Source organism: Streptomyces rishiriensis (assembly GCF_003112535.1).
GTDB lineage: Bacteria > Actinomycetota > Actinomycetes > Streptomycetales > Streptomycetaceae > Streptomyces > Streptomyces rishiriensis.
Genome location: NZ_BEWA01000009.1, coordinates 172,390 through 228,060, shown reverse-complemented (window position 1 = coordinate 228,060; position 55,671 = coordinate 172,390). Strand labels below are relative to the sequence as shown.

Here is a 55,671-nt window from a genome sequence, read left to right as displayed (position 1 = left end):
GGATCATTCCGCCGCCCGGTGAGCCGAGGTGGTCCCGCGAGTCGCGGGAACGGCCACGATGGTCGCCGAGGACGAACAGCGTGCCGTCGGGCACGACCACGTCGAAGTCGGCCGTGGACGGGCTGTCGCCGGGATACAGGAACGTCGACTCGTCGACCGACCGGCCGTTCACCTGGATCCTCCCCTCCTTGTCGCAGCAGACCACTCGGTCTCCCCCTACCCCCACGACGCGCTTGATGTAGTCGGAGTTCCCGAAGTAGCCGGTGCCGTCGAACACGACGACGTCGCCGCGCCGCGGCTCGGCACCGAAACGGTACGCCAACTTATTTACGAGAACGCGGTCGCCGATCCTCAATCCGTTTTCCATGGATCCGCTGGGAATCTGGAACGGTTGGGCCACGAAAGCGTTGAGTACCAGCAAAAACACCAGGCAGACCAGCAGGGTGAGACTGACCCGGCCGCCGGGCAGCCACGGGACGATCCGCCCCGCGAACGCGAAACGCGACCGCCCCTCCGGTCCCTCCGGGCCCGGGGTCTCCTGGGAGACGTCCTCGGGTGCGGAAGGGCGGGAGGAGCGGTCGCGCTCCGTCGGCTGAGCTTCGGTGTCCATCGGGGCCAGATGCTATCCGGCCCCTCTGTGAACCCCGGAAGGCGCTCAGTTGTCGCGCTTCTCCTTGATCTTCGCGGCCTTGCCGCGCAGCTCACGGAGGTAGTAGAGCTTGGCGCGACGCACGTCGCCGCGGGTCACGAGCTCGATCTTCTCGACGATCGGGGTGTGGACCGGGAAGGTGCGCTCCACGCCGACGGAGAAGGAGACCTTGCGGACCGTGAAGGTCTCGCGGACACCGGCGCCCTGACGGCGGATGACGACGCCCTTGAACTGCTGCACACGGGAGCGGTTGCCCTCGATGACGCGGACGTGGACGTTGACGGTGTCACCCGGGCGGAAGGCCGGGACGTCGCTGCGCAGCGACGCGGAGTCGACGGAGTCGAGCAGGTGAGACATTTCGTCTGCTTTCTTCGCTGATGCCACAGGTCATCAACGGAACTAGAAGTTCGGGGATTGAGTGCCGTGTGCCCGTCGAGGCGGGCGTCGTGTCCCCCTGCGGCAGGGGCGCACACCGGACGGCGCACAACAGCGACCTATTCTTCCACGCCGTCGGTCCTGCGCCAAAATCGGCCGTGGGGCTCACCCGCGGGGTCGGGGGCCCAGCCCAGGATGGAGAGCATCTCGCGGTCCTTCTTGTCGAAGGCCTTCGGCGGGCAGCGCTCTATCAGGTCGGGCCGGTTGGCGGTCGTGCGGCGCAGCGCCTCGTCCCGTCGCCAGCGGGCGATCTTGCCGTGGTGTCCGCTGAGCAGCACCTCCGGGATCTCCCGGCCGCGCCAGGCCGGCGGCTTCGTGTACACGGGGCCTTCCAGGAGGTTGGCCATGGCGCCGGGGGCGAAGGAGTCGTCGCGGTGGGACTCGGCGTTGCCGAGCACGCCGGGCAGCAGACGGGCCACCGCCTCGGTGACGACCAGCACGGCGGCCTCCCCGCCGGCCAGCACGTAGTCCCCGATGGAGACCTCGTAGACGGGGACCCTGGTGGCGTACTCGTCGACGACCCGCCGGTCGATGCCCTCGTAGCGGGCCGGCGTGAAGATCAGCCAGGGGCGCTCGGAGAGCTCGACGGCCAGTTCCTGGGTGAAGGGGCGTCCGCTCGGCGTCGGCACGACGATCGCCGGGGCGTGGGCGCCCGTCTCGTAGCCGTCGGCGAGGACCGAGTCGAGGGCGTCGCCCCAGGGGTCGGTCTTCATGACCATGCCCGGTCCGCCGCCGTAGGGGGTGTCGTCGACCGTGTTGTGCCGGTCGTAGGTCCACTCCCGCAGATCGTGCACGCGCACGTCCAGCCGGCCACGCGCGCGTGCCTTGCCGACGAGGGAGACGTTCAGCGGGTCGAGGTACTCGGGGAAGATCGTGACGACGTCGAGGCGCATCAGGACTCGTCCCCGGCCGAGTCGCGGGAGGAGGCGATCTCGGCGCGGTCGTCGATCAGACCGGGCGGCGGGTCGATGACCGCCCGCTGCTCCTCCAGGTCGATCTCGGTGACGATCGACTCGACGAACGGGATCATCACCTCGCTGCCGTCGGGCCGCTCGACGATGAAGAGGTCCTGGGAGGGGAGGTGGGAGATCTCGGTGATCCGGCCGATCTCCTCGCCGTCCTTGGTGACCACGTCCAGGTCCATCAGCTGGTGGTCGTAGTACTCGTCCTCCTCCTCGGGCAGCTCCTCGGGATCGACCTCGGCGATCAGGAGCGTGTTGCGCAGGGCTTCGGCGGCGTTGCGGTCGCGCACGCCCTCGAAGCGCAGGAGGAGACGGCCGCTGTGCACCCGGCCGGTCTCGATGGTCAGCGGGCCGGTCGAGGCCGGGTCCGTGGACAGGACGGCGCCGGGCGCGAGCCGCAGCTCCGGCTCGTCGGTGCGTACCTCGACGGTGACCTCGCCCTTGATGCCGTGGGCGCGGCCGATCCGTCCGACTACGAGCTGCACTTCTCAAGATCTCCTGTCGTGCCTGTCGTGCCTGTCATGCCTGCCGTGCCCGTCATGCCCTGTCGTGGCCCTTCATGCCTGGGGTCACGCGTCCGTCATGCCTGGGGTCACGAGTGCCGGAACGACTACGGGCCGGGGACGGCCCAGTGGCCCTCCCCGGCCCGAGCCGGTGCTGCGAAACGCGTCAGCGGACGTGATCCACGTCGACGAGGTCGACACGGACGCCCCGGCCGCCGATGGCGCCCACGACGGTGCGCAGAGCGCGTGCGGTGCGGCCGTTGCGGCCGATCACCTTGCCGAGGTCGTCCGGGTGGACCCGGACCTCGAGCACGCGCCCGCGGCGCAGGTCGCGCGAGGCGACCTGCACATCGTCGGGGTTGTCGACGATGCCCTTCACGAGGTGCTCAAGCGCCTCTTCGAGCATGCTGCTCAGGCCTCGGTCGACTCGGAGGACTCGGCGGCAGCCTCGTCCTTCTTCTCGGCCTTCTTCTTCTGGGTGATCGCCTCACCCTTGGCCGAGTCGTCGCCGCCGAGGGCTTCGAACGACGGGCGAGCCTTCTTCGGCTCGGCGACGAGCAGCGGCGCCGGGGCGGGCTCGCCCTTGAACTTCTGCCAGTCGCCGGTCTTCTTCAGGATGGCGAGCACGGGCTCGGTCGGCTGCGCGCCGACACCCAGCCAGTACGCCACACGGTCGGCGTCCACCTCGATGACCGAGGGGTGGTACGTCGGCTGGTACTTGCCGATCTCCTCGATCGCACGACCGTCGCGACGGGTACGGGAGTCGGCGATGACGATGCGGTAGTGAGGCGAACGGATCTTGCCCAGACGCTTCAGCTTGATCTTGACTGCCACGGGAGTGGGTTCTCCTGGTTTTGACGTGATTGGGCACGGCGAAGTTGCCGCGTGGGGTTGCGGTACCCGAGTGCCCGATGGACGCGTCAGCCGGAGGAGAGAGGGGTCCTGTGCGACTGTCGAGTACAGCTAGCCATTGTGCCACACCCGGCGGGTCGCCTCGGGCCGCGGGGCCTTCGGCGCCCGGGCACACCCCATCGACGCCCGGCGTCGGAGGCGTGCCGGGTGTGCGGCCCGGACCGCGGGGCCCCGGCCGCACGCGCCCTCGCCTTCTCGCCGTCGACCGGCAGCCACGAGATGCCGGTGCAGGGCTGCCCGGCTTACGCCGCGCCGGCGATCTCCGGGATCCGGAACGGCTTGCCGCAGCCCCCGCACACGATCGGCGCCTGGGCCAGGACCGAGGGCACGACGCGCACGTTGCGCCCGCAGTCGCAGACGGCCTTGACCCGGACGCCTCCGCCCGAGGAGCCGTGCCGGGCGGCCGGACCGCGGAAGGTGCGGGCGGTGTCGGCGGAGGTGGCCGCCGTGTGGGCCTTGAGGGCCCGCTGGAGGCGCTCGATGGTGGGCCGGTAGCGACGCTTGGCCTCGGGGTTGAGCGTCACCAGGGAGAACCCGCTGCTGGGGTGGGGCTCCTCGGGGTGGTCCAGACCCAGTTCCTCGGCGATCGCGAGGAATCTGCGGTTGTGGTAGCGGCCGGCACGGGAGGTGTCGCGGACGCCGCGGGCGGCGGCGATGCCATGGACTGCCTCATGGAGCAGTCGCTCGAAGGAGAGCTCGTGACCGCAGGCGGACGACGACTCCCCGATCAGGGACTCTGGCGCGGCGAGATCCGGCAGCTCGGGGTGGTACCGCTGAATGTCGGCCCACGCCTCTGCCAGCTCTGCGGCGAGAACTGGTGGTGTCTGTGTCGTGCTCACGTAATGACAACGAGCGGGGGTGCCCCTGTGTTCCTATTCCGGGCCATCCCAAATAATTTGCACGTACCCGTCAGTTGGCACTGATGCGTCCGGACGAGGGCGGGTGCGCTGATCTGCGGATAAGCCTCACAGCTCATACCAAGCTGGTGCGTAGTCCGCGCTACGACCCGGCGCGTGGACCAGGTCCGCGCGCCGGGGTGCGGACGTCCCGAGGGGGCGCAAGGGGCGTTTCGGCCGCTCTCGCCGACGGAAGGCGCTGCCTCAGTAAGCGCGTGCGACGACCGCGACGTTACCGCGACCGTCCTCGCCGTCCGGCACCGGGCCGCCCCGGGCGGCCGGCGGGGGCGGGTGCCCTGATCATGGCGCGATGGTACGGCCCCGAGTTGCCGGTATGTGAATTCTCGCCACAGGCACATGCCGTCCCCAACCAGGACACCGCAACCCCTGGACGCGGCCGCAGACGGGGAGTTACCTGGCATACGGGAGCGGTGCGAGGGCACTGCACGGGGGCCCACCTGAGCGAGTCGAGCGGCAGACTCCCGGCGGATTGGGGCGCTTTTCCATGACACCTGTTCTCGTGCGACAGCATCTGCCTCACGCGGGGCCGGCGTCCCGCGCGGATCTGGGTGCCCGCGCGCGTGACTGGTCCGAGATCCAGGAACGGATGCTGGTTCCGCTCTACGAGGCCGTCCACGAGCGACTGGACGTGGGGCCGGGCACCCGGCTCCTGTCCCTCGGCTGCGGATCCGGGCTCGCCCTGGTGATGGCGGCCTCCAGGGGCGCGGCGCTCACCGGCGTCGAGTCCGCCTCCCCCGCGCGGCTGGCCCTCGCCCGCGAGCGGCTGCTCGGAGAGAGCCGGGAGGCACGCGCGCGTGCGGACGTCCGGCTCACCGACCGGCTGCCCGCCGACCGGCCGGCCGCGTACACGGTCGTGACGGCCTTCGAGCCGATCGGACAGGTGGCGGGCGACACGGAGGAACTGACCGGACTGCTGGCGGCCGCGACGCCGCTCGCCCGGCGCGGCACGCCCGTGGTGCTGGTGGGCTGGGGCCCGCCCGAGCGCTGCGCCACCACCGCGGTGCTCCGGGTCGCGGCCAAGCTCGCGGACCAGGACCGCGGCACGGTCCGGTTACGTCCGGCGCTCCGCGACGACCTGGAGGAGGTCGCCCGGCGGGCCGGACTGCGGCCGGACGGATCGGGGCGGGTCGCCTGTCCGTTCGGGTACGCCGACCTGGACAGCGCCCTCAAGGGGCTGCTCTCCACGGGTCTGTTCGACGCGGCGGTGGCGGCGACGGACCAGGCGCAGGTCGACAAGGAGGTCGCGGAGGCGCTGCACCCGTACCGGCGCTCGGACGGCACGGTGTGGATGCCGAACGTCTTCCGGTACCTGATCGCCCGCACTCCCTGACGCGCCCGTGCACGCGGCGTCCCGCCGACGCACCCCTGCACCCGGCGTCCCGCCTACGCACCCCTGCACGCGGCGTCCCGCCGACGCACCCCTGCACCCGGCGTCCCGCCTACGCACCCCTGCACGCGGCGTCCCGCCGACGCACCCCTGCACCCGGCGTCCCGCCTACGCACCCCTGCACGCGGCGTCCCGCCTACGCACCCCTGCACGGGGCGTCCCGCTGACGCAGCTGTGCACACGGCTCGCCGACGCACGCCGTGCAGCCGTCCGTGTCCGCCGCGGGCCGCGTCCGTCAGGTCCCGGTCCCCTCGTCGGTCTTGGTCAGCCGGGCGACGCCGGCGATCCGGTACGCGTCCGCCTCCTCCAGCGTCTCGTGTTCCAGCAGCGCCAGGGCCAGGGCGTCCAACTGCCCCCGGTGGTCGCGGAGTTTGCGGCAGGCCTCCTCGTAGCAGTCGTCGACGATGCGTCGCATCTCGTGGTCGATGACGTCGAGGGTCGCCGGGGCGGCGGCGAGGCCGTAGGCCTGCTGGGCGTCGTTGGGGAGGGCGGAGAGGCGGCCCACCCGTTCGCTCATGCCCCAGCGCGCGACCATCCCGCGCGCGATGTTGGTGACCTGCTCCAGGTCGTTCTCGGCGCCGGTGGTGAAGACGCCGTAGACGACGTGTTCGGCCGCCATCCCGCCGAGGGCGCCGATGATGCGGCCGCGCAGATACTCCTCGGAGAGCGCGTACCGCTCCACCTCGGGGGTCGACATGGTCACCCCGAGGGCTCGGCCGCGCGGCACGATGGTGACCTTGCGGACCGGGTCGGCGCCGGGCTGCAGCATGCCCAGGAGGGCGTGGCCGCTCTCGTGGAAGGCCGTGCGCCGGCGGTCCTCCTCGGGCATGACCAGCGTGCGCTCGGCCCCGAGCTGGACCTTCTCCAGCGCCTCGGACAGGTCGGACTGCGTGACCTGCTCCTGCTTGCGCTTCACGGCGAGCAGCGCGGCCTCGTTGGCGAGATTGGCCAGATCCGCTCCCGTCATGCCGGGGGTCGTCCGGGCCACCCGGGACAGGTCCACGTCGGGCGCGAGCGGGATCTCGCGGGTGTGGATGCCGAGGATCGCCTCACGTCCGGCGCGGTCCGGCGGGGAGACGCTGACCACCCGGTCGAAGCGGCCGGGCCGGGTCAGCGCCGGGTCGAGGATGTCGGCGCGGTTGGTCGCCGCGATGACGATGACGCCCTCGGAGCCCGTGAAGCCGTCCATCTCGGTGAGGATCTGGTTCAGGGTCTGCTCGCGCTCGTCGTGACCGCTCACCGAGGCGCCGCCGCCCCGGATCCGGCCGATGGTGTCGATCTCGTCGATGAAGATGATCGACGGCGCCACCTTGCGGGCCTCGGCGAACAGCTCGCGGACCCGGGACGCGCCGACGCCGACGATCATCTCGATGAACTCGGAGGCCGAGGCGGAGAAGAACGGCACGCCGGCCTCGCCCGCCACCGCGCGTGCCAGCAGGGTCTTGCCGGTGCCTGGCGAGCCGGCGAGCAGGACGCCACGGGGCATCTTCGCGCCCATCCGGCGGTACAGCTCGGGGTGCTCCAGGAAGTCGACGACGTCGTCCAGCTCGCCCTTGACCTCGTCGATGCCGGCCACGTCGGCGAAGGTGGTACGCCGGACGCCGGGCCGCAGCCCCACCGGTCTGGGCGGCGCCTTGCGTCCGAGCATGCCGCCCGGGCCGCCCTGACCTCCGCCGAAGCGTCGGGCGAAGAAGATCCACAGGGCCGCCAGCAGCACGATCGGCGCCAGCGAGAGCAGCACGTTGGACAGCAGGCTGCGCTGCTGCACGACCGGCCGCGCGGTCACCGTGACGTGCTGGCGGTCCAGGCTCTGCCAGAGATCGTCGTTCGCGAAGGCGGGGCGCTGCGTCTTGAACGTCTTGTACTGGCCGCCGCCGTCGGGGTCGTCACGGGCGTTCTTCAGCCGGCCCTGGATGGCGTCGCCCTTGGAGTAGATCTTGTCGACGTTGCCCGCGTCGACCTGTCTGCTGAACTCCGTGTAGGAGATCGTCGGTTCGTCTCCCCCGCCGAGGTAGTTCAGCCCGATGTACACCAGCAGGAAGACGACCACCGCGGTGACGGCCAGCCCCCACCAGCGGCCGCGCGTCCTCCTGCCGTCGGGGGGGCGCGATCCGTCGTCGGGGGTGCCCTCGGTGCGCCACGGCTGTTCCGGAGTCTTGCGCGCCGGAGCGGCATTGCTCATATCTGGACGTTACGACAGAGCCCCGGCCACGGCATGCGCTGAGGGCGCCCTCCGGCTCGGGAGAGCGCCCTCGGCGGTGTCGGGACTCAGCCCATGAACTTCTTGAACTCGTCCGGCAGCTCGAAGTCCTGAGCGCCCTGCTGCGGCAGTCCGAGCGCGTTGCCGCCCTGAGCCTGGGCCTCGCGGCGCCGGGCCGCCTCCAGCTCCTGCTGCTTGCGCTTCATCGGGTTGCCGGAGCGCTGCTTGCCCTTGGCCTGCTTCGGCTGCTTCTTCGTCCGGCCGGCACCGCCGCCCATACCCGGCATCCCCGGCATTCCGGGCATGCCGCCGCCCTGGGCCATGCGGGACATCATCTTGCGGGCCTCGAAGAACCGCTCGACCAGGCCCTTCACCGCGCTGACCTCGACGCCGGAGCCCTTGGCGATACGGGCGCGGCGCGAGCCGTTGATGATCGTCGGTTCCTGGCGCTCGGCCGGCGTCATCGACTTGATGATCGCGGCCGTGCGGTCGACGTCCCGCTCGTCGAGGTTGGCGATCTGGTCCTTGATCTGGCCCATGCCGGGCAGCATGCCGAGCAGCTTGGAGATGCTGCCCATCTTCCTGACCTGCTCCATCTGGGCCAGGAAGTCGTCCAGGGTGAAGTCCTGGCCCTTCTTGGACGCCAGCTTGGAGGCCATCTTCTCGGCCTCTTCCTGGCTGAACGTCTTCTCCGCCTGCTCGATCAGGGTGAGGAGGTCACCCATGTCGAGGATGCGGGAGGCCATCCGGTCAGGGTGGAAGGCGTCGAACTCGTCGAGCTTCTCGCCGTTCGACGCGAACATGATCGGCTTGCCGGTCACCGAGGCGATCGACAGGGCCGCGCCGCCGCGGGCGTCGCCGTCGAGCTTGGACAGCACCACGCCGTCGAAGCCGACGCCGTCACGGAAGGCCTCGGCGGTGTTGACCGCGTCCTGGCCGATCATCGCGTCGACGACGAAGAGGATCTCGTCGGGCGAGACGGCGTCGCGGATGTCCGCGGCCTGCCGCATCAGCTCGGCGTCGATGCCGAGCCGGCCGGCGGTGTCCACGATCACGATGTCGTGGACCTTGGCCTTGGCGAACTCGATGGAGTCCTTGGCGACCTGCACCGGGTCGCCCACGCCGTTGCCCGGCTGCGGGGCGTAGACGGCCACGCCGGCGCGCTCGGCGACGACGCTGAGCTGGTTGACGGCGTTGGGGCGCTGGAGGTCGCAGGCGACGAGCAGCGGCGAGTGGCCCTGCTCCTTCAGCCAGCGGCCGAGCTTGCCCGCGAGGGTGGTCTTGCCCGCGCCCTGCAGGCCCGCGAGCATGATCACGGTGGGCGGCTGCTTGGCGAAGCGCAGGCGGCGGGTCTCGCCGCCCAGGATCGTGACGAGTTCGTCGTTGACGATCTTCAGGACCTGCTGGGCGGGGTTCAGCGCCTTGGACACCTCGGAGCCGAGGGCCCGCTCCTTGACGTTCTTGATGAACGTGCGGACGACGGGAAGAGCGACGTCGGCCTCGAGGAGCGCGATGCGGATCTCGCGCGCCGTGGCGTCGATGTCCGCTTCGCTCAGGCGCCCCTTGCCGCGCAAGTTCTTGAAGGTCGCTGAAAGGCGATCGGAGAGAGTATCGAACACGGCGGCGTCGGTCCTCGGAGTCGGGGGCAGTCTGAGCGTCTTCCAGGGTATCCGGCCGCGCAAGACATTCGTCCCCGCCTGCTGTATTCAGCGGACGGGGACGGCCGGCGCGGCCCGTGCTCAGGCCCGCAGGGTCTCCTCCAGCTTGCGGGTGACGGAGGCGGCCTCGTCGGCGGGAAGGGGCGCGCCGTCGGCTCCGGTGACGTAGAACGCGTCCACGGCGTTCGCGCCGAGGGTGGAGACGTGCATGCTGCGCACGTGCAGTCCCTCGTCCTCCAGGGCCTGTCCGATCCGGAACAGCAGGCCCGGCGCGTCCTGGGCGCGCACCTCGATGACCGTGGCGTGCCGGGAGGCCGCGGAGGCCACCGTCACCCGTGAGGGGGGCGCCACCACGCCCCGGCGGCGGGGGTAGGCGGCGTCCCGTTCCGCGAGCCGTCCGCCGATGTCCAGCGAGCCGTCGAGGGCGCGTACGAGATCGGCGCGGAGCCGGGCGGCCTGGGGCAGGGAGCCGTACTCGGCGGCGACCCGCCAGTTCAGCAGCAGGACGGAGCCCTCGACTCCGGTCGGCAGGTCCAGGGCGCGCAGCTCGGCGGTGCGCACGGTCAGCCGGTGCACGGCGAGCACGCCGGCCACCGCGGGCAGCACGCCGGCCTGGTCGGGCACCGCGATGAGCAGCTCGACACCGAGGGGCTCGGGGTCGTCGGCGGGCCGGTCCTCGGCAGGCGGCTCGGTCTGCGCGTGCAGGGAGAGCACCGGGCTGCCGGTGGCGATCGCCTCGATGGCGAGCCGCTCCTGCTCGGCGGTGGGCGCGGCCGCGTCGGGCTCCTCGGGCTCGTCCCCGGCGAGCGCCGCCGCGACCCGCTTGACCAGGTCCGCCACGAGCGAACCCCGCCAGGAGGACCAGGCGGCGGGCCCGGTGGCGAGCGCGTCCGCCTCGGTGAGCGCGTGCAGCAGCTCCAGGGTGCTCTGCGAGCCGACCGCTTCGGCGACCGAGCGGACCGTGGCCGGGTCCTCCAGGTCGCGCCGGGTGGCCGTCTCGATCAGCAGCAGGTGGTGCCGGACGAGGGAGGACAGCACCGCCACGTCCGCGCGGTCGAAGCCGATGCGGGCGGCGACGTCCTTGGCGATGATCTCGCCCGCCACGGAGTGGTCGCCGGGCCAGCCCTTGCCGATGTCGTGCAGCAGGGCGGCGACCAGGAGGAGGTCGGGGCGGCTGACGCGGCGGGTGAACTCGGAGGCGCGCACGGCCGTCTCGATGAGGTGCCGGTCGACGGTCCAGATGTGCACGGCGTTGCGCTGCGGCCGGCAGCGCACCCGCTCCCAGTCGGGCAGCAGCTGCGTGATCAGGCCCTCGGCCTCCAGCGCCTCCCAGACCTCGACGGTGGGCCGGCCGGAGCCGAGCAGGGTGACCAGCTGCTCACGGGCCTCGGCGGGCCAGGGAGTGGGCAGCGGGCGCACGGTCGCGGCGAGACGCCGTACGGCGTGCAGGGAGAGCGGGAGTCCGGCCTGTGCGGCGGCGGCCGCGGCGCGCAGCGGGAGCACGGGGTCGCGTTCGGGGCGGGCGGCACGGGCGAGCACCACCTCGCCGTCCTGCTCCACGACGCCCTCGGCCAGCGGCGACCGCTCGGGTGCGGGCTTGCCGCCGCCGAGCATGGCGCGCAGCCGGGGCCGCACGGCGCGCGACCGCAGCACGCGTCCCACCTCACGCCAGGTGACGTCGCTGGCGTACGAGATGACGCGTGCCGCCTCGTACACCTGCCGCAGCAGGGTGTCCGCGTCCAGCAGACCCAGCTCGGCGGCGACCTGGTCCTGCTCCTGGAGGGCGAGCCGGTCCGTCGCGCGGCCCGTGGCCAGGTGCAGGGCGTCCCGTACGTCGAGGAGCCGGCGGCGCGCGCCGTCGAGGCCCTCACGGGGCGCGTCCGCCAGCCAGGAGGCGGCGACGGCGCGCAGCGCGGTGGCGTCCCGCAGCCCGCCGCGCGCCTCCTTGAGGTCGGGTTCCAGCAGGTACTGCAGCTCGCCCTGGCGTTCGGCGCGCTCGGCGCACAGTTCCTGGAGCTCGGGCAGCCGCCTGGGCGCCTGGTTGCGCCAGTCGGCGAGGACCGACGTCCGCAGCCCGGCGGTCAGACCGAGGTCGCCGGCGAGGTGGCGGGCGTCCAGCAGGCCGAGCTGGACCTTGAGGTCCTCCCCGGCGGTCCTGCGGGCTTCCGCAGGGGTCCGGACGGAGTGGTCGAGGGCGAGGCCCAGATCCCAGACGGGGTACCAGAGGCGGTCGGCGAGGGCGGCGACCTCCTTGCCGTCGGCGCCGTCGTGCAGCAGGAGGAGGTCGAGGTCGCTGCGCGGGGACAGCTCTCCGCGGCCGTAGCCGCCGACGGCGACCAGGGACACGCCCTTGAGGTCCCCGGCGCCGGCGGCGAACAGCCCGGCCAGCCATTCGTCGGTCAGTTCGGCGAGGGCCGCACGGCGCGGCGGCCCGGACCGCGCCCCCTCGGTGAGGAGGCGCAGCCGGGCCGCCGCGTAGCCGCTGGGTCCCGAGTCCTCTGCATCCTTGCGCACGTCCGTACTCGTCACCCAGTGACTCCTGTTCTGTTCTGCCGTCAGAGCGCGTCCGGGCCGCGCTCGCCGGTGCGGACCCGTACGGCCGTCTCGACCGGGAGGGACCAGACCTTGCCGTCACCGATCTTGCCGGTGCGGGCCGCCTTGACGATGACGTCGATCAGCTGCTCGGCGTCGTCGTCCTCGGCCAGCACCTCGATGCGGATCTTGGGCACCAGGTCGACGGTGTACTCGGCACCACGGTAGACCTCGGTGTGGCCCCGCTGACGACCGTAGCCGCTGGCCTCGGTGACCGTCAGACCGTGCACGCCGAAGGCCTGCAGGGCTTCCTTGATCTCGTCGAGCCGGTGGGGCTTGACGACGGCGGTGATGAGCTTCATGCGTCCACCTTCTTGCTCGCGTCGGCGACCGCGGTCGGGAGGGCGGTCGTGCGGGCGGCGCCGCCGCCGGCCCCGCTGAAGTCGTATGCGGTCTCGGCGTGCTCCGCCTGGTCGATGCCCGCGATCTCGTCGTCCTCGGAGACCCGCATGCCGATGGTCTTGTCGAGGAGGAAGGCGAGGACCGCGGAGACCACCAGCGAGTAGGCGAGGATCGCGAAGACCCCGGCGCACTGCTTCCACAGCTGGTCGAAGGAGTGGTCGCCGTAGAAGACGCCGGTCGCTTCGGACTGGCCCTTGCCGGTGGCGAAGAAGCCGATCAGCAGGGAGCCCGCGACACCGCCGACGAGGTGGACGCCGACGACGTCGAGCGAGTCGTCGTAACCGAACTTGTACTTCAGGCCGACGGCCATGGCGCACAGCACACCGGCGATGGCGCCGACGGCGATCGCGCCGAGCGGGGAGACCGCACCGCCCGAGGGGGTGATGGCGACCAGACCGGCGACCGCGCCGGAGGCGGCGCCCAGCGTGGTGAACGCGCCGTGGCGGATCTTCTCGTAGGCGAGCCAGGCCAGCATGGCGGCGGCGGTGGCGACCTGCGTGTTGACGAACATCAGCGCGCCGACGCCGTCGTCGTTGCCGAGCCACGAGCCGGCGTTGAAGCCGAACCAGCCGAACCACAGCAGACCGGCGCCGAGCATGACCAGCGGCAGGCTGTGCGGGCGCATCGGGTCCTTCTTGAACCCGACGCGCTTGCCGATGACGAGGATCACGCCGAGGGCCGCGGCGCCGGCGTTGATGTGGACCGCCGTACCGCCCGCGAAGTCGATGACGCCCAGCTCGAAGGCCCAGCCGCCGGCGCCCCAGACCCAGTGCGCGACCGGGAAGTAGACGACCGTGGCCCACAGCGCGACGAACAGCGCCCAGGCGGAGAACTTCACGCGGTCGGCCAGCGCGCCGCTGATCAGGGCGGGCGTGATGATGGCGAACATCATCTGGAAGACCATGAAGACGAAGATCGGGATGGTGTAGCCGTCCCACAGCTGCGTCAGGCCGATGTTGCTGAGGCCGACCCAGTCGGAGTTCCAGCCGATGAGGCTGCCGGAGTCGGTCCCGAAGGCGAGCGAGAAGCCGTACAGCACCCACAGGATGGTGACGATCCCTATGCTGATGAAGCTCATCATCAGCATGTTCAGCGTGCTCTTGACGCGGACCATGCCGCCGTAGAAGAAGGCGAGGCCCGGAGTCATGATCAGCACCAGGGCGGAACAGATGAGCATGAAGCCTGTGTTCGCGGAGGACAGCTTGGGTGCCTCCGCGGCAAGCGTGATGGCTGCTGCCATCGGCGTCTCCTCGTCGTAGGTACGGCCCCGTGCGGGCGAAGCCAGAGCGGGTTCGTGAGGGGTGGGCCGGTTATGCGCCATGAGATTCGCGCAGTGCGGTTTCGGTGGAAGCCCCTCGTTGTTTCGCCGCCGTGACGAAGACGGCCCCTGCGTTACGCCTCGATGAACTGCCTGATGTCCGGCGAGTGGATCGTTATCGTGGCGCAACCTTCACCGGGGGAAGGAGAAACCGGCCGCGGTCGGCCTTCCGATGACCTGGCACGGGGGAGCCGAGTCGGGCTGTTCGGGAGGGCCGGCCGCGGCCGGGGTACCGGGGTTGTGCCGTGCGGGTCAGACCGCCTCGGCCGTCTCCGGGAGCTCGATGGTGAGCCGTTCGGTGAGGTCCACGACCTCGGAGAGCTCCCCGAAATCGCGTACAGCGCTGTCGACGGTCTTGCGGATGCGCGTGTTCACCCGCTCGGAGCGCACCTTCTTCGCCTCCTTCATGGCCTGGGTGGCGAGGGTGGCGCTCTGCTCGGGCTCACGCTGCAGCAGATGCACGGTGGCCATGCCGATCAGGTTCAGCACATAGGACCGCTGGTGGTCGCAGTCGCCCGCGAACAGCTCGACGGCCCTGCGCATCAGGGGCTCGGCCAGCGACGCGTACGCGGGGCTGCGGCCGGCGACATAGGCGAGGTCGCGGAAGGAGTGGCTGTTCTCGCCGTACAGCTCGGCCTCGGAGAAGAAACGGATCCAGTCCGGGTCGGGCTCGTCCCACTCGTCCGCCTCGGCGAAGGTGTCCTCGGCCATCCGCACCGCCCGCTTGCACCGGCCGGGCTGCCCCATGTTGGCGTAGGCGCGGGCCTCCATCGCATACAGCATGGACTGGGTGCGCGGGCCGGCGCAGTCCCGGCTGCCGTACTGCGCGAGGTGGATCAGCTCCAGGGCGTCCTCGGGCCGGCCGAGGTGGATCATCTGACGGCTCATGCTGGACAGCACGTAACTGCCGAGCGGCCGGTCGCCCGCCTCCTTGGCGGCGTGCAGGGCGAGGACGAAGTACTTCTGCGCGGTCGGTTGCAGACCCACGTCGTACGACATCCAGCCGGCCAGCTCCGCCAGTTCGGCGGCGACCTTGAACAACTTCTTCGAAGTGGCCTCGGGCTGCGGTTCCTGGAGCAGGTCGGTCACCTCGTGCAGCTGTCCGACGACCGCCTTGCGGCGCAGACCGCCTCCGCACTGCGCGTCCCACTGCCGGAACATCACGGTGGTGGACTCCAGCAGCTCCAGTTCGGGCCGGGAGAGCCGGCCGCGGGCCCGGCTGGTCGGCATCGAGTCCGGTTCCGCGAGCTGGGCGGGCGGCGAGGGGACGAGCCAGCGCTGCATGGGCTCGATGAGGGACGGTCCCGCGCACAGGGCGAGCGAGGTCCCGAGGAAGCCGCGCCGGGCCAGCATCAGGTCGCTGCGTGAGAACTCGCTGAGCTGGGCCACCGTCTGCGGAGCCGTCCACGGCAGGTCGACGCCGGTCGCGGAGGGCGACTGGCGCGCGGCGCGCAGCCCGAGGTCCTCGACGGAGACGACGCAGCCGAACCGCTCGGAGAACAGCTCGGACAGGATCCTGGGGATGGGCTCGCGGGGGTTCTCGCCGTCCAGCCAGCGGCGCACCCTGGAGGTGTCCGTGGAGATGTGGTTGGCGCCCAACTGCCGGGCTCGGCGGTTGACTTGGCGGGCCAGTTCGCCCTTCGACCAGCCGCTGCGCACGAACCACGAAGTGAGCAGCTCGTTCGGGCGCTTGTCCGCGCCCGCAGCGTTGGTTCCGCTTCCGCCGTTGCCGCTCACTGGAACGCCCCCAATTCCTGAGACCACTTGTCACCGAGTGCGCCAAGCCCTATCAGAATGCCGGTAAATACGGCCCGCCGTACGGTACTTGTCACCCTTCGAACGGAAAGGCGACTTGCCTCCGGCATACCCACAAGCGCATGTGCCTCCATGACCCGCATACTCAAAGTAGTCCTACGATCACGCTCCCAGCCATGGCGATCCCGGAAACGCCACCATTCGCCACCCCTTCGAATGAACTCTCGGGGCCTCGTCAGCGATTCACTTGACATAGGACAGCCGCGGGTGAGCGGAGCGAAGCACTCAGGGGCGCGCGCAGTCGAGCACACCACCGAGGACGCCTCCGGGCGCTGCCTGGACCGGGCGGCCAGCGGGAAGCGACAACACACAGAGTCACAGCACGGGACCGCTGCGTAACCATCGGCGCGTCGGACCCGTTGGAGGGGGCAGTCGGACCCGTTGGAGGGGGCATGGGCTTCACGATCGGCGGCATTCGCGAGATCCGATCCGGTGCGCGCAGGCGGGGCCGCTCGTCCGAGTGCACCGCCGTCGCCGAGTTCACGGGTCTGTGGGGCTGGGACGCGGTGCCGGGCGCGCGGGCCGCGGCGGGCGTCTGCTCGTGCGGACGTCCCGACTGCCGTGCACCGGGCGCGCACCCCCTGGAGTTCGCCCCGCGGGTCCCCGCCGGAGCCACTCTCGACGACGTGATCAGGGCCTGGTCGGAGTTCCCCGGCGCCGCGATCATGCTGCCCGTCGGGCGGGCGTTCGACGTGATCGACGTCGCCGAGCCCGCCGGGCGTCGCGCCCTGGTCCGCCTGGAGCGCATGGGGCTGCCCCTCGGCCCGGTCGTCGCCACCCCGCACGGGCGCACCCAGTTCTTCGTCGCCCCGGGCGCCGCCGCGGAGCTGCCCGGCCTGCTCTACCGCATGGGCTGGGACGACCCGACCGCCCTCGACCTGCGCGGTCTCGGCCCCGGCGCGCACATCACGGCCCCGCCCTCCGACCGCGGCGGCCTCGGCCCGGCGCGCTGGCTGCGCCCGCCCGCGCTGGACTCGGCGACCCGCCCCCCGGAGGCGCGGCTGCTCCTGGGCACCCTGGCCTACCTGGCCCACCGCTCACGCGCCTGAGACGGACCGGCCGCACGAGCCGCACGTCGAGACCGGCCGCACGAGCGATGCGTCGAGATCGGCCGCACGAACGGTACGTCGAGTGCGCGCACGACGGGTGCGACGCGTGCGCGCGCACGACCCGTACGACGCGTGCTGCGTCGTACACAGCGAAGCGCCCGCTCCCAGTGCACCTGGGGGCGGGCGCTTCTCGCAGCCGGGCGGGGGGGGGCGGTCGATGCTCCCTCGGACTCTCGGCTTCCCGGTCGCGTCGGCTTCTCGGGCTGCTGGGCCTTCTCAGTCTCCGATGAGGGCGTCGACGAACGCCTCCGGCTCGAACGGCGCCAGGTCGTCCGCGCCCTCGCCGAGTCCCACCAGTTTGACCGGGACGCCCAGCTCGCGCTGGACCGCGACCACGATGCCGCCCTTGGCCGTGCCGTCCAGCTTGGTCAGCACGATGCCGGTGATGTCCACGACCTCGGCGAAGACGCGGGCCTGGACGAGCCCGTTCTGCCCCGTGGTGGCGTCGAGGACGAGCAGGATCTCGTCCAGCGGGGCGTGCTTCTCGACGACCCGCTTGACCTTGCCGAGCTCGTCCATGAGGCCGGTCTTGGTGTGCAGGCGGCCGGCGGTGTCGATGAGGACGACGTCGACCCCCATCTCCTTGCCCTCCTTCACCGCGTCGAACGCGACGGAGGCGGGGTCGCCGGCCTCGGGGCCGCGCACGGTGTGGGCGCCGACACGCTCGCCCCAGGTCTGGAGCTGGTCGGCGGCGGCGGCGCGGAAGGTGTCGGCGGCGCCCAGCACGACGGTGCGCCCGTCGGCCACGAGCACCCGCGCGAGCTTGCCGGTGGTGGTGGTCTTGCCGGTGCCGTTGACCCCGACGACCATCACGATGCCGGGCTTGCGGTCCGCCGGCTCGGTCTTCACCGTGCGGTCGACGTCCGTGCCGACCAGCTTGAGGAGCTCGTCGCGCAGCAGGGCGCGCAGTTCCTCCGGGGTGCGCGTGCCGAGCACCTTGACGCGCTCGCGCAGCCGCTCCACCAGTTCCTGGGTGGGCTGCACGCCGACGTCGGCGGTGAGCAGGGTGTCCTCGATCTCCTCCCAGGTGTCCTCGTCGAGGTGCTCGCGCGAGAGCAGCGTGAGCAGCCCCTTGCCGAGGGCGTTCTGCGAACGGGAGAGCCGGGCGCGGAGACGGATCAGCCGCCCTTCCGTCGGCTCGGGGATCTCGAGCTCGGGAACCTCGACGGAGGGCCCGGCGGGCGGCTCCTCGACGGTGGTGCCGGTCGCGCCGCCCCCGGGGAGGTCCACCTCCTCGATCGTGCGGCGCGGTTCGTCGCGCGGCGTCTCGGCCTCGTCGCCGACGTGCGGCTCGGTCGGCGGGGCGGTGATGTCGGGCGCGGTGGGGGGCGGCGGGGGCAGCGACTTCTGCCGTCGACTGCCGACGACGAGCCCGCCGAGCACCGCGAGCACGACCACGGCGATGACTACAGCAAGGATGACGGTTTCCATAACGCACCCAGTATGCGCGACCCCTCTGCGCCGACACGGGCGGCGGCCCGGTCGCCCGTCCCCCGATCACTCCGCTCCACCAGCGGAGGCGTCCCGCCGGGGCGGTGCGACGGCTTCGAGCCGGTCCTCGAGGGGTTCCGGAGCATGGCTATCTGACGTTCCGTCAGCTACCGTCCCCCCACATCCGCCGAAGGGGGTCGCCATGCCCGTCACCGTCGTCCGCTTCAACCTCGTCGCGCCCGGTGCGACCCCCGCCGAGCTGGGCGTCCGCTACCGGGCCGCGCTGGAGATGGCCGCGTACGCGGACGAGCACGGGGTCACGACCCTGCAGACGGAGGAACACCACGGCGTCGAGAACAACTGGATGCCGTCCCCGTTCGTGTTCGCGGGCGCGGTGCTCGGGGCGACCCGGCGGCTGGCGGTGACCGTCTCCGCCGCCATCGGCCCGCTGCACGACCCGCTGCGGCTCGCCGAGGACATCGCGGTGCTCGATCTGCTGAGCGGCGGCCGGCTGGTGACGGTCGCCGGGATCGGGTACCGGCCCGAGGAGTACGCCCGGGCGGGCGTGGAGTGGAAGCGCCGGGGCCGGCTCCAGGACGAGTTGCTGGAGACCGTGCTGCGGGCCTGGACCGGGGAGGAGTTCGAGTACCGCGGCCGTACGGTGCGGGTCACCCCGCGCCCGGGGACCGCGCCGCACCCCTTGCTGCTGGTCGGCGGCTCCTCGCAGGCCGCCGCCCGCCGGGCCGCCCGGCTCGGTCTGCCCTTCTTCCCCAGCGCGCACCTGCCGGAGCTGGAGGCGTACTACAAGGAGCGGCTGGTGGAGTACGGGACGGAGGGCTGGACGATGATGCCCGGCGCCGAGACCCCGCTGCTGCACCTCGCCGAGGATCCGGACCGGGCCTGGGCCCGGTACGGCGGGCACTTCCTGCACGAGGCCCGGACGTACGCCTCCTGGCAGTCCGGGGACATCCGCTCGGCGGTGCGGTCGGGGGCGCTCACGGTCGACGAGCTCCGGGACGAGGGCGTGTACCGCGTCCTCACGCCGGACGAGTGCGTGGCGCAGGGGCTCGACAACCTCGTCCTGCACCCGCTGGCCGGCGGGATGCCGGTGGAGGAGGGCTGGCGCAGTCTGCGGCTGTTCTGCGAACGCGTGCTGCCCCGGCTCGGGGGGTGAGCCGGGGCAGCACGCGTCACGGGTGTCGAGGAGCGGGCAGCGGGGACTTGGCCCGGCTCCTCGAGTTCAGGGGCTGGAGGGCCTCGTCGCACGACTCGGCCCTGGCTCGTGGCTCAGCCCATCTCCTCCAGCGCCTTGCCCTTCGTCTCCTTGACGTACTTCAGGACGAACGGGATGGAGAGCGCGGCGAAGACCGTGTAGATCACGTAGGTCGCGGAGAGGTTCCAGTCGGCCAGCGACGGGAAGCTCGCGGTGATGGCCCAGTTGGCGATCCACTGCGCGGAGGCGGCCACGCCGAGGGCGGCGGCGCGGATCCGGTTGGGGAACATCTCGCCGAGGAAGACCCAGACGACGACGCCCCACGAGAGGGCGAAGAAGAGGACGAACACATGGGCGGCGATCAGGGCGATCCAGCCCTGGGCGGCCGGGAGCTTGCCGTCGACGAGGTCGTAGGAGAACGCCCAGGCCTCCAGCGCGAGTCCGACGACCATGCCGACGGAGCCGATGAGGGCGAGCGGCCTGCGGCCGACGCGGTCCACGAAGATCATGGCGATCACGGTGCCGATGATGTTGATGATCGACGTCGTGAAGGAGTAGAAGAACGAGTCCGTCGGGTCGACGCCGACCGACTGCCACAGCGTCGAGGAGTAGTAGAACGCGACGTTGATGCCGACGAACTGCTGGAAGACCGACAGGCCGATGCCGACCCAGACGATCGGCTTGAAGAAGAAGGAGCCGCCGAGCAGGTCCTTGAAGGTGGACTTGTGCTCGCTCTTCATCGCGTGCTCGATCTCGGCGACGCGGGCGTCCAGGTCGATCTTGTCGCCCTCGACCTCTTCCAGGATGTCGCGGGCCCGCTCGCGCTTGCCGACGGAGATCAGGAAGCGCGGGGACTCGGGGATGGCGAAGGAGAGCAGGCCGTACAGGACGGCCGGGACGACCATCACGCCGAGCATGACCTGCCAGGCCTCCAGGCCCATGAGCTTGCCGCGCTGGTCGCCGCCCGCGGAGTTGAGCAGACCCCAGTTGACCAGCTGCGAGATCGCGATGCCGATGACGATCGCGGCCTGCTGGAAGGATCCGAGCCGGCCGCGGTAGGCGGGCGGGGCGACCTCGGCGATGTAGGCGGGGCCGATCACGGAGGCCATGCCGATGGCGAAGCCGCCGACGACCCGCCACAGGGCGAAGTCCCACAGCGCGAAGGGCAGGGCCGAGCCGACGGCGCTGGCCGTGAACAGCACGGCGGCGATCTGCATCACCCGGATGCGGCCGATGCGGTCCGCCATGCGGCCGGCGGTCGCGGCGCCGATGGCGCAGCCGATCAGGGCGATGGCGATGACCTGGGCGAGGGCGGCGGAGCCCACGTCGTAGCGGTCCCGGATGGCCTCCACGGCGCCGTTGATCACGGAGCTGTCGTAGCCGAAGAGGAAGCCGCCCATCGCGGCCGCCGCGGCGATGAAGATGACATGCCCGAGATGATCGGGGTGAGCCGTCCCGGCTCCTGACTTGGGCGCCTGCTCTGTGCTGGTCACGTGAACTCCTCGGGCCACCGGCAACGCTGCCGGCGTGGTCAGCCTTCCAGGTAGGTGGTACCTGAAGGTAAATCCAACGTTCCTGACCTTATGCCTTCAAGTTTCAAAATCAAACGCGGGAAATTGTGAGAACTCAGACAAGATCACGTCACATACGTTCACTTCTTGAAGGCAGCACAGGTCACGACGTGGACGCGAAGGCCAAGCGGCCGCTCGTCAGCGCAACCGCTGGCTGATCACCTTCGACACGCCGTCACCCTGCATGGACACGCCGTACAGCGCGTCGGCGACCTCCATCGTGCGCTTCTGGTGGGTGATCACGATGAGCTGCGAGGCCTCCTGCAGCTCCTGCATGATCCGGATCAGCCGCTGCAGGTTGGTGTCGTCGAGGGCCGCCTCGACCTCATCCATCACGTAGAACGGGCTGGGCCGGGCCTTGAAGATCGACACCAGCATGGCGACGGCGGTCAGCGAGCGCTCGCCGCCGGACAGCAGGCTCAGCCGCTTGACCTTCTTTCCGGGAGGCCGTGCCTCGACGTCGACGCCCGTGGTGAGCATGTTGTCGGGGTCGGTCAGGATCAACCGTCCCTCCCCGCCAGGGAACAGCCGGCCGAACACCCCCTCGAACTCGCGCGCGGTGTCCCGGAAGGCCTCGGAGAAGACCTGCTCGACGCGCTCGTCGACCTCCCTGACCACCTGCAGCAGGTCGGTACGGGTCTTCTTGAGGTCCTCCAGCTGCTCGCTGAGGAACTGGTGACGCTCCTCCAGGGCGGAGAACTCCTCCAGGGCGAGCGGGTTGACCTTGCCGAGCTGCTGGTACGCGCGCTCGGCGGCCCTGAGCCGCTTCTCCTGATCCGCCCGGACGAACGACCTCGGCCGGTTGCGCGGGTGCTCCGGATCCTCCGGCAGCTCCTCGCCCTCGGCGGGGGGCGAGGGCGGCACCGGCTGATGCGGACCGTACTCCGACACGAGCGCCGCCGGTTCGACACCGAGCTCCTCCAGAGCCTTGGTCTCCAGCTGCTCGATCCGCAGCCGTTTCTCGGCTCCTAGTACCTCGCCCCGGTGAACTGAATCCGTCAACTTGTCGAGTTCCGCCTTCAGATCGCGCCCCGCGGTGCGGGCGGCGGCCAGCTCCTGCTCCCGGCGCGCCTTCGCCGCGTCGGCCGCGACGCGCTCCTGCTCGGCGCGCCCGAGGGACACCTCGACGTGGGCGAGCAGCTGCCGGGCGCCGGCGGCCACGGCTTCCGCGACGGCGGCCTCGTGCCGCAGCCGCGCCCGCCGCTGCTCGGCACGCGCGCGTGCCTCGCGTTCCGTGCGCGCGGCCCGGTCCAGGGAGTCGGCCCGCCCGGCCAGCCCCTTGACCCGCTCCTCGTGGGTGCGGACCTGCAGCCGCGCCTCCATCTCGGTCTGCCGGGCGTTCGCCCCGTCCGCCGCGAGCCGGTCCCGCACGGAGGTGTCGGGCTCCTCCTCGACCGGCATCTCCTCGGCGACGGCCAGCCGTTCGGCCAGTTCCTCCGCCTCCTCGACGGCCCGGTCCAGCGCCTCCTGCGCCCGCGCCGCGGCCGCCGTGGACCGTTCGGCCTCTCCGGCGGCGCCCCGCGCCTGTCCCGCCAGCCGCCCGAGCTGCTGGGCCACGGCCGACTTCTCCCGGTCGGCCGCCCGCCGCCGCTCCCCCAGCTCCTCGACGAGCGCGGCGCACTCCTTGCGCCGCTCCCCGGCCGCGCTCTGCGCCCGCGCCAGCCGCTCGCACCGCACCGCCAGCTCCTCCAGCTCGGCGGCGGCCTCGTCGACCGACGCCTGCACTTCCAGCAGACTGGGCGCCCCGGCCGACCCGCCGTGCGCGAAGTGCGCCCCCAGCAGATCGCCCTCGGCCGTGACGGCGACGAGATCGGGACGGCCGTAGACGAGCTCCTCGGCGTCCTCCAGCGTGCCGACGACGACGATCCCGCGCAGCAGCCTGCGCACGGCGGGCATCAGCTCGGCGGGACCCCGCACGAGGTCGGCGGCGCCGGGCGGCCCGTCGCCGCGCTGTTCCCCGGACGGCTCCTCCGGCGCGCCGCTCAGCAGCAGCGCGGCGCGGCCCGCGTCCTGCTTGCGCAGCAGGCGGATCGCGTCGGCCGCCGACGCGGGCGTCGTCACCGCGATCGCGTCCGCCGCCGCCCCGAAAGCCGCCGCGAGGGCGACCTCGTATCCGGAAGTCACCGTGAGGAGTTCGGCGGCCGGACCGAGCAGACCGTTCAGGCGGTCCTGTGCGCCGAGCAGCGCACCGGTGCCGTCCTTGCGCCGCAGCCCGAGCGCCAGGGCGTCGCGCCGGGCCTGGGTCGCGGCGCGGCTGCGTTCGGCCGCCGTGGTCGCCTCCCGGGCCGCGGTGTGGGCGGCCTCCGCCTCGGCGAGCTGCCGCCTGGCCGTCTCGTGCCGCTCGCCCAGTTCGTGATCGCCGGCGTCGAGGCCGTCGACCTCCGCCCTCAGCGTCTCGTACTCCTCCTGCGCGGCGACGGCGCGTTCCTGTGCCTCGTCGCGGGCGGCGGCCAGCCGGTCGATCTCGGCCTGGGCGGAGGCGGCACGCGAGCGGGCGGCGTTGACCTGCCCGTTCAGCCGGGCCAGCCCCTCGCGGCGGTCGGCGATGGACCGGGCCACGTCCTTCAGCCGGCGTTCCTCGACGGCGAGCTCCCGCTCCAGGTCGCAACGGTGGGAGACGGTGTCGTCCAGGGCGTGCCGGGCCGCTTCGAGGGCGGCCTCCAGCTCGGCCTCCTGCTCACGGACCCGGGCGGCCTCACGCTCCATGTCCTCGGGGTCGCGGCCGCGCCGCTCCTCGGGGGGCGCCGAGGTGGCGCTCTTCACGCGCGCGTCGGCGAGCGAGATCGTGCCGCGGACGCGTTCGGCGAGCTGGGACAGCTCGTACCAGGTCTGCTGGGCGCGCTGCACCCGTGGCGTCAGCCGGCGGACCTCGTCCTCCAGGAGGGCCTCGCGCTGCAGCGCCTTGCGCAACTCCTGCTCGGCGGCCTCCTTGCGCTCCTTCAGGGCGGCCTCGTCGGCGATCTCGCCGCGCAGGGCCTCCCGCAGCCGTACGAGGTCGTCGGCGAGGAGGCGCAGCCGGGCGTCGCGCAGGTCGGCCTGGATCACGGCGGCGCGGCGGGCGACGGCCGCCTGGCGGCCGAGGGGCTTGAGCTGACGCCGCAGTTCGTCGGTGAGGTCCTGCACGCGCGCGAGGTTGGCCTGCATCGCGTCCAGCTTGCGCAGCGCCTTCTCCTTGCGCTTGCGGTGCTTCAGGACGCCCGCGGCCTCCTCGATGAAGGCGCGGCGGCCCATGGGATCGGCGTGCAGGACGGAGTCGAGCTGGCCCTGGCCGACGATGACGTGCATCTCGCGGCCGATGCCGGAGTCGGACAGCAGGTCCTGGATGTCGAGCAGGCGGCAGGTGTCGCCGTTGATCTGGTACTCGCTGCCGCCGTTGCGGAACATGATCCGCGTGATGGTGACCTCGGCGTACTCGATGGGCAGCGCCCCGTCGGAGTTGTCGATGGTCAGGGACACCTCGGCGCGGCCCAGCGGGGGGCGCCCGGTGGTGCCGGCGAAGATGACGTCCTCCATCTTGCCGCCGCGCAGCGACTTGGCGCCCTGCTCCCCCATGACCCAGCTGAGCGCGTCGACCACGTTGGACTTGCCCGAGCCGTTCGGACCGACGACGCAGGTGATACCCGGTTCGAACCGGAGCGTGGTCGCCGAGGCGAACGACTTGAACCCCCTGAGGGTCAGGGCCTTGAGGTGCACGGCGCTGGACTCTACCTTCCGGGGGTGTCTCACTCCATGAACCCGCGGTTTCACCTGTGAACGCGCAGGGCACACCAAACGTTAAGAGACTGAAAGGGTGCGTGGGGGAACCAACAGCGGGGGCCACCGGGGCGGCAGGAAAGGAAGAAGGGACGCCTGAGCGGCGTCCCTTGCAAACTCTGACAACTTAGCGGTCCGACGCGGTTGATGTGTGCCGCCCGACCACTGCGATGCCGTTGTACAGCGGTGCAGCGATCAGGTGAGTGCAGGCTCCGCCTGGCGTGCGTCGATGCTCTCCATAAGCGATTCGTGAGAAGCGGCAGCCGTCAGTGCGTCGTTCTCGGCCTGGATCCGTCCGAGCTCGGATTCCAGATCCTGTACACGCTGCTGGAGCCGTCGCATCTCGGCGAGGAGTCGCGGGTCGGAGCCGCCGACGTAACCGAGAAGCGCCTTTGCCATGATGGATGGTCCTCCACAATGAGTGACCGACCGAAGCGGTGTGGGTCGTGAGGGATTCGCACCCGCGGTGCTTGGCGGGATCTTGTTCATCCTGCTGTTCATCCATGCCAAACAGCTGAGGTGCGCGGGGTGCTTTCAGCGTCTCACCAAAAAGTTTGACGGTCAACACGATCACGCCCCGTATTGGCGGGCATCCCGGTGGCGCGCGGCCGTCACGGCGGCGCTGCGGCTCCTGCGGGGCCCTGGAGGCGTGGCGATCATCCTTGCCTGCGGAGCCTGCCACTGCAAGCGATTCTTGGCAACCACCTGCCCCTTTCCCCTTCCGGCAGGTGCCGGCGGCACGTTCCGCCGCTTCCGCGGGGCCGCCTCACGCACCTTGCTCAGCGGATGGCGAAGCCGTCGTAGCCGCCGCGTGGTGTGTCCCATATCTCGGTGACGCCCTCGACGCGTCCGGGCGTGTCGTCACCGAGGAGCCAGCCGAGCAGTCCCTCACAGCCCTCTCGGCCGCCCTCGGCGACCACCTGGACCCGCCCGTCGGCCAAATTGAGAGCAAAACCACTCAGGCCGCCGATCTCCAAGGCCTTCGCCCGCGTGAACCAGCGGAATCCCACGCCTTGGACGTGTCCGCGCACCCAGGCGACCAGCCGTACATCCTCGCTCATGACTGCAACCTAGCCGGGCGAAGTCTCTCCGGGCACTTCCTCCCCCAGCGCCATGGGGTACCGTCCCCACCCAATGATTCTCAGCTGAAACTCACTCGATCGGGTGAGTCCGGTCGACCAGAGGGAGCAGGAGGCGCGCGACGCCCCGAGCCCCGGCCGACCGTGGGGAAACACCGCTTGAACGAGGAAGGCAAGGACATGGGACGCCACCGACGCTCCGCCGCCGGCCGCGCCGCCACGAGCCGCGCCACGGGGGTCACACAGACGCACGGCTCGCACGCGGACGGTCACACCCCGCAGGACCGCTACGCCGGCGACCGCCCCACGAGGGGCATCGCGCCGTATCTGAACCCCGAGGCCTACGCCGACTCCGTGGCCCGGAGCCAGGAGTACCTCTTCGCCATGGACGACGAGCACGCGCGCGCCGACACCGCCGTGTTCCCGGGCGGCGGCTTCGCTCCCGGCGGCAGGGCCCCGCGCCCGGGCGAGGGCCGGGACGGCTCGGGCCGCCGTCGCAGGAAGAGGGTCGTCACACCGGTGAGGACGGGCCTGCTCGGCGTGTCCGCGGCGGTCGCCCTGGGCACCGTCGCGGTGGCCACGGGCGTGGTGCCGGGTCTCGACAGCTACCGGCTCGGCGGCGGCAACGGCCCCGCCGACAAGGTGCAGGCCGCGGGCTCGCCGACCAACTCGGCCGCCGAGCAGGGCGGCACGTCCGGCTCCGCCGAGTCCGACCGCGGCGCCGCGTCGACCAGTCGTGACGCCGGCCGGGCCGCTTCGCCGTCCGCCTCCTCGGTCTCCCCGTCCCCCTCCACCTCCACCTCCGCACCGTCGGCCTCGGCCTCGGTCTCGGCCTCGCCGAGCAAGGTGGCCACCGAGAAGCCGCGGGCCACGCGCTCGAAGCCGGCGAAGGGGCCGCAGAGCACGCCGTCCAGGTCGAAGACGGCCACCAAGGCACCGCAGCGGGCCGAGACGCCGGTGACGGTCTCGGCCGAGACGCAGGCCGCGGCCGAGGTGCTGAGCCTCGTCAACGAGGAGCGGGCCAAGGTCGGCTGCAGCGCCCTCTCGGCGAACAGTGCGCTGTCGGACCTCGCCGAGAAGTTCAGCGACGACATGGCCGCACGCGGCTTCTTCGACCACACCGACCCGGACGGGGCGACCCCCTGGGACCGGGCGGCCAAGGCCGGCATATCCGACCTCGGCGGCGAGAACATAGCCCGCGGCCAGGCCGACGCGGCCGCGGTCATGGCCGCCTGGATGAACAGCCCCGGCCACAAGGCGAACATCCTGAACTGCGACTTCAAGACCCTCGGCGTCGGCGTCCACCTCGGCCCCGGCGGCCCTTGGTGGACGCAGGACTTCGGCTACTGAGACCCGCTCCCGCCGGCTCGCGCAGAAACGATCAAGCAGTCTGGGCGAGGCCGGCCAGGAAGACCCTCGCCGTCTCGGCGACCCTGCGGCCCAGGTGTTCCGCCGTCGCGACGTCGGCCTTGTGCACGGCGTCCGGGCCCTCGTCGACGTTGGTCTGCGCGGCCGCGCCGAGGAACACGCCGAGGCGGTTGAGGTCGTTCTCGGAGCCGGTGGAGCTGTTCCAGCCGGGCAGCAGACCGAGGTTGACCCAGTGCATGCCGAGCTGCGCGGCCAGGATCTGGAAGAACTGCAGCGTGTGCAGCTTGTCGCCGCTCTTCGAGCCGGAGTTGGTGAACCCGGCGGCCAGCTTGTCCTTCCAGGCCTGGGTGGCCCAGCGGGCGGAGGTCGCCTCGGCGAAGGCGTGGAACGCGCCCGACGCGGTGCCCATGTAGGTGGGCGAGCCGAAGACGATCGCGTCCGAGCCGTCGAGCCGGGTCCACTGCTCCTCGGTGATCTCGTCGACCTTGATCAGGTGCACCTCGGCGCCGGCCTCCACGGCTCCCGCGCGCACGGCCTCGGCGAGGACGGCGGTGTGGCCGTAGCCGGAGTGGTAGGCGACCGAGACGACAGGGACGACGAGGGCAGCGGGGACGACAGAGGGGGACATGCACACTCCTCATGGGCGGAGCTGCGGTGCAGCTCAACGACGATATCTGAAGGAAAGCACTAACCGATAGTTAGTGCAACCTGCCGGTTAGCGCTGCCTTGGAGTACGCTCTTGGTATGACCATCACCGAGGTGAGCGCGGAGGACCGCGACCTCCCGTTCAACGTGTTCGCCAAGGCCTGCCCCTCGCGCGGCACTCTGGAGCACATCACCGGCCGCTGGGGCGGGCTCACGCTCGGCGCACTGTACGAGGGCTCGCTCCGGTTCAACGAGCTGCGTCGCCGGGTGGACGGCGTGAGCGAGAAGATGCTGTCCCAGACGCTGCACGCGCTGGAGCGGGACGGGCTGGTGCACCGCGAGGCACAGCCCACCAACCCGCCCCGCGTGGACTACGAACTGACCCCGCTCGGGCGCGAGGTGGCCGAACGCCTGCTCAGCCTGATCCACCATCTCGAAGGGCGGATGGACGACGTCCTCGCCGCCCGCGAGCGTTACGACGGTATGCGCGGCGGCGTCTGACACTTCGGGCAGAAGTAGCTGGACCGGTTCATCCACGGGCGTCGGCGCATGGGCGTTCCGCACCGCTTGCACGGCAGCCCCTCGCGCCCGTAGGCGTCCAGGGACCGGTCGAAGTAGCCGGATTCGCCGTTGACGTTGACGTACAGGCTGTCGAAGCTGGTGCCGCCGACGGCCAGCGCCGCGTTCATCACGTCCCGGACATGGCCGAGGAGTTCGCGCGTACGCGGCCGGGTGAGATTCCCGGTCGGGCGGTCGTAGTGCAGACGGGCCCGCCACAGCGCCTCGTCAGCGTAGATGTTGCCGACGCCGCTGATCAGCGACTGGTCGAGCAGGGCCCGCTTGACGGTGGTGCGCTTGCGCCGCAGGGCCTGGTGGAACGCCTCGTCGTCGAACTGCGGGTCGAGGGGGTCACGGGCGATGTGCGCGATGACGTCCGGCAGCCCGTCGGGGCCGGTGTCGTGCAGGGACAGGCCGCCGAAGGTGCGCTGGTCCACGAAGCGCAGTTCGGTGTCCACCTCGTCGGCGAAGCGCACCCGGACGCGCAGATGCTTCTCGTCGGGCGCCTCGTGCGGCTGGACCAGGAGCTGACCGCTCATGCCGAGGTGGGCCAGGACCGCCAGGCGGGTGTCCTCCAGCGGCAGCCACAGATACTTGCCGCGCCGGCTGGGGGTTCCGACGCGATGACCCTTGAGGCGCTGCGCGAAGTCGTCGGCCCCGGCGATGTGCCGGCGCACGGCGCGCGGATGCAGCACTTCGGCGTCGGCGACCGTGCGGTGGGCGACCCACCGCTCCAGACCGCGCCGGACGACCTCGACCTCGGGCAACTCGGGCATGGGATCCCCCGTACGGAACGCCCGCCTCCCTGCGGGGGCGGGCGTTCGTCTCGTACTGCTGTACTACTGTGCCGCTGTTGCGGCGTTCCTCAGGCGGAGGCGGACTCGGGGTCCGGCGTGCTGCCGTCGGCGGCCCGGACGGCCTGGGCCGTCTGCTCCGCCGTGGCGCGCTCGTCCGCAGCGGCCCGGATGGACCGCCACGCGGACTCGGCGGCCTGCTGCTCCGCCTCCTTCTTGCTGCGGCCGGTGCCGGTGCCGTACGAGACGCCTCCGACGCGGGCGGCAGCAGTGAAGGTCTTCTCGTGATCGGGGCCGGTCTCCGTGACCAGGTACTCGGGGACGCCGAGCCCTTCGGTCGCGGTGAGTTCCTGGAGACTGGTCTTCCAGTCCAGGCCGGCGCCGAGGTTCGAGGACTTCTCGATCAGCGGGTCGAACAGGCGGTGCACCAGTTCGGAGGCCGCTTCGAGGCCCTGGTCGAGATAGACCGCGCCGATCACCGCTTCCAGGGTGTCGGCGAGGATGGACGCCTTGTCCCGGCCGCCCGTGCCCTCTTCGCCCCGGCCCAGCCGGATGAAGGAGCCCAGGTCGAGGCCACGGCCGACCTCCGCCAGCGCGCGCGAGTTGACCACCGCGGCCCGAAGCTTGGCCAGTTGGCCTTCGGGCAGGTCGGGGTGGGTGCGGTACAGCGTGTCCGTGACGACGAGGCCGAGCACGGAGTCCCCGAGGAACTCCAGCCGCTCGTTCGTCGGCAGACCGCCGTTCTCGTACGCGTAGGAACGGTGGGTCAGCGCACGCACCAGAAGGGCGGACTCGAGCTGATAGCCGAGCCGCCCTTCCAGAAGCGTGTGGGACGAGGCTGTGGTGTCCGCCTTTTTCTTGGCGGTCGTGTCCGCCTTGGCGTCAGACATGGAGCCTCTCACCAGCCGCTCAGACCTCGAGGACCTGGCGCTTGTTGTAGGTGCCGCAAGACGGGCACGCGATGTGCTGCAGCTTGGGCTCGTGGCAGCGCTCGCACGCAACCAGGGTGGGGACCGCAGCCTTCCACTGCGACCGGCGGTGGCGCGTGTTGCTGCGCGACATCTTCCGCTTCGGAACAGCCACGGCTACTTCTCCTGCTTCTCGTCGGCGGGCGCTGATCGAGGCACGCCGCCGCTCATCTCGTCCTTCTCGCCGTCTTCGAGTGAACCGGCGAGTCCCTGCAGTGCCGCCCAACGGATGTCGGTGGCGTCATGGTTGTGCCCCGGGTCGTCCGCCAGCCGGGCTCCGCACTGGGAGCACAGGCCGGGGCAGTCGTCCTGGCACACCGGCTGCATCGGCAGTGCGAGCACCACCGCATCACGCAGCACGGGTTCGAGGTCGAACAGGCCGTCCTCGAGAAAGAGCCTGTCCTCGTCTTCCTCGGCGTCGTCGGCCGGCTCCGCTTTCACACGGCCCCGGTCGTCGGCGTCAGGGTACGAGAACATCTCCTGGAACTCCGCTTCGAGATCAAGCTCGAGCGGCTCCAGACACCTTACGCACTCCCCCTCGGCCTGTGCACGGGCGGTGCCTGTGACGAGCACACCTTCCATGACCGACTCGAGTCGGAGTTCGAGCTCCACCGGAGCGCCTTCCGGCACGCCGATGACATCCAGGATCCCGAGATCCTTGGGAGCGTCGATCTCGCGGGTCAGGCGCTGCAGCGCGCCAGGACGCCGCCCCAGCTCGTGTGTGTCGAACACGAGAGGGTTGCGGTGGTCGAGGCGGGCGTTCAGGGCCATTCCTGCTTTCGATCTTCGAACTCGGTGAGGGCCGCTGCCCTCGGTGCTGCGGACAGCGGTGATCGCGGGCGCATACGAAGTCAGCAAAGCGCACACGCGACCGAAGAGCCAGGATACTAAACCTTTCGTCCACAGCCCAATCGGGTGGGCGCGACGACGTTCCTACAGGCCGCGCTCCTGCTCGTACGCGCGCAGCTGCTCGGCACTGATCATGCCGGTGTCGAAGAGGCTGGTCTCGTCCAGGGCGTACCCCTGCTGGGCCTGCTGCTGCGGCTGCTGCTGGGCCTGCTGGACGACCTGGTGGGGGTCGTAGGAGGCCTGCCCGCTGTCGTAGCCGTACGCGTAGGGGTCCGCCTGCTGGTAGCCGTAGGGGTCCTGCCCGCCGTAGGCCTGCTGCTCCTGCTGCGGGTAGCCGCCGCCGTAGGGGTCCGCCGGCTGCGGGTAGCCGTCGGCCCCCTGCTGGTAGCCGTAGACCGGCTGGGCTTCCTGCTGTTCGTACGGCTGCCGGACGGGCTGTCCGGCGTTCGCGTCCTGCTCCGCGAGGGCGGTCAGGTCGGCGAGGTAGTCGGCGTCGGAGGAGTGCTGGAAGGTCGTCGTGTCGCCGGCGAGGGCGCCCAGGTCGTCCGTGGCGATGCGGCCGTGCAGCTTCTGGCGGCCGCGGCCGACCGCCTCCAGGGTCTTGGCGAGGACCGCCTCGAAGGCGCCCAGCTTGGTGTCGACGTAGGCGTCGGCGTCCCGACGCAGGGTCGCGGGGTCGTGGCTGCGCTCGGGGGCGTCCTCGTCCTCGTAGCCGTTCTCGTCGACGCCCGGGCCGGTGCCGAGGAGCTTCTCGCGGCCCCGGCCGACGGAGCCCAGCGTCTTGGTGAGGACGACCTCGAAGTTCGCGAGCTTGGAGTCGACGTAGTCGTCGGCCTCGGCGCGGACCTCCTCGGCCTCCTTGCGGGCCTCGGCGAGGATGCGGTCGGCCTCGGCCTGGGAGCGGCGGGCGATCTCGGTGTCGGAGATCAGGGAGCCGCGTTCGGCGTGTGCGGTGGAGATGATCCGCTCGGCCTCCTGGCGGGCCTGCTCGACCATCTGCTCCCGGCCGCCGATCAGCTCCTCGGCCTGGGCCAGCGAGTCGGGCAGGGCCGCGCGCACCTCTTCGAGCAGGGCGAGCAGGTCCGCGCGGTTGACCACGCACGAGGCCGACATCGGCATCGACCGGGCACTGGAGACCGCCGTGACGATCTCGTCGAGCTTCTTCTGCACGTCCACCGGTTGCTCGCCACTCTCTACAGCTGGGTTGGAGACGGACGGGACGACTGTACGGCCACGGGGTCTCCGCCGGACACCGGATGACGGGCCGTCAGGAGCCCCCGTCCGACGTCAGTCCCGCGCGAGGCGCTCGCCGAGCGCCTCGAGGACCAGCGGGGGCACCAGGTGGGAGACGTCGCCGCCCCAGGTGGCGACCTCCTTGACCAGGGAGGAGGAGAGGAAGCTGTAGGTGGGGTTGGTCGGCACGAACAGCGTCTCGACGCCCGAGAGGCCGTTGTTCATCTGGGCCATCTGCAGCTCGTAGTCGAAGTCGCTGACCGCGCGCAGCCCCTTGACGATGGCCGGGATCTCGCGCTGCTTGCAGAAGTCGACGAGGAGGCCGTGGAAGGCCTCGACCCGGACGTTGCCGTACTCGGCCGTGACCCGGCGGATCAGGTCGAGCCGCTCGTCGATCTCGAACAGGCCCTTCTTCGACTTGTTGATCATGACCGCGACATAGACCTCGTCGTACAGACGGGAGGCGCGGGAAATGATGTCGAGGTGTCCGTTGGTGATCGGGTCGAACGACCCGGGACAGACGGCACGGCGCACTGGTGTTCCCTCGCTCTCCGGTCCGGTCATCGCGCGTCTTCGCACGTAGAGGCGGCGCGACCGTACCAAAACGTTCCCTCGCCGTAACGACGGGCCCGGAGCGCCTCGAAGCCGTCCGGCCAGTGGAACTCCCCGCCTCTGGTGCTGCGCTCCACGGTGACGAGGGCATCGGCCGCTAGCCACCCCTTCGAGCGGAGTGTGAGCAGAATCTCGCGAAGATCGTCGTCGGAGACGGCGTACGGGGGGTCGAGGAAGGCGAGGTCGTACGGAGCGCCGGGCTGGTCCTGGACGACCTGCCGGGCCCTGCCCGCGCGGACCTCGGCGCCGGGCAGGCCGAGGGCCTTCACGTTCTCCCGGATCGTGCGGGCCGCGCGGGCGTCGGCCTCGACCAGGAGGGTGTGGCTCGCGCCGCGGGAGAGGGCCTCCAGGCCGACGGCGCCGGAGCCGGCGTACAGGTCGAGGACCCGCTCGCCGGCCAGGGGGCCGCCGAGGAGCGACTGCCAGGTGGAGAAGAGACCTTCGCGGGCGCGGTCGGAGGTGGGACGGGTGCCGGTCCCCGGCGGGACGGCCAGGCGACGTCCGCCTGCTGCGCCAGCGATCACGCGGGTCATCTCGGGTCCTTGTTCGGCAGCGGTCACGGGTCCAACGGTTACGGGTCCAGTCTGTCAGGCCGAGAGGGGACGCCTCCGTGCCCTTCGGCGGCCGCCGCCGCTCAGCCCTTGTCCAGGTACTGTTCCCTCTCCTCGTCCAGCAGGGCGTCCAGGGCCGTCCGCAGGCCCGGGTAGGCGCTGAGCTCCGGGTCCGCCGCGACCACCGCCACCGCCTCCTGACGGGCCTCCGCGATGACCTCCTCGTCCTCGATCACCGCGAGGACGCGCAGCGAGGTGCGGGCGCCGGACTGGGCCTGGCCGAGGACGTCGCCCTCGCGGCGCTGTTCGAGGTCGATGCGGGAGAGCTCGAAGCCGTCGAGGGTGGTGGCGACGGCGGTGAGCCGCTGCCGGGCCGCGCTCGCCTCCGGCATCTCGCTGACCAGGAGGCACAGGCCCGGGGCCGAGCCACGGCCCACCCGGCCGCGCAGCTGGTGGAGCTGGGAGACGCCGAAGCGGTCGGCGTCCATGATCACCATCGCGGTGGCGTTGGGGACGTTGACGCCGACCTCGATGACGGTCGTGGCGACCAGGACGTCGGTGTCCCCGGCGGCGAAGCGGCGCATCACGGCGTCCTTGTCGTCGGGGTGCATCCGGCCGTGCAGCACTTCCACGGTCAGCCCGCTCAGCGGGCCCTTCGCCAGCTGCTCGGCCACCTCCAGGACCGCGAGCGGCGGGCGCTTCTCCGCCTCGTCCTCGGCGGACTTCTTCCGGCCGGCCTTCTTGGCGTCGTCCGCTTCGTCGCCGTCGTCCCCGATGCGCGGGCAGACGACGTAGGCCTGGTGGCCGCCTGCCACCTCCTCGCGCACGCGCTCCCACGCGCGCGCCAGGAAGTGGGGTTTGTCGGCGGCCGGGACGACATGGCTGGCGATGGGCGAGCGGCCGGCCGGGAGCTGGTCGAGGACGGAGGTCTCCAGGTCGCCGAAGACGGTCATGGCGACGGTGCGCGGGATGGGCGTGGCCGTCATGACGAGCAGGTGCGGGGGCTGTTTGCCCTTGCCGCGCAGGGCGTCGCGCTGTTCGACGCCGAAGCGGTGCTGCTCGTCGACCACGACCAGGCCCAGGTCGTGGAACTGGACCTTGTCCTCGATCAGCGCGTGCGTGCCGATCACGATGCCGGCCTCCCCGGTGACCAGGTCGAGCAGGGCCTGGCGGCGGGCGGCCGTGCCCATCGAGCCGGTCAGCAGCACGACCTTGGTGGCACGCTCGGATCCGCCGAGCATGCCGCCCTCGGCGAGGTCGCCCATCATCTCGACGACGGAGCGGTGGTGCTGCTGGGCGAGGACCTCGGTGGGCGCGAGCAGGGCGGCCTGTCCGCCGGCGTCGACCACGGCGAGCATGGCGCGCAGGGCGACCAGGGTCTTGCCCGAACCCACCTCCCCCTGGAGCAGCCGGTGCATCGGATGGTCCGTCGCCAGGTCGTCGAAGATCTCCCTGGAGACCTTCTGCTGGCCCTCGGTGAGGGTGAAGGGGAGGCGGGCGTCGAAGGCCGTGAGGAGGCCGTCGGGGGCGGCCTCGCGGGGAACGGCCGGGAGTTGGGCGTCGGTGTGCCGGCGGCGGGCCAGGGCCACCTGGAGGACGAACGCCTCGTCCCACTTCAGGCGGGCGCGGGCGTCGGCGATGTCGGCCTTGGTGTGCGGGCGGTGGATCTTCAGCAGGGCCTCGGGGAGGGAGACCAGGCCGCGGCCCTCGCGCAGGGAGTCCGGGAGGGGGTCGACGGCGTCCTGCGCGTCGGGCAGGACGGTCTGGACCGCCTTGCCGATCTTCCAGGACTCCATCTTGGCGGTGGCCGGGTAGAGCGGGATGAGGGCGCCGGCCCAGCTCTCGACGGACTCCTCGGCGTCGGCGCGCAGCAGCTCGTAGGCCGGGTGGGCCAGTTGGAGACGGCGGTTGAAGACCGAGACCTTGCCCGAGAACATCGCGCGCGTGCCGGGCAGGAGCTCCTTGTGGGGCTTGTGCACGCCGCTGCCGAAGAAGACCAGCTGGAGGCGGCCGCTGCCGTCGGTGATGGTCACCTCGAGGCGCTGGCCCTTGCCCCGGGGGGCCTTGGCGGAGGCGAAGCTGTGCAGCCGGGCGTCGGCGACCTGGGCGACCACGGTGACGTGCTCGTCCATGGGGAGGTCGGCGAGGTGCGTGAGCTGGCCGCGCTCCTCGTATCTGCGGGGGTAGTGGTGCAGGAGGTCGCCGACGGTGTGCAGGCCGAGGTGCTCGGCCATCACCTTCGCGGTGGCGGGGCCGAGCACTGACTTCAGCGGTCGTTCCAGTGGTTCATTCAGCGCGGGCACGAGATCCATTGCACACCACGGCACTGACATTGCCGCACAGGTGTCCCGAAACCCCTGGTCAGGCGGCTCGTTCGGGCCCTAGGATGGCGCGCTCCGGCCATCATCCGCGGTCACCGCCCCACCGGGACCGCCCGACCCCGCGCCGTGCTCCTTCCCCAGCCCGCGGCGCTGCAGCGATGGACTCCCAGACCTCACAGTCATCCCAGTCATCCCAGCAGCCTCATACGTTCCAGGTCGACCTGCGTGGCCTGGTGGACCTGCTGTCCCATCACCTCTACTCCAGTCCCAAGGTCTACCTGCGCGAGCTGTTGCAGAACGCGGTGGACGCCATCACCGCCCGGCGGGCCGAGGAGCCCGACGCCCCGGCGCGGGTGCGGCTGTCCGCCGCGGACGGCGGGCTGCGGGTGGAGGACTCGGGCGTCGGGCTCACCGAGGCCGACGTGCACAGCCTGCTGGCCACGATCGGGCGCAGTTCCAAGCGCGCCGAGGGACTGCAGGACGTCCGTTCGGACTTCCTCGGGCAGTTCGGCATCGGGCTGCTGGCCTGTTTCGTGGTCGCCGAGCGCATCCGGGTGGTCAGCCGCAGCGCCCGTACACCGGACGCGCCGCCCGTGGAGTGGACGGCGCGCGACGACGGCTCGTACACCGTGCGGACGCTGCCGCACGAGGAGCGTCCCGAGCCGGGCACCACCGTCCATCTGGTGGCACGGGCCGGCGCCGGGGAGTGGCTCGCCGAGCCGCGGGTGCTGGCGCTGGCCCGCGACTTCGGGTCGCTGCTGCCCTACGACGTGCGGGTCGGCGACGAGGCGGTCACCGATCTGCCCGCGGCCTGGGACCGCCCGTACCCCTCCCCCGCCGACCGGCGGGTCGCGCTGGCCCGGCACTGTCACGAGCTGTTCGGCTTCACCCCGCTGGACGCGATCGAGCTGGACGTGCCGCTGGCGGGGATCCGCGGGGTGGCGTACGTGCTGCCGTCGGCGGTCAGCCCGGCGCAGCGCGGCGGCCACCGGGTGCACCTCAAGGGCATGCTGCTGACCGAGCGCGGCGAACAGCTGCTGCCCGACTGGGCGTTCTTCGTGCGCTGCGTCCTGGACACCGACAGCCTGCGCCCGACGGCCTCGCGGGAGTCGCTGTACGAGGACGAGACGCTGGCCGCGGTGCGCGAGGCGCTCGGCGGACGGATCCGGTCCTGGCTGACGGGACTGGCCGCCGGGGACCCGGAGCGGCTCGCCGCCTTCCTGGCGGTGCACCACCTGGGCGTGAAGTCCCTGGCGCGGCACGACCGGGAGATGCTGCGCACGATGCTGCCGTGGCTGCCCTTCGAGACCACCGACGGACGGCTGTCGCTGGAGGAGTTCGCGCAGCGCCACCCGGTGGTGCACTTCACCCGGACCGTGGAGGAGTACCGGCAGGTCGCGCCGATCGCGTCCGCGCAGGGCGTCGGGGTGGTCAACGGCGGTTACACGTACGACGGCGAGCTGGTGGAGGCGCTGCCCTCGGTGCGGCCGGGGACCGTGGTCGCCGAGCTGGACGCGGACACCGTGACCGCCCACCTGGACGGCGTCGACCCGGCCGACGAGCTGGCGCTGGCGGGCTTCCTGGCGGCCGCGCGGGCGAGGCTGCACCCGCTGGGCTGCGACGTCGTCCTGCGGGCCTTCCACCCGCTGTCGGTGCCCGCGCTGCATCTCGACGACCGGGCGGCCCGGCACGAGCAGGCACGCGCGCAGGCCGAGGAGCAGGCCGACGACCTGTGGGCGGGCATCCTGGGCTCGCTGCGCGGGAGCGCCCCGCGCGCGCGTCTGGTGCTCAACCATCTCAACCCGCTGATCCGGCGGATCGGTTCGCTGCACGATCCCGAGCTGATCGGCACGGCCACGGAGTCCTTGTACGGGCAGGCGCTGCTGATGGCGCAGCGGCCCCTGCGCCCGGCGGACTCGGCGCTGCTGAACCGGGCGTTCATCGGCCTTCTGGAATGGGCCACACACGGGGAGTCGGCCCATCGGGAGCCGACCGAGGGACGGGCGGCCGACGATGAGTGAGATCACGGACTTTGACTCCCTGCGCCGGGCGATGGCGGAGAACGGTGAGCAGCCGGAGGGGCCGGCCCGCAACGCGCGCGCGGAGCAGCTGCTGCTGGAGGCCGAGAAGCTGAGGATCCCGCTGGCCGTGATCGAGGCGCTCGGGCACCAGCTGAAGGTCTACAACTACAGCTCCGAGAAGGCGAAGATGTTCGTCCCGTTCGCGCGGCTGCTGCGCATGTGGGACGAGCGGCCCGAGGACTTCGACGCGGACGAGACGCACTCGCTGCACTGGGTCTTCAAGTGGATGTCGGCGGGCATGCTCGACCAGCCGCACGTGCCGCTGGCGTCGGTGGAGAAGTGGCTCGGCGAGATGGAGCACCGCTACCGCCTCGCCGGGCACTCCGAGCGGGCGGTGCGCAGCGCCGAGTTCAGCGTCGCCGCGCACGTGGGGGACGTGGAGCGGGCCGAGCGGGCGTTCGCCGCCTGGCTGGCCGCGGACCGGGACGCGATGGCCGACTGCCACGCGTGCGAGCTGCACGGGCAGGGCTGGTGGGAGGCGGAGCGCGGTCGGGACGCCGAGGCTTTGAGGGTGTGGGCGCCGGTCCTGGAGGGCGAGTACTCGTGCGCGCACGAGCCGCACACCGTGCTCGCCTCGTCCCTTGTCCCGCTGTTGCGGCTGGGCCGCCCGGAGGAGGCCCGCGCCCACCATCTGCGCGGCTTCCGGCTGGTGCGGCCCATGGAGTCGATGCGCGGCGCCTACGCCGACCACGTCGAGTTCTGCGCGCTGACCGGCAACGAGGCGCGTGGTCTGGAGCTGCTCGCGGAGCGGCCCGCGTACTTCACCGACGAGGGGCATCCGCGCAGCAGGCTGGAGTTCCTGAGCGTGGTGGTGCTGCTCATGGGGCGGCTGGCGGAGCTCGGGCTCGGCGGTGAGCGGGTGCCCGGTCCGGCCGGCCGGGAGTGGACCGCCGGCGAACTCGCGGACCATGCGCGCGCGCAGGCCCTCGCGCTGGCCGCGCGCTTCGACGAGCGCAACGGCACGCGGCACGTCAGCGAGCGGGCACGCGCGCGGATGGCGCAGCGGCCCCTGGTGGAGCGGCTGCCCCTGGGGGTACGGGCCGCGCGCCCGGTGTCCGCCGCGGCCGCGTCGACGCCCTCGGCGCAGGCCCCGGCCGCGGCTGCGGCCGCGGCCGGGGAGTCCGGCGGGCCGGAGCTGGCGGCTCTGCTGGCCGAGGCCCGGCGGCTGTCGGACACCCTCCAGCCGCACGCCGTCGAGGCATGGGCGCGGGTCGCCGAGGTGGCCGAGGGCTCGGAGGGCGTGGAGCTGCGGACGCGTGACCGCGCGGAGATCGCCGACCACGAGGCCATCGGTCTCGGCCCGGAGGGCGCCGAGAGGTTCGAGCGGGCGGCCGAGCTGTACGCGCGGGCGGGCGACCCCGGCGAGGCCCTGGCGGCACGCGCGCGTGCCGCCTACGTCCGCGCGCTCGCCGGCGAGGTCGACGAGGCGCTCGCCGCGGTGGCGGGCCCCTACGACCGCGTGCTCGCGCTGTACGCCGACGGCGGCACGCAGGTGCCGCAGGCGGCGGGCGTGCTCATGGCGCGGGCCCGGATCCTGATGCGGCGCGTCCACGAGGCCGAGGGGCCGGTGGAGGACGCCGTCCTGACGGCGGCGGAGACGGCCGTGCGGGAGCTGCTGGCGCTGGTGGAGGGCCGGGCGGGCGACGACGTGCGCCTGGCCGCGCGGGTCGCCGAGGGCCACGCGATGCTCGCCGAACTGGCGGTGCGGTCGGGGGATCCGGAGGAGGGCGTGAAGCTGTTCGCGCGGGCCGCCGGCGAGTTCGTCGCGGCGGGCCTGCCGTGGTTCGCCGTGGAGTACGAGGCCCGGCTGGCCGGTCTCGCCCACCAGCTGGACGACATGGTCGAGGCGGAGCGGGCGCTGCGGGCGGCGCTGGAGCACGGCGGACCGTTCCTGGAGGCGGTGGGGCGGGCTCAGCTGCATCTGCAGCTCGCCGAAGTGGTCGGAGGCCGGGGAGAGGCCGCCGAGGCCGCGGAGCACGCCCTGGAGGCGGCGCACTGGGCCGACGAGGCGGGCATGGGCCCGACGTTCGGCGCGTGGGCGCGCCACCAGCTCGGCGGATACCTGGTGCGTCAGGGCCGCTGGGCCGAGGCCGCGGAGGTGCTGGAGTCGGCGCTCGCCGACCTGAGAGCCGAGACCCACGGCGACGGCGCGGTCGTCCAGACGCAGTGGTGGCTGGGCGACTGTCTCAGCGAGCTCGGCGACCACCGGGACGCCGCCGAGCGGCGGCTGCAGGCCGCCGAGATCGCCCGGCACTGGCCCGAACAGCACGACCACGCGACCCTGGCGCACCTGGCCGCCGAGTCGCTCGGCCAGGCCGGCCTGCACGCCGAGGCGGACCGGGCCTACGCGCGCGCGGGCGCACTGTGGCGCGATCTCGGCAACGTCCACGGCCTGGTGCGCTCGCTGCGGGCCCGCGCGTGGCTGGCGTCGCGCGCCGAGGACGGCACGGACACGGCACGCGATCTGATGGCGGCCGCCCTGGAGGAGTGCGCGGACGCGTTCGACGCGGCGCGCGACGACGAGGCGCGCCGGCGGCTGGTCGCCGAACTGGGCGACACGCACCGCCAGTTCGGAGATCTGCTGGCCCGCTCCGCCGCCGAGGACGCCGACGACGACTCCATCCGGACCGCTCTGGACGAGGCGCTCTCCCAGATGGCCGAGGCCGTCGCGGTGTTCGTCGCCCTGGGCGACAGCGCCTTGCACGCCCGGACCGGCGCGGAGCTGGCGGCCGGCTGGCTGGAGAGCGACCTGGGACGCCCGGCGGAGGCGGCGGCACGCGCGCGTGCGGTGCTGCGCTCCTACGCGGACGCGCAGACGCGCGCCGGGACGGGCGCCGACGCCGACCACGGCCGACCCGGCGAGCACGGACCCGGCGAGCGCGGTGGACACGGCGGCGGCCAGGGCGAACAGGGCGAGGACGAGACTGCGCGGGCCCGGCGGGCCGAGGCGGAGCAGCTGCTGCAGGTGGCGGAGGAGCAGAAGGACCGCTGAACGACCCCTGTCCCCGCGAGCTTGGCGAGCTTGGCGAGCGGGGCTACTCCACGCCGATCAGCAGCAGTGCGCCCTGCCGGCCGCCCCGGTACACCACCGTGTCCACCGCGAGGTACGCCTCCCGCACCCGTGCCTCCAGGTGCTCGGCGACGCCCTCGGGGGCCTCGTCGCCCAGCACGAGGGTGACGAGTTCGCCGCCGGCCGACAGCATGCGGCTCAGGACGGTCTCGGCGGTGGCGGTCACGTCGGAGCCGATGACGGCGACGTCGCCGTCGACGAGTCCGAGGACGTCGCCGGCCTGGCAGATGCCGGCCATGGTCCACGACTGGCGCTCGGCCACGACGACCTCGGCGTGCCGGGTCGCGCCGGCCGCCGAGGTCATCGAGACGACGTCCTCGTCGAAGCGGCGGTCCGGCTCGTGGACGGCGAGGGCGGCGATCCCCTGCACCGCCGAGCGGGTCGGGATCAGGGCGACCCGGATGCCCTCCGTGCGGGCCTGCTCGGCGGCCGCGGCGGCGGTGTGGCGCAGGTCGGCGTCGTTGGGCAGCAGGACGACCTCGCGCGCGTGGGCCCGTCGTACGGCCTGGACGAGCTCGCCGCTGGCGGGCGGCTCTCCGGGACGCGCGAGCACGGTGGTCGCGCCCGCCTCGGCGTAGAGCCCGGCCAGCCCCTCGCCGGGCACGACGGCGACGACCGCGCGCTGGACGCGCTCGCGGGGCGGACGCTCGCTCCCGCGCGTGTGCGCGTCGCCGGCGCCGAAGTGCGTGATGCGGATCCGGTAGGGCCGGCCCGCGTCGACGCCGGCCTCCACGGCGGCCCCCGCGTCGTCGACATGCACGTGGACGTTCCACAGGCCGTCGCCGCCGACCACGACGAGCGAGTCGCCCAGGGCGTCCAGCCGCTGCCGCAGCCGCCCCACCGCGACGTCCTCGGCCTCCAGCAGGTAGATCACCTCGAAGGCGGGGCCGCTCGCGCCCCGCGGTCCGTCGCCGCAGTCCTTGGCGGGGCCCTCGCCGCCGTCGGCCGGGACCGTCTCCTCGCGCTCCTTGCGGGCGGGGCCCCCGGACGCGACCGCGGAGAACCCGGGGGCCTCCCCGGTGAACGTCTCCACCAGCGCCGCGAGCACCGCGACCAGTCCCCGGCCGCCCGCGTCGACGACTCCGGCGTGCTCCAGGACGGCCAGCTGCCCCGGGGTCGCGGCGAGCGCCGCGCAGGCTCCCTGGTAGGCGGCCCGGGCGACGATCCCGCAGTCGCCCTCCGAGCCCTGTGCTCCCGCCGCCGTCTCGGCGGCGTCCGCGGCGGCCGAGGCGACCGACAGGACGGTGCCCTCGACGGGGTGGGCGACGGCCTGGCGGGCGGAGTCGGCCGCGCGCCGGAGGGCCAGCCGCAGTCCGCGGCCGTCGGTGTGAGAGGCCTCACCCTCGGCGGCGAGCACCTGGGCCATGCCGCGCAGCAGCTGCGCCAGGATCGTCCCCGAGTTGCCGCGCGCCCCGATGAGCGCGCCGTGCGCCATCGCGTGGGCGGCGTCGGCGAGGGCGGGCTTCCCGGCGGGCGCGGAACCGGCGCCCGAACCGGCCTCGTACCCGGCGAACACCGCCTCGACGGCGGTCGCCGCCGACTCGACGGTCAGGTACAGGTTGGTGCCGGTGTCCCCGTCCGCGACCGGGTAGACGTTGATCGCGTCGATCTCCTCACGCGCCCGTCCCAGCGCCGTGAGGGCGAGGCCGCACCAGGTGCGCACCGCGAGAGCATCGAAGAATGTCTGCGGCACCTGCGCCACCTGCGCCTCCCTGGCTGCTGGACTGGACGCAGCGTAGACCCCGGGCGGGCGTCCGGCGGAAAGCGGGCCGGGGCCGGGGCCGGGGCCGGGCCGGAGCCGACGTGGGCCGCCCCGGGCGGGGGCCGGGCCCCTGAGCAGCCATGGTAGTTTCGTTGTACCGGCGCAGCCGTTGTATGCTGCTCCGGTTGCCCGATCCGCATCGGGCCGTCCCCCTGGCACCGCCACTCAGATCCTAGATCCTGATTCCGGCATGCCGGGATCATCCGTAAGTGCATCTGAAGTCTTTGGAGTGACCCGTGGCTGCCAACTGCGACGTCTGTGGCAAGGGGCCGAGCTTCGGCAACAACATCTCGTTTTCGCACCGCCGTACGTCCCGTCGCTGGAACCCGAACATCCAGCGCGTCCGTACCGTGGTCGGCGGGACGCCGAAGCGCGTGAACGCTTGCACCTCGTGCATCAAGGCCGGCAAGGTCTCGCGCTGACGCACATCCCCCTTCTCTCGAGTCCGCTCGAGCTGGGGGGAACCCCATCGTGCGCGGCCACTGCTGGTTCGCTGCAACGAGCCGGTCCACCTGTGTGGGCCGGCTTTTTGCTGTGCTCGTCCCGGTCACGCCCCCTCTCACCGGGCCCCTGTCCGGTGAGGCGTTGGCGGCGGTACCGCCGTCGGCGCCGGATCCGGCCGTGCGGCTGTTCGTGGACCGGCCGGGACCGGTGGACCGGCTGCTCGCCTCCCGCCCGATGGCGTCCTTCTTCAAGCGGATCACCGAGAAGGCGGCGACGAACATCAAGCTGCCGGAGTACCCCGGGTGAGAGCCCAGCCGTGGTCCACGGGACCGATGCCCGCGCCGAGTGCGAACCCGGCGGCGATCGCTCCGGTGACGTAGCTCTTCGCCGCCGTCACCGCCTCCGGCACGGACTGCCCCTTCGCGAGCTGGGCGGCGATCGCCGACGCGAGGGTGCAGCCGGTGCCGTGCGTGTGCCGGTTGTCGTGCCGGGGGGCGCGCAGCCAGTGCTCCTCGACGCCGTCGGTCAGCAGGTCCACGGCGTCGCCGGGCAGATGGCCGCCCTTGATCAGCGCCCAGCGCGGTCCGTGGGCCAGCACCGCGGCCGCCGCGTCCCTGAGCTGCTCCTCCGACTCGACCCGCACGCCGGTCAGTCGGGCCACCTCGTCGAGGTTCGGGGTGGCGACGGCGGCCAGCGGGAGCAGTTTCGTGCGCACGGAGTCCAGCGCGGAGGCCGCGAGCAGCGGGTCGCCGTGCTTGGAGGCGCCGACCGGGTCGACGACGACGGGGGCGTCCGTCCCGGCGAGCAACTCGGCTACGGTCTCGACGAGTTCGGCGGAGGAGAGCATGCCCGTCTTGACCGCCTGGACGCCCACGTCGTCGACGACGCTGCGGTACTGGGCGCGGACCGCCTCCGCCGGCAGTTCCCAAGTCCCTTGCACGCCGAGGGAGTTCTGCGCGGTGACGGCGGTGACGACGCTCATGCCGTGCACGCCGAGCGCGAGCATCGTCTTCAGGTCGGCCTGGATCCCGGCCCCGCCGCCGGAGTCGGAGCCGGCCACGGTCAGCACCCGGGGCGGGATCCCGTGGGCGGTCATGACTCCATGTCCCCGAAGTGGTCCCAGCCGCCCTTGCTGGTCCAGGGCGCCCCGTCGACCGTCACCTGGGGCAGCGCGGAGGGGTTGAGCACCTCGCCGATCACCTTCCAGCGGGCGGGGAGTTTCACGTCGGGCGGGAAGGTCGCCACGATGGCGTGGTCCTCTCCCCCGGTGAGCACCCACTGGATGGGGTCGACGCCGACGGCCTGCCCGATGTCGTGCATCTGCGTGGGGATGTCTATGGCGCCCGAGCGGATGTCGATGCGGACCTTGCTGGCCTCGGCGATGTGCCCGAGGTCGGCGATCAGCCCGTCGCTGACGTCGCACATCGCCGTCGCGCCGAGCGCGGCGGCCGCGGGGCCCGCATGGTAGGGCGGCTCGGGGCGGCGGTGGGCCTCCACGAAGGCGCGGGGCGAGCGGAAGCCGCGGGAGAGGACCGCGTACCCGGCGGCGGACCAGCCGAGCCAGCCGGTCACGGCGACGAGGTCGCCGGGCTGGGCGCCGCCCCGGGTGACGGGCTCCTGGTTGCGCAGATCGCCGAGCGCGGTGATCGACACCATGATGGTGTCGCCCCGCACGACGTCGCCGCCGACCACGGAGGCGCCCGCAACCTGGCACTCGTCGCGCAGGCCGTCCATCATCTCCGACGGCCACGTCACGGGCAGTTCGGCGGGCACGACGAGGCCGAGCAGCAGGGCCGTCGGCACCGCGCCCATGGCGGCGATGTCGGCGAGGTTCTGCGCGGCGGCCTTGCGGCCCACGTCGTAGGCGGTCGACCAGTCGCGGCGGAAGTGCCGGCCCTCCAGCAGGATGTCGGTGCTGGCCACGACCCTGCGGTCGGGCGCGGCGACCACCGCGGCGTCGTCGCCGGGGCCGACCCGGACCGCGGGGGTGGTGGTGAGGCGGGAGGTGAGCTCCCTGATGAGCCCGAACTCCCCGAGTTCACCAACAGTGCCCTTCATTTGCCCTTTGGCCCCTTCTGTACCTGTCCGTGCCCGGTCGCGCATACCCAGTGTCCTCGATACGGTCGAGACAGCCGTCGACTTCTGTCGTACCCCCGCACCCCGGCGCGCGAGCCGTGGTCCTCGTAGGTCTCCCCGCGGCGCGCGGCGACGCGATACCGTGGCGTTCCTTTTCCCCACATGATCCTCGTGGCCGCCCTGGAGGTTCCGTGGTACAGGCGTACATCCTGATCCAGACGGACGTCGGCAAAGCGTCGACCGTCGCCGAGGAGATCGGCAAAATCCCTGGCGTGGTCCAGGCCGAGGACGTGACGGGACCCTATGACGTGATCGTGCGGGCCCAGGCGGACACGGTGGACGACCTCGGCCGCATGGTGGTCGCCAAGGTCCAGCAGGTGGACGGGATCACCCGCACCCTGACCTGCCCGGTGGTCCATCTGTAGCCCCCGTCTAACCTTGGCCGGTGAACCTTTTCCGTCACCGGTGCCGCCCTGTCCTCGGGCTGTCCGCCCTCGTCCTGCTGATCACGACCGCAGGCTGCTCCTCAGCAGACGACAGCGCGTCGACGGCGGTTCCCAGCCCCGGCGCGAACGCCACGAAGCTGTGCCGGAACCTGGACAAGGCACTGCCGGCGAAGGTGGACGGTGAGAGCCGCCACGATCCCGAGCCCGCCTCCGCGCTGACCGCGGGCTGGGGAGGCTCCGCGATCATACTGCGCTGCGGTGTCACGCGGCCGCCGAAGATGATCGACCCGAGGGTCCCGGCGGGGGCCGACCCGGACGCGGTGGCGGGCGGAGTGAACGGCGTCGACTGGCTGATGGAGAAGCGGGACGGCGGGGGCAACCGCTTCACCACGGCCGGTCGCAGCGCGTACGTCGAGGTGACGGTGGCGAAGGACGCCGACAACTCCTCGGTCCTGATCGATCTGGCCCCGGCCATCAAGAAGGCGATCCCCGAGGGGATCGCCGACTAGCAGGTGCTCCGGTTCGTCCGGGGATCAGCGCAGACCCGTGGACCTGCGCAGCGCCGCCTGCACCAGGCGGTCCACCAGCTCGGGGTAGCCGATCCCGGTCTCCTGCCACATCTTGGGGTACATCGAGATCGGCGTGAAGCCGGGCATCGTGTTGATCTCGTTGATGACGAACTCGCCGTCCTCCGTGAGGAAGAAGTCCGCACGGACCAGGCCCTCGCAGGACGCCGCGTCGAAGGCGTCCACCGCCAGCCTGCGGACGTGCGCCGTCTCCTCGTCGGTCAGCGGCGCCGGGACGATCCCCGGGGTCGAGTCGATGTACTTGGCGTCGAAGTCGTAGTAGGCGTGCGCGTCCGGCGGCGGGATCTCGGCCGGGAGGGAGGCACGGGGGCCGTCCTCGAACTCCAGGACGCCGCACTCGATCTCGCGGCCCCGCAGCGCCGCCTCGACCAGGATCTTCGGGTCGTGGCGCTGGGCCTCGGCGATCGCCTCGTCGAGTCCGGACAGGTCGTCGACCTTGGTGATGCCGATGGACGAACCCGCGCGCGCGGGCTTCACGAAGAGCGGCCAGCCGTGCTCGCCGGCGAAGTCGATGATCTTCTTGCGGGCGCCCGGCTCGTCCTGCGCCCACTCGCGCGGCCGGATCACCACGTACGGGCCGACCTTGAGCCCGAAGGAGGTGAACACCCGCTTCATGTACTCCTTGTCCTGGCCGACGGCCGAGGCGAGCACGCCGGAACCCACGTAGGGGACGCCGGAGAGCTCCAGCAGGCCCTGCAGGGTCCCGTCCTCGCCGTAGGGGCCGTGCAGCACCGGGAAGACGACGTCGACCTCGCCCAGCGCCTTCGGTACCGATCCCGGCTCGTAGTAGACGACTTCGCGGTTGGCGGGGTCGACGGGGAGCACCACTCCGCCGTCCCGCGACTCGGCGAGCTCGTCGACGTCGGGCGTACGGCGGTCGGTGATCGCCATGCGCTCGGGTTCGTCGGCGGTGAGGAACCAGCGGCCCTCGCGGGTGATGCCGATCGGCAGGACCTCGTACTTGGTCCGGTCGATGGCCCTCAGGACCGCGCCTGCGGTCACCACGGAGATCCCGTGCTCGGAGCTGCGGCCGCCGAAGACGACGGCCACCCGCGGCTTGCGGACGGGCTGCTGAGGGCTCTGGGGGAGGTTCTCGGTGCTCATATCGGGTTGAGAGTACCCGGTGGTAGGGCCGGGAGTCAGCGTCCGCCCACCGGGTTCGCTCAGCGTCGCTCGGGCTTCGCGCTGCGCGACATCAGCTCCTTGACGGCGACCCCCGGAGGCTTGCCCTCGTGCACGATGGCGACGACCGTCTCGGTGATCGGCATGTCGACGCCGTGCCGGCGGGCCAGATCCAGCACCGACTCACAGGACTTGACGCCCTCGGCGGTCTGCCGGGTGACCGCGATGGTCTCCTGCAGGGTCATGCCCTTGCCGAGGTTGGTGCCGAAGGTGTGGTTGCGGGACAGCGGCGAGGAGCAGGTCGCCACCAGGTCGCCGAGTCCGGCGAGTCCCGCGAAGGTGAGCGGGTCCGCGCCCATGACCAGGCCCAGCCGGGTGGTCTCGGCGAGCCCGCGGGTGATCAGCGAGCCCTTGGCGTTGTCGCCCAGGCCCATGCCGTCGGCGATGCCGACCGCGAGGCCGATGACGTTCTTCACCGCGCCGCCCAGCTCGCAGCCCACCACGTCGGTGTTGGTGTAGGGGCGGAAGTACGGGGTGTGACAGGCGGCCTGGAGCCTCTGGGCGACGGCCTCGTCGGTGCAGGCGACCACGGCGGCGGCCGGCCTGCGGGAGGCGATCTCCCTGGCGAGGTTGGGCCCGGTGACCACGGCGATCCGGCCCGGGCCCACCTTGGCGACGTCCTCGATCACCTCGCTCATCCGCATGGTCGTACCGAGCTCGACGCCCTTCATCAACGACACCAGGACGGTGTCCGGGGCCAGCAGGGGCGTCCAGTCGGCCAGGTTGGCGCGCAGCGTCTGCGAAGGCACCGACAGCACCGTGTAGTCGGCGCCGGCGGCGGCCTCGGCGGGGTCCGTCGTGGCCCGCAGATTCCCCGGCAGCTCGACGCCGGGGAAGTAGTCGGGGTTGGTCCGGGTGGTGTTGATCGCCTCGGCCACCTCGGGGCGACGCGCCCACAGGGTGACGTCGCATCCCGCGTCGGCGAGCACCATGCCGAAGGCCGTCCCCCACGAACCGGCGCTGAACACCGCCGCCTTCACGGACTTGCTCACTTGCTGTTCTCCCCCTCGTGACGGGCTTGCGCGTGGCCGGTCTCCGCACCGGTCTCCGCCTGGGTGCGGCGGCGCTGCTCGATCCGCTCCCGGCGCGGGTCGTAGGGCCTCTCGGGCGCCTTCTCGCCGCGGATCTCCTCCAGCTGGGCGGTGACGGCCGCCATGATGACCTCCGTCGCCTCCTTCAGGAGCTCGGGGGTCATCTCGAGGCCGTAGAACCGGGCGAGGTCCACGGGCGGACCCGCGAGCACATGGTGGGTCTTGCGCGGAAGGAGGTGGGGCTTCCTGGCGTACGGCGGCAGCAGTTCGTTGGCGCCCCACTGGGCCACGGGGATCACCGGGCACTTGGTCTGCAGGGCCACGCGTGCCGCGCCGGTCTTGGCGGTCATGGGCCAGCCGTCCGGGTCGCGGGTGAGGGTGCCCTCGGGATAGAACGCGACGCACTCACCGCGCTCCACGGCCTCGATCGCGGCCCGGAAGGCGCTCAGCGCGTCCGTGCTCTCGCGGTAGACGGGGATCTGTCCGGTGCCGCGCATCGCGGCGCCGACGAATCCCTCCTTGAAAAGCGCGCTCTTCGCGAGGAATCGCGGCACCCGTCCGCTGTTGTACTGGAAATGGGCGTACGCGAAGGGGTCGACATGCGAATTGTGGTTCACCGCGGTGATAAATCCACCCTCGGCCGGAATGTGCTCCATTCCGCGCCAGTCCCGCTTGATCAGAACCACCAGCCAGGGTTTGCAGAGGACCGCTGCGAAGCGGTACCAGAAGCCGATTCTGCGGCGGGGCACGCGGACACCTTCCTCTAGGACTTCCCAAGGCCTGCTCCTGGCCCGGGGGCCGCACAAGTGTCGCCCCGGGCCGCTGGTCTGTCGAGAACACCGTACGCCCGCCCCTGCGACCTGCGGACGGGCCGGGTGACAATGGCCGCGACGAGAGAGAGACGGTACGCCGGTGCAGTGGACCTTGGTCATACCCCTGAAGCCCTTGGCGCTGGCCAAGAGCAGGCTCGCGGACACCGCCACCGACGGGCTGCGCCCCGGGCTCGCCCTGGCCTTCGCCGAGGACACCGTGGCCGCCGCGCTGGCCTCGCCCGCGGTGCGGGATGTGGCCGTGGTCACGGACGACGCCCTGGCCGCGCGCACCCTGGCGGGGCTGGGCGCCCGGATCGTCCCGGACGAGCCGCGCGCGGGCCTCAACGCCGCGCTGACGCACGGGGCGGCCGCCGTACGGGCCATTCGTCCCGGTTCCGCGCTCGCGGCCCTCAACGCCGACCTGCCGGCGCTGCGCCCGCCGGAATTGGCGCGCGTGCTGGACGCGGCCGCCGAATTCCCCCGCGCTTTCCTCCCGGACGCGGCCGCCGTCGGCACGACTCTTCTCACCGCCGCTCCCGGCCGCGCCCTGGATCCCGCGTTCGGCACGGATTCACGCGCCCGCCATCGCGCCTCCGGAGCCGAGGAACTCCGTCTCGACGCGGTGGATTCCGTGCGCCAGGACGTGGACACCGGCGAGGATCTGCGCGCGGCCCTGCTCCTGGGCGTCGGACCCCGGACGGCGGCGGCGACCGCGCGGCTGCTGATCCCGGGGCAGTAGGCTGCCGCCATGCAGGCGACCGCATACACGTACGACCCCGCCACACGCAGCGGGCAGGTGCTGCTGGACGACGGCACACCGGTCCCCTTCGACGCGTCGGCGTTCGACGCGGGCGGGCTGAGGCTGCTGCGGCCCGGGCAGCGGGTGCGCATCGAGACGGAGGGGCGCGGCGACGGCTCCGGTCCCCGGATCACCCTGGTGACGCTGCAGACCTTCTGAGCGGGCTCCGAACACGCCGCGGGCCGGACTTCCGAGAGGGAGTCCGGCCCGGCGTGTGAGTGCCCCAGCTGCCCTACGCCTTGCGGGCGGTGGCCTTCTTGGCGGTGGTCTTGCGCGCGGTCGACTTCTTGGCGGGGGCCTTGGTGGCCGTCGCCTTCTTCGCGGCCGGGGCCTTCTTGGCCGTCGTCTTCTTGGCCGTGGCCGACTTGGCGGTGGTGGTCTTCTTGGCGGCCGCCGTCGTCGTCTTGGCCGTGGTCTTCTTCGCGGTGGTCTTCTTGGCGGCGCCGGTGGTCTTCTTCGCCGTGGCCGTCGTCTTCTTCGCGGCGGCCGTGGTCTTCTTCGCGGCGCCGGCCCTCGTCGAGGGGGAGGCCTTCTTCGCGGCGGCCTTCTTGACCGTGGCGGAAGAACCGCCGGTCAGGCTGCCCTTGGGGGCCTTCTTGACGGCGACCTCGCCACCGCGCGGGAGCTTCTTCGACCCGCTCACCAGGTCCTTGAAGCCCTGGCCTGCGCGGAAGCGCGGCACGGACGTCTTCTTGACCCGCACCCGCTCGCCCGTCTGGGGGTTGCGAGCGTAGCGGGCCGGCCGGTCGACCTTCTCGAACGAACCGAAGCCGGTGACCGAGACCCGGTCGCCGGCGACCGTCGCGCGGACGATGGCGTCCAGGACCGCGTCGACCGCGTCGGCGGCCTGCTGGCGGCCGCCCACCTTGTCGGCAATCGCTTCTACGAGCTGCGCCTTGTTCACGTCTTCCCCTTCGGAGACATTAGCCGGAACGAAACTGTTCAAGCTTTTTCGCACGTTAGGCAGATATATACCGCAAATCAAACACGAAACGGGCTAATCACCCTTGTGCCGCAACGAAATCGGCTGCTCCGGAGGCGTTCAACGCCCCTCTTCGGGCGTTCGCCCTTCGTCGAGGTCCGCCATGAACCGCTCCAGACGCCTTGTCGCATCGGCGAGATCGTGCTTGGCCGCGGCCGTAATGACCAGCAGCTTCCGGGTCAGCGCCATCCGTACGCCCTCCGGGACTTGCAGTGCGCGCACTCTCGCGTGCGCTTCCTTGAGTTGGTTCGCGACCGCCGTATAGAGCTCGAGTTGGCCGTCGTGTTCCATGCACAGATTGTGCCATCTGGGGCGAGTTGTCGCCCGCTCAGGGGGCAACTGCCGCCTCAGACGGCCGTCCGGGCACATCCGGCGTTCACGTCCTCATCAGGCGCATACCCCGGCAACAACCCTCCTAACGTGGGAAGTTGACAGCGGCGGCGCGAGCCCGCAGGGCCGAACGGGTGCAGACGCGGCCGTACCCCCGATCGGTGGGATCGGGGGTACGGCGGGGGTGTCGTGGTGGCCGAAACTCGACCTGCCCGGGGCTTCCCGGGCTCCGGGATCAGACCGGGAGCGTCCTCGGCTTGTACGACGGGCGCTTGGCCTCGTAGGTGGCGATGTCGCCCTCGTTCCGGAGGGTGATGGAGATGTCGTCCAGGCCGTTCAGCAACCGCCAGCGGGAGTTCTCGTCCAGCTCGAAGGAGGCGGTGATCCCCTCGGCGCGCACCTCGCGGGCCTCGAGGTCGACCGTGATCTCGGCCTGCGGGTCCTTCTCGCTGAGGTCCTGCAGCGCCTCCACGATCTTCTGGTCCAGAACGACGGTGAGCAGGCCGTTCTTGAGCGAGTTGCCCCGGAAGATGTCGGCGAAGCGGGAGGAGATCACGGTTTTGAAGCCGTAGTTCTGCAGCGCCCAGACGGCGTGCTCACGGGAGGATCCGGTGCCGAAGTCGGGGCCGGCGACCAGCACGCTCGCGCCCTGCCGCTCGGGGCGGTTGAGGATGAACTCCGCGTCCTTGCGCCAGGCCTCGAACAGCCCGTCCTCGAAACCGTCCCGCGTGACCTTCTTGAGCCAGTGAGCAGGGATGATCTGGTCGGTGTCGACGTTGGAGCGGCGCAGCGGGACGGCCCGCCCGGTGTGCGTGGTGAATGCTTCCATGACTGATCAGACTCCAGCGGGCGTACGGGTCTCGGCGTCGGACAGGTCGGCCGGGGAGGCCAGGTGGCCCAGGACGGCCGTGGCGGCCGCGACCTGCGGCGACACCAGGTGGGTACGGCCGCCCTTGCCCTGCCGCCCCTCGAAGTTGCGGTTGGAGGTGGACGCGGAGCGCTCACCCGGCGCCAGCTGGTCGGGGTTCATGCCGAGACACATCGAGCAGCCCGCGTGCCGCCACTCGGCGCCGGCCTCCTTGAAGACGACGTCCAGACCCTCGGAGACGGCCTGCAGACCGACCCGCGCGGAGCCGGGGACGACCAGCATCCGTACGCCGTCGGCGACTTTGCGGCCCTCGACGATGGCGGCGGCGGCCCGCAGGTCCTCGATGCGGCCGTTGGTGCAGGAACCTACGAAGACGGTGTCCACGTTGATGGAGCGCAGCGGCTGTCCGGCCTCCAACCCCATGTACTCCAGGGCCTTTTCGGCGGCGAGGCGCTCCGAAGCGTCTTCGTACGAAGCGGGGTCGGGGACGTGGGCCGAAAGCGGCGCGCCCTGGCCCGGGTTGGTGCCCCAGGTGACGAACGGCGACAGCGCGGCGGCGTCGATGACGACCTCGGCGTCGAACTCGGCGTCGTCGTCCGTCCTCAGCGTCTTCCAGTACGCGACGGCGGCGTCCCAGTCCTCGCCCTCGGGCGCGTGGGCGCGGCCGGCGAGGTAGGCGAAGGTGGTCTCGTCGGGGGCGATCATGCCCGCGCGGGCGCCGGCCTCGATCGACATGTTGCAGATGGTCATCCGGGCCTCCATCGAGAGCTTCTCGATGGCGGAGCCGCGGTACTCCAGGATGTAGCCCTGGCCGCCGCCGGTGCCGATCTTCGCGATGATCGCCAGGATCAGGTCCTTGGCGGTGACGCCGTCGGGCAGTTCGCCGTCGACCGTGATCGCCATGGTCCTGGGGCGGGCCAGCGGCAGCGTCTGGGTGGCCAGCACGTGCTCGACCTGCGAGGTGCCGATGCCGAACGCCAGCGCGCCGAAGGCGCCGTGCGTGGAGGTGTGCGAGTCGCCGCAGACGACGGTCATCCCGGGCTGCGTCAGACCCAACTGCGGGCCCACGACGTGCACCACGCCCTGCTCGACGTCGCCGAGCGGGTGCAGCCGCACGCCGAACTCGGCGCAGTTCTTGCGCAGCGTCTCCAGCTGCGCGCGCGAGACCGGGTCGGCGATCGGCTTGTCGATGTCGAGGGTCGGGGTGTTGTGGTCCTCGGTCGCGATGGTGAGGTCGAGACGGCGCACGGGGCGGCCGTTCTGGCGGAGGCCGTCGAAGGCCTGGGGGCTGGTCACCTCGTGCAGCAGGTGCAGATCGATGAAGAGGAGGTCGGGCTCGCCCTCGGCGCGCCGGACGACGTGGTCGTCCCAGACCTTCTCCGCGAGTGTCCTACCCATCGCTTTCCCTCCGGCCGGCAAAGGTGCACCGGCCCAACTAGAGATCTTGTGGAGGCGACGCCCTCGCCCCTGTAAGCCGGGCACCCGCCGCCAGGCCCGTTGGTCTGCGGGCCGCCATGTCTCCAAGGGTTGCGCGTCTCACGGAAAATTGAACTTGCGTTTCACAGAGTGAGACGGGAGTATCGTTTCATGGACAACAGTAGCGGCGTCGGCGTCCTGGACAAGGCAGCCCTTGTCCTGAGCGCCCTGGAGTCCGGTCCGGCCACCCTCGCAGGCTTGGTCGCTGCCACCGGACTCGCACGACCCACGGCCCACCGCCTGGCCGTGGCACTGGAACACCACCGTATGGTGGCGCGGGACATGCAGGGACGCTTCATTCTGGGCCCCCGGCTGGCCGAGCTGGCCGCGGCCGCCGGCGAGGACCGCCTGCTGGCCACCGCCGGCCCGGTGCTCACCCACCTGCGCGACATCACGGGCGAGAGCGCGCAGCTCTACCGCCGCCAGGGCGACATGCGCATCTGCGTGGCCGCGGCGGAACGCCTGTCCGGCCTTCGGGACACGGTCCCGGTGGGCTCCACGCTCACGATGAAGGCCGGCTCCTCGGCACAGATCCTCATGGCCTGGGAGGAGCCCGAGCGTCTGCACCGCGGCCTGCAGGGCGCCCGCTTCACGGCGACGGCCCTGTCGGGCGTACGGCGCCGCGGCTGGGCCCAGTCCATCGGCGAGCGCGAGCCGGGCGTCGCCTCGGTGTCGGCTCCCGTGCGCGGCCCCTCCAACCGCGTGGTAGCCGCCGTCTCCGTGTCGGGCCCCATCGAGCGCCTGACCCGCCACCCGGGCCGCATGCACGCCCAAGCCGTCATCGACGCGGCGGCCCGCCTCTCGGAGGCCCTGCGCAGGACCGGCTGACGCCGGGCGGAAGAGCGGGCCTCAACGCCGCGGCACGCTCTTCCCGCACGGCAGGACACAGCCCTCCCGCTCACGCGGACCGCGTCCGGGCGGACCGTGCCTCTGCGCGGCTCCGCCGCGTGGGCGCGACCGGCCACGACGGGCCGGGCGCCCCGCAGGACCCCTAGGGCGCCGACCGGTGGGCGAACCGGTCCTTCGCGTACCGCCCACGTCGCTCCAACGGCACCTGCCCGTGCGCGGCCGCGAGGCCGAAGGCCGGCATGTCCCCGTACACCGCCTCGTACGAGCCCTCGGGCACGACGTACGTCTCGTGCCAGATGCCCACGTGACCGCGGACCTTCCCGCGCCGCTCCAGGCGGTTGATCTTCGCCCACGCCTTGTGGTGGAAGGCGTCGGGCGCGCTCGCGTAGGCGTACAGCTTCTCCTTGGACTCCCAGTACTGGACGACGTAGTACGTCCGGGGCGAGGCGGTCAGCAACACCCGGGAGAGCAGTCCGCGCCCCGGGTCCTTCTTCAGCTCCGCCAGCATGCGCACCATGGCCAGCATGACCGGCGCCCACTGGTGCACGGCCCAGAAGTGGTTGACGCGCATGCCGATCAGCAGGACGACCACGTCTCCCCGGGCGTCCGCGGTGGTACGGGTGGCTTCGACAGACATGCTTGGATAGTGACGCTACCCAAGGAGAGACGCAAGACATGCGACTGGCCGAACTGAGCGAACGCAGCGGTGTGTCCACCGCGACGATCAAGTACTACCTGCGCGAGGGCCTGTTGCCGCCCGGCCGCCAGCTCAACCGGACCACCGCGCAGTACGACGAGGAGCATCTGCGCCGACTGCGGCTGGTGCGCGCGATGATCCAGGTGGGCCGGCTGCCGGTGGCCACGGTCCGCGAGGTGCTCGGCCATGTCGACGACGACTCCCTGGGCCGCACGATCCGGCTCGGCGCGGCCCTGTGGGCACTGCCCCAGGTCCCCGAGCCGGACGCGGACGACGAGTACGTGCGCGCCGCGCATCTGGAGGCGGACGACCTGCTGGGGACGCTGGGCTGGACGAACGCCCGGCTGCTGACGTCCCTCTCCCCCGCCTACCGT

The 55,671-nt window shown here is 71.9% G+C and carries 53 protein-coding genes (2 of these 53 cut by a window edge); 15 read left to right on the top strand and 38 right to left on the bottom strand.

Annotated elements, in window-relative coordinates; all coding sequences use genetic code 11:
* From lepB to Sri02f_RS17040, 7 genes are all read right to left on the bottom strand, one after another.
* Positions 1 to 610, bottom strand: the 5' portion of a protein-coding gene (gene lepB, locus Sri02f_RS17070; RefSeq protein ID WP_109002156.1) for a signal peptidase I. Its footprint begins 119 nt before the window's first position; only the first 610 of its 729 coding nucleotides appear in the window; the start codon lies at positions 608 to 610; the stop codon falls past the left edge of the window.
* 45 nt (positions 611 to 655) lie between these two features.
* A complete protein-coding gene (gene rplS, locus Sri02f_RS17065) occupies positions 656 to 1,006 on the bottom strand; it encodes a 50S ribosomal protein L19 (protein ID WP_030041016.1) in 351 nt (116 codons plus the stop codon).
* A 137-nt stretch (positions 1,007 to 1,143) separates the two neighbouring features.
* Positions 1,144 to 1,977: a tRNA (guanosine(37)-N1)-methyltransferase TrmD gene (gene trmD / locus Sri02f_RS17060; protein WP_109002155.1), complete on the bottom strand. Its 834-nt coding sequence runs from the start codon at positions 1,975 to 1,977 to the stop codon at positions 1,144 to 1,146.
* Positions 1,977 to 2,531: a ribosome maturation factor RimM gene (gene rimM, locus Sri02f_RS17055; protein WP_109002154.1), complete on the bottom strand. Its 555-nt coding sequence runs from the start codon at positions 2,529 to 2,531 to the stop codon at positions 1,977 to 1,979. Before rimM ends, trmD begins: the two co-directional genes overlap by 1 nt.
* 184 nt (positions 2,532 to 2,715) lie before the next feature.
* Positions 2,716 to 2,955 carry an RNA-binding protein gene (locus Sri02f_RS17050; RefSeq protein ID WP_005479813.1) on the bottom strand — a complete coding sequence of 80 codons (240 nt, stop codon included), beginning with the start codon at positions 2,953 to 2,955 and terminating at the stop codon, positions 2,716 to 2,718.
* A gap of 5 nt (positions 2,956 to 2,960) precedes the next feature.
* Positions 2,961 to 3,383, bottom strand: a complete 423-nt coding sequence (gene rpsP, locus Sri02f_RS17045) for a 30S ribosomal protein S16 (protein WP_109002153.1) — start codon at positions 3,381 to 3,383, stop codon at positions 2,961 to 2,963.
* A 320-nt stretch (positions 3,384 to 3,703) separates the two neighbouring features.
* The gene (locus tag Sri02f_RS17040) at positions 3,704 to 4,300 is read right to left on the bottom strand and encodes a hypothetical protein (RefSeq protein ID WP_069773287.1); all 597 of its coding nucleotides are present in this window, start codon (positions 4,298 to 4,300) and stop codon (positions 3,704 to 3,706) included.
* A 562-nt stretch (positions 4,301 to 4,862) separates the two neighbouring features.
* On the opposite strand from Sri02f_RS17040, the gene Sri02f_RS17035 reads away from it, so the two are divergent.
* Positions 4,863 to 5,708 carry an SAM-dependent methyltransferase gene (locus Sri02f_RS17035; protein ID WP_109002152.1) on the top strand — a complete coding sequence of 282 codons (846 nt, stop codon included), beginning with the start codon at positions 4,863 to 4,865 and terminating at the stop codon, positions 5,706 to 5,708.
* A gap of 292 nt (positions 5,709 to 6,000) precedes the next feature.
* Here the strand turns inward: Sri02f_RS17035 and ftsH are convergent, their stop codons facing one another.
* From ftsH to nsdA, 6 genes are all read right to left on the bottom strand, one after another.
* On the bottom strand, positions 6,001 to 7,947 hold the full coding sequence (gene ftsH / locus Sri02f_RS17030) for an ATP-dependent zinc metalloprotease FtsH (RefSeq protein WP_109002151.1): 1,947 nt from the start codon (positions 7,945 to 7,947) through the stop codon (positions 6,001 to 6,003).
* 86 nt (positions 7,948 to 8,033) lie between these two features.
* Positions 8,034 to 9,584: a signal recognition particle protein gene (gene ffh / locus Sri02f_RS17025; RefSeq protein WP_109002150.1), complete on the bottom strand. Its 1,551-nt coding sequence runs from the start codon at positions 9,582 to 9,584 to the stop codon at positions 8,034 to 8,036.
* A 120-nt stretch (positions 9,585 to 9,704) separates the two neighbouring features.
* Entirely contained in the window at positions 9,705 to 12,152 is a 2,448-nt protein-coding gene (locus tag Sri02f_RS17020) for a [protein-PII] uridylyltransferase (protein ID WP_109002149.1), read from the bottom strand.
* A 26-nt stretch (positions 12,153 to 12,178) separates the two neighbouring features.
* Positions 12,179 to 12,517, bottom strand: a complete 339-nt coding sequence (locus Sri02f_RS17015; RefSeq protein ID WP_003997576.1) for a P-II family nitrogen regulator — start codon at positions 12,515 to 12,517, stop codon at positions 12,179 to 12,181.
* The gene (locus Sri02f_RS17010) at positions 12,514 to 13,857 is read right to left on the bottom strand and encodes an ammonium transporter (protein WP_109002148.1); all 1,344 of its coding nucleotides are present in this window, start codon (positions 13,855 to 13,857) and stop codon (positions 12,514 to 12,516) included. Before Sri02f_RS17010 ends, Sri02f_RS17015 begins: the two co-directional genes overlap by 4 nt.
* Positions 13,858 to 14,187: 330 nt before the next feature.
* The gene (gene nsdA / locus Sri02f_RS17005) at positions 14,188 to 15,672 is read right to left on the bottom strand and encodes a transcriptional repressor NsdA (RefSeq protein WP_109002147.1); all 1,485 of its coding nucleotides are present in this window, start codon (positions 15,670 to 15,672) and stop codon (positions 14,188 to 14,190) included.
* 470 nt (positions 15,673 to 16,142) lie between these two features.
* Here nsdA and Sri02f_RS17000 point away from each other — a divergent pair, with 470 nt between their 5' ends.
* Complete coding sequence (locus Sri02f_RS17000) at positions 16,143 to 16,799, top strand: bifunctional DNA primase/polymerase (RefSeq protein ID WP_109002146.1); 657 nt, start codon at positions 16,143 to 16,145, stop codon at positions 16,797 to 16,799.
* A gap of 276 nt (positions 16,800 to 17,075) precedes the next feature.
* Here Sri02f_RS17000 and ftsY read toward each other — a convergent pair whose 3' ends face one another.
* Entirely contained in the window at positions 17,076 to 18,290 is a 1,215-nt protein-coding gene (ftsY, locus tag Sri02f_RS16995; protein WP_109002145.1) for a signal recognition particle-docking protein FtsY, read from the bottom strand.
* A 202-nt stretch (positions 18,291 to 18,492) separates the two neighbouring features.
* Here ftsY and Sri02f_RS16990 point away from each other — a divergent pair, with 202 nt between their 5' ends.
* A complete protein-coding gene (locus Sri02f_RS16990; protein WP_109002144.1) occupies positions 18,493 to 19,464 on the top strand; it encodes an LLM class flavin-dependent oxidoreductase in 972 nt (323 codons plus the stop codon).
* Positions 19,465 to 19,577: 113 nt separating this feature from the next.
* Here the strand turns inward: Sri02f_RS16990 and Sri02f_RS16985 are convergent, their stop codons facing one another.
* From Sri02f_RS16985 to Sri02f_RS16970, 4 genes are all read right to left on the bottom strand, one after another.
* The gene (locus Sri02f_RS16985) at positions 19,578 to 20,996 is read right to left on the bottom strand and encodes a sugar porter family MFS transporter (RefSeq protein ID WP_109002143.1); all 1,419 of its coding nucleotides are present in this window, start codon (positions 20,994 to 20,996) and stop codon (positions 19,578 to 19,580) included.
* 216 nt (positions 20,997 to 21,212) lie between these two features.
* Positions 21,213 to 24,767, bottom strand: coding sequence for a chromosome segregation protein SMC (gene smc, locus Sri02f_RS16980; protein ID WP_109002142.1), 3,555 nt, complete (start codon positions 24,765 to 24,767; stop codon positions 21,213 to 21,215).
* 255 nt (positions 24,768 to 25,022) lie between these two features.
* A complete protein-coding gene (locus tag Sri02f_RS16975; protein ID WP_109002141.1) occupies positions 25,023 to 25,226 on the bottom strand; it encodes a hypothetical protein in 204 nt (67 codons plus the stop codon).
* Positions 25,227 to 25,606: 380 nt separating this feature from the next.
* Positions 25,607 to 25,888, bottom strand: a complete 282-nt coding sequence (locus tag Sri02f_RS16970; RefSeq protein ID WP_109002140.1) for an acylphosphatase — start codon at positions 25,886 to 25,888, stop codon at positions 25,607 to 25,609.
* A gap of 198 nt (positions 25,889 to 26,086) precedes the next feature.
* Here Sri02f_RS16970 and Sri02f_RS16965 point away from each other — a divergent pair, with 198 nt between their 5' ends.
* On the top strand, positions 26,087 to 27,256 hold the full coding sequence (locus Sri02f_RS16965) for a CAP domain-containing protein (protein ID WP_109002247.1): 1,170 nt from the start codon (positions 26,087 to 26,089) through the stop codon (positions 27,254 to 27,256).
* 31 nt (positions 27,257 to 27,287) lie between these two features.
* On the opposite strand, the gene Sri02f_RS16960 is transcribed toward Sri02f_RS16965, so the two are convergent.
* Entirely contained in the window at positions 27,288 to 27,902 is a 615-nt protein-coding gene (locus tag Sri02f_RS16960) for a flavodoxin family protein (RefSeq protein ID WP_109002139.1), read from the bottom strand.
* 116 nt (positions 27,903 to 28,018) lie between these two features.
* Here Sri02f_RS16960 and Sri02f_RS16955 point away from each other — a divergent pair, with 116 nt between their 5' ends.
* A complete protein-coding gene (locus tag Sri02f_RS16955) occupies positions 28,019 to 28,420 on the top strand; it encodes a winged helix-turn-helix transcriptional regulator (RefSeq protein WP_109002138.1) in 402 nt (133 codons plus the stop codon).
* Here Sri02f_RS16955 and mutM read toward each other — a convergent pair.
* From mutM to recG, 8 genes are all read right to left on the bottom strand, one after another.
* Positions 28,393 to 29,253, bottom strand: coding sequence for a bifunctional DNA-formamidopyrimidine glycosylase/DNA-(apurinic or apyrimidinic site) lyase (gene mutM / locus Sri02f_RS16950; RefSeq protein WP_109002137.1), 861 nt, complete (start codon positions 29,251 to 29,253; stop codon positions 28,393 to 28,395). The two genes, Sri02f_RS16955 and mutM, sit on opposite strands and share 28 nt — an antisense overlap.
* An 89-nt stretch (positions 29,254 to 29,342) precedes the next feature.
* The gene (gene rnc / locus Sri02f_RS16945) at positions 29,343 to 30,161 is read right to left on the bottom strand and encodes a ribonuclease III (RefSeq protein ID WP_109002136.1); all 819 of its coding nucleotides are present in this window, start codon (positions 30,159 to 30,161) and stop codon (positions 29,343 to 29,345) included.
* Positions 30,162 to 30,180: 19 nt separating this feature from the next.
* Entirely contained in the window at positions 30,181 to 30,354 is a 174-nt protein-coding gene (gene rpmF / locus Sri02f_RS16940) for a 50S ribosomal protein L32 (RefSeq protein ID WP_007493396.1), read from the bottom strand.
* 2 nt (positions 30,355 to 30,356) lie between these two features.
* Entirely contained in the window at positions 30,357 to 31,010 is a 654-nt protein-coding gene (locus tag Sri02f_RS16935) for a YceD family protein (RefSeq protein ID WP_109002135.1), read from the bottom strand.
* Between the two features lie 162 nt (positions 31,011 to 31,172).
* The gene (locus tag Sri02f_RS16930; RefSeq protein WP_109002134.1) at positions 31,173 to 32,264 is read right to left on the bottom strand and encodes a F0F1 ATP synthase subunit B; all 1,092 of its coding nucleotides are present in this window, start codon (positions 32,262 to 32,264) and stop codon (positions 31,173 to 31,175) included.
* A gap of 111 nt (positions 32,265 to 32,375) precedes the next feature.
* Positions 32,376 to 32,855, bottom strand: a complete 480-nt coding sequence (gene coaD, locus Sri02f_RS16925; RefSeq protein ID WP_218029877.1) for a pantetheine-phosphate adenylyltransferase — start codon at positions 32,853 to 32,855, stop codon at positions 32,376 to 32,378.
* A gap of 26 nt (positions 32,856 to 32,881) precedes the next feature.
* Complete coding sequence (gene rsmD / locus Sri02f_RS16920; RefSeq protein ID WP_109002132.1) at positions 32,882 to 33,466, bottom strand: 16S rRNA (guanine(966)-N(2))-methyltransferase RsmD; 585 nt, start codon at positions 33,464 to 33,466, stop codon at positions 32,882 to 32,884.
* A 101-nt stretch (positions 33,467 to 33,567) separates the two neighbouring features.
* Positions 33,568 to 35,796, bottom strand: coding sequence for an ATP-dependent DNA helicase RecG (recG, locus tag Sri02f_RS16915; protein ID WP_109002131.1), 2,229 nt, complete (start codon positions 35,794 to 35,796; stop codon positions 33,568 to 33,570).
* Between the two features lie 167 nt (positions 35,797 to 35,963).
* Between recG and Sri02f_RS16910 the strand changes: the two genes are divergently transcribed.
* Both Sri02f_RS16910 and Sri02f_RS16905 read left to right on the top strand, forming a co-directional pair.
* On the top strand, positions 35,964 to 37,826 hold the full coding sequence (locus Sri02f_RS16910) for an HSP90 family protein (RefSeq protein WP_109002130.1): 1,863 nt from the start codon (positions 35,964 to 35,966) through the stop codon (positions 37,824 to 37,826).
* Entirely contained in the window at positions 37,819 to 40,878 is a 3,060-nt protein-coding gene (locus Sri02f_RS16905) for a hypothetical protein (protein WP_109002129.1), read from the top strand. The genes Sri02f_RS16910 and Sri02f_RS16905 overlap by 8 nt, the downstream gene beginning before the upstream one ends.
* 43 nt (positions 40,879 to 40,921) lie before the next feature.
* Here Sri02f_RS16905 and fakA read toward each other — a convergent pair whose 3' ends face one another.
* Entirely contained in the window at positions 40,922 to 42,658 is a 1,737-nt protein-coding gene (gene fakA / locus Sri02f_RS16900) for a DAK2 domain-containing protein (RefSeq protein ID WP_109002128.1), read from the bottom strand.
* Between the two features lie 296 nt (positions 42,659 to 42,954).
* On the opposite strand from fakA, the gene rpmB reads away from it, so the two are divergent.
* On the top strand, positions 42,955 to 43,140 hold the full coding sequence (gene rpmB, locus Sri02f_RS16895; RefSeq protein WP_079041368.1) for a 50S ribosomal protein L28: 186 nt from the start codon (positions 42,955 to 42,957) through the stop codon (positions 43,138 to 43,140).
* A gap of 112 nt (positions 43,141 to 43,252) precedes the next feature.
* Positions 43,253 to 43,468, top strand: a complete 216-nt coding sequence (locus tag Sri02f_RS16890) for a hypothetical protein (RefSeq protein ID WP_109002127.1) — start codon at positions 43,253 to 43,255, stop codon at positions 43,466 to 43,468.
* Here the strand turns inward: Sri02f_RS16890 and thiD are convergent.
* Both thiD and Sri02f_RS16880 read right to left on the bottom strand, forming a co-directional pair.
* Positions 43,443 to 44,258: a bifunctional hydroxymethylpyrimidine kinase/phosphomethylpyrimidine kinase gene (thiD, locus tag Sri02f_RS16885; protein WP_109002126.1), complete on the bottom strand. Its 816-nt coding sequence runs from the start codon at positions 44,256 to 44,258 to the stop codon at positions 43,443 to 43,445. The two genes, Sri02f_RS16890 and thiD, sit on opposite strands and share 26 nt — an antisense overlap.
* On the bottom strand, positions 44,255 to 45,220 hold the full coding sequence (locus Sri02f_RS16880) for a thiamine-phosphate kinase (RefSeq protein WP_109002125.1): 966 nt from the start codon (positions 45,218 to 45,220) through the stop codon (positions 44,255 to 44,257). Before Sri02f_RS16880 ends, thiD begins: the two co-directional genes overlap by 4 nt.
* Before the next feature lie 209 nt (positions 45,221 to 45,429).
* Between Sri02f_RS16880 and Sri02f_RS16875 the strand changes: the two genes are divergently transcribed.
* On the top strand, positions 45,430 to 45,663 hold the full coding sequence (locus Sri02f_RS16875; RefSeq protein WP_109002124.1) for an Lrp/AsnC family transcriptional regulator: 234 nt from the start codon (positions 45,430 to 45,432) through the stop codon (positions 45,661 to 45,663).
* Positions 45,664 to 45,683: 20 nt separating this feature from the next.
* Positions 45,684 to 46,193: a DUF3515 domain-containing protein gene (locus tag Sri02f_RS16870; RefSeq protein ID WP_109002123.1), complete on the top strand. Its 510-nt coding sequence runs from the start codon at positions 45,684 to 45,686 to the stop codon at positions 46,191 to 46,193.
* Between the two features lie 24 nt (positions 46,194 to 46,217).
* On the opposite strand, the gene Sri02f_RS16865 is transcribed toward Sri02f_RS16870, so the two are convergent.
* From Sri02f_RS16865 to Sri02f_RS16855, 3 genes are read right to left on the bottom strand one after another with little or no spacing between them, the layout of a single operon-like run.
* On the bottom strand, positions 46,218 to 47,375 hold the full coding sequence (locus Sri02f_RS16865; protein WP_109002122.1) for a D-alanine--D-alanine ligase family protein: 1,158 nt from the start codon (positions 47,373 to 47,375) through the stop codon (positions 46,218 to 46,220).
* A 59-nt stretch (positions 47,376 to 47,434) separates the two neighbouring features.
* Positions 47,435 to 48,445: an NAD(P)H-dependent glycerol-3-phosphate dehydrogenase gene (locus Sri02f_RS16860; RefSeq protein WP_109002121.1), complete on the bottom strand. Its 1,011-nt coding sequence runs from the start codon at positions 48,443 to 48,445 to the stop codon at positions 47,435 to 47,437.
* Positions 48,442 to 49,233 carry a lysophospholipid acyltransferase family protein gene (locus Sri02f_RS16855; RefSeq protein ID WP_109002120.1) on the bottom strand — a complete coding sequence of 264 codons (792 nt, stop codon included), beginning with the start codon at positions 49,231 to 49,233 and terminating at the stop codon, positions 48,442 to 48,444. Before Sri02f_RS16855 ends, Sri02f_RS16860 begins: the two co-directional genes overlap by 4 nt.
* A 163-nt stretch (positions 49,234 to 49,396) precedes the next feature.
* Between Sri02f_RS16855 and cofC the strand changes: the two genes are divergently transcribed.
* Both cofC and Sri02f_RS16845 read left to right on the top strand, forming a co-directional pair.
* Positions 49,397 to 50,035, top strand: coding sequence for a 2-phospho-L-lactate guanylyltransferase (cofC, locus tag Sri02f_RS16850; protein WP_109002119.1), 639 nt, complete (start codon positions 49,397 to 49,399; stop codon positions 50,033 to 50,035).
* 9 nt (positions 50,036 to 50,044) lie between these two features.
* Entirely contained in the window at positions 50,045 to 50,254 is a 210-nt protein-coding gene (locus Sri02f_RS16845) for a hypothetical protein (protein ID WP_109002118.1), read from the top strand.
* Positions 50,255 to 50,327: 73 nt separating this feature from the next.
* Here Sri02f_RS16845 and Sri02f_RS16840 read toward each other — a convergent pair whose 3' ends face one another.
* The 4 genes from Sri02f_RS16840 to leuC form a co-directional block, all read right to left on the bottom strand.
* Positions 50,328 to 50,999 carry an HU family DNA-binding protein gene (locus Sri02f_RS16840; RefSeq protein WP_109002117.1) on the bottom strand — a complete coding sequence of 224 codons (672 nt, stop codon included), beginning with the start codon at positions 50,997 to 50,999 and terminating at the stop codon, positions 50,328 to 50,330.
* 138 nt (positions 51,000 to 51,137) lie between these two features.
* A complete protein-coding gene (locus Sri02f_RS16835; RefSeq protein WP_069773489.1) occupies positions 51,138 to 51,368 on the bottom strand; it encodes an SCO5555 family protein in 231 nt (76 codons plus the stop codon).
* A gap of 274 nt (positions 51,369 to 51,642) precedes the next feature.
* Entirely contained in the window at positions 51,643 to 52,236 is a 594-nt protein-coding gene (gene leuD / locus Sri02f_RS16830; protein ID WP_109002116.1) for a 3-isopropylmalate dehydratase small subunit, read from the bottom strand.
* Between the two features lie 6 nt (positions 52,237 to 52,242).
* A complete protein-coding gene (leuC, locus tag Sri02f_RS16825; protein ID WP_109002115.1) occupies positions 52,243 to 53,673 on the bottom strand; it encodes a 3-isopropylmalate dehydratase large subunit in 1,431 nt (476 codons plus the stop codon).
* Positions 53,674 to 53,862: 189 nt separating this feature from the next.
* Here leuC and ndgR point away from each other — a divergent pair, with 189 nt between their 5' ends.
* The gene (gene ndgR / locus Sri02f_RS16820; RefSeq protein ID WP_007384919.1) at positions 53,863 to 54,579 is read left to right on the top strand and encodes an IclR family transcriptional regulator NdgR; all 717 of its coding nucleotides are present in this window, start codon (positions 53,863 to 53,865) and stop codon (positions 54,577 to 54,579) included.
* Positions 54,580 to 54,742: 163 nt separating this feature from the next.
* On the opposite strand, the gene Sri02f_RS16815 is transcribed toward ndgR, so the two are convergent.
* Positions 54,743 to 55,237 (bottom strand): DUF4188 domain-containing protein, encoded by a 495-nt coding sequence (locus Sri02f_RS16815; protein WP_109002114.1) that lies wholly within the window; start codon positions 55,235 to 55,237, stop codon positions 54,743 to 54,745.
* Positions 55,238 to 55,275: 38 nt separating this feature from the next.
* Here Sri02f_RS16815 and Sri02f_RS16810 point away from each other — a divergent pair, with 38 nt between their 5' ends.
* Positions 55,276 to 55,671, top strand: partial view of a MerR family transcriptional regulator gene (locus Sri02f_RS16810; protein WP_109002113.1) — the 5' portion only. The gene runs 249 nt beyond the window's last position; the window shows 396 of its 645 coding nt (coding positions 1–396); its start codon is at positions 55,276 to 55,278; its stop codon lies off the right edge, out of view.

What these genes read in the sequence shown, in the direction of transcription:
- rplS (WP_030041016.1), bottom strand. Translation starts at nt 1,006, where the DNA reads ATGTCTCACCTGCTCGACTCCGTCGACTCCGCGTCGCTGCGCAGCGAC.
- trmD (WP_109002155.1), bottom strand. Translation starts at nt 1,977, where the DNA reads ATGCGCCTCGACGTCGTCACGATCTTCCCCGAGTACCTCGACCCGCTG.
- Sri02f_RS17050 (WP_005479813.1), bottom strand. Translation starts at nt 2,955, where the DNA reads ATGCTCGAAGAGGCGCTTGAGCACCTCGTGAAGGGCATCGTCGACAAC.
- Sri02f_RS17035 (WP_109002152.1), top strand. Translation starts at nt 4,863, where the DNA reads ATGACACCTGTTCTCGTGCGACAGCATCTGCCTCACGCGGGGCCGGCG.
- ftsH (WP_109002151.1), bottom strand. Translation starts at nt 7,947, where the DNA reads ATGAGCAATGCCGCTCCGGCGCGCAAGACTCCGGAACAGCCGTGGCGC.
- Sri02f_RS17015 (WP_003997576.1), bottom strand. Translation starts at nt 12,517, where the DNA reads ATGAAGCTCATCACCGCCGTCGTCAAGCCCCACCGGCTCGACGAGATC.
- Sri02f_RS17010 (WP_109002148.1), bottom strand. Translation starts at nt 13,857, where the DNA reads ATGGCAGCAGCCATCACGCTTGCCGCGGAGGCACCCAAGCTGTCCTCC.
- Sri02f_RS17000 (WP_109002146.1), top strand. Translation starts at nt 16,143, where the DNA reads ATGGGCTTCACGATCGGCGGCATTCGCGAGATCCGATCCGGTGCGCGC.
- ftsY (WP_109002145.1), bottom strand. Translation starts at nt 18,290, where the DNA reads ATGGAAACCGTCATCCTTGCTGTAGTCATCGCCGTGGTCGTGCTCGCG.
- Sri02f_RS16990 (WP_109002144.1), top strand. Translation starts at nt 18,493, where the DNA reads ATGCCCGTCACCGTCGTCCGCTTCAACCTCGTCGCGCCCGGTGCGACC.
- Sri02f_RS16975 (WP_109002141.1), bottom strand. Translation starts at nt 25,226, where the DNA reads ATGGCAAAGGCGCTTCTCGGTTACGTCGGCGGCTCCGACCCGCGACTC.
- Sri02f_RS16970 (WP_109002140.1), bottom strand. Translation starts at nt 25,888, where the DNA reads ATGAGCGAGGATGTACGGCTGGTCGCCTGGGTGCGCGGACACGTCCAA.
- Sri02f_RS16965 (WP_109002247.1), top strand. Translation starts at nt 26,087, where the DNA reads ATGGGACGCCACCGACGCTCCGCCGCCGGCCGCGCCGCCACGAGCCGC.
- Sri02f_RS16960 (WP_109002139.1), bottom strand. Translation starts at nt 27,902, where the DNA reads ATGTCCCCCTCTGTCGTCCCCGCTGCCCTCGTCGTCCCTGTCGTCTCG.
- Sri02f_RS16955 (WP_109002138.1), top strand. Translation starts at nt 28,019, where the DNA reads ATGACCATCACCGAGGTGAGCGCGGAGGACCGCGACCTCCCGTTCAAC.
- mutM (WP_109002137.1), bottom strand. Translation starts at nt 29,253, where the DNA reads ATGCCCGAGTTGCCCGAGGTCGAGGTCGTCCGGCGCGGTCTGGAGCGG.
- rnc (WP_109002136.1), bottom strand. Translation starts at nt 30,161, where the DNA reads ATGTCTGACGCCAAGGCGGACACGACCGCCAAGAAAAAGGCGGACACC.
- Sri02f_RS16935 (WP_109002135.1), bottom strand. Translation starts at nt 31,010, where the DNA reads ATGGCCCTGAACGCCCGCCTCGACCACCGCAACCCTCTCGTGTTCGAC.
- rsmD (WP_109002132.1), bottom strand. Translation starts at nt 33,466, where the DNA reads ATGACCCGCGTGATCGCTGGCGCAGCAGGCGGACGTCGCCTGGCCGTC.
- recG (WP_109002131.1), bottom strand. Translation starts at nt 35,796, where the DNA reads ATGGATCTCGTGCCCGCGCTGAATGAACCACTGGAACGACCGCTGAAG.
- Sri02f_RS16910 (WP_109002130.1), top strand. Translation starts at nt 35,964, where the DNA reads ATGGACTCCCAGACCTCACAGTCATCCCAGTCATCCCAGCAGCCTCAT.
- Sri02f_RS16905 (WP_109002129.1), top strand. Translation starts at nt 37,819, where the DNA reads ATGAGTGAGATCACGGACTTTGACTCCCTGCGCCGGGCGATGGCGGAG.
- thiD (WP_109002126.1), bottom strand. Translation starts at nt 44,258, where the DNA reads ATGACCGCCCACGGGATCCCGCCCCGGGTGCTGACCGTGGCCGGCTCC.
- Sri02f_RS16880 (WP_109002125.1), bottom strand. Translation starts at nt 45,220, where the DNA reads ATGAAGGGCACTGTTGGTGAACTCGGGGAGTTCGGGCTCATCAGGGAG.
- Sri02f_RS16865 (WP_109002122.1), bottom strand. Translation starts at nt 47,375, where the DNA reads ATGAGCACCGAGAACCTCCCCCAGAGCCCTCAGCAGCCCGTCCGCAAG.
- Sri02f_RS16845 (WP_109002118.1), top strand. Translation starts at nt 50,045, where the DNA reads ATGCAGGCGACCGCATACACGTACGACCCCGCCACACGCAGCGGGCAG.
- Sri02f_RS16835 (WP_069773489.1), bottom strand. Translation starts at nt 51,368, where the DNA reads ATGGAACACGACGGCCAACTCGAGCTCTATACGGCGGTCGCGAACCAA.
- leuD (WP_109002116.1), bottom strand. Translation starts at nt 52,236, where the DNA reads ATGGAAGCATTCACCACGCACACCGGGCGGGCCGTCCCGCTGCGCCGC.
- leuC (WP_109002115.1), bottom strand. Translation starts at nt 53,673, where the DNA reads ATGGGTAGGACACTCGCGGAGAAGGTCTGGGACGACCACGTCGTCCGG.
- ndgR (WP_007384919.1), top strand. Translation starts at nt 53,863, where the DNA reads ATGGACAACAGTAGCGGCGTCGGCGTCCTGGACAAGGCAGCCCTTGTC.
- Sri02f_RS16815 (WP_109002114.1), bottom strand. Translation starts at nt 55,237, where the DNA reads ATGTCTGTCGAAGCCACCCGTACCACCGCGGACGCCCGGGGAGACGTG.